Below are 57,309 nucleotides of genomic sequence, written 5' to 3' on the forward strand. Positions count from 1 at the left end.
CGTGCGCGGCTCCATCGAGGCGGTGGTTCACACCCTCTTCGAAGCACTGATCCTCGTGGTGCTGGTGGTGATCCTGTTCCTGCAAACCTGGCGTGCCTCGATCATTCCGCTGGTGGCGGTGCCAGTGTCGCTGATCGGTACCTTTGCCGTGATGCATCTATTCGGCTTCTCGCTGAACGCCCTGTCGCTGTTCGGCCTGGTGTTGGCCATCGGGATCGTGGTGGACGATGCGATCGTGGTGGTGGAGAACGTCGAACGTAACATTGAACTGGGGCTCAACCCCTTCGATGCGACCAAAAAGGCCATGGGTGAAGTGACCGGCCCGATCATTGCCACGGCGCTGGTGCTGTGTGCGGTGTTTGTGCCGGCGGCGTTCATTTCCGGTCTGACCGGCCAGTTCTACAAGCAGTTCGCCCTGACCATCGCGATCTCGACCGTGATCTCGGCCTTCAACTCGCTGACCCTGTCGCCAGCACTGGCGGCGGTATTGCTCAAGGGCCATGACGCACCGAAAGACCGTTTCTCCAAGGTGCTCGACAAGGTATTCGGTGGCTGGCTGTTCCGCCCGTTCAACCGCTTCTTTGAAAAGGCCAGCCATGGTTATGTCGGCACCGTTGCCCGTGTGATCCGCTCCAGCGGCATCGCCCTGCTGTTGTACGCCGGCCTGATGGTCCTGACCTTCTTCGGCTTCTCCAGCACCCCGACCGGTTTCGTACCCGGCCAGGACAAGCAGTACCTGGTGGCCTTCGCACAATTGCCGGATGCCTCGAGCCTGGACCGTACCGAAGACGTGATCAAGCGCATGTCCGATCTGGCGTTGAAACAGCCTGGCGTGGAAAGTGCGGTGGCCTTCCCTGGTCTGTCGATCAACGGCTTCACCAACAGCCCGAACGCCGGCATCGTGTTCGTGACCCTCAAGCCGTTCGACGAACGTAAAGACCCGAGCATGTCCGCAGGGGCCATTGCCGGTGCCTTGAACGGCCAGTACGCGAACATCCAGGAAGCCTACATGGCGATCTTCCCGCCACCGCCGGTACAAGGCCTGGGCACCATCGGTGGTTTCCGCCTGCAAATCGAAGACCGGGGCAACCTGGGCTACGAGGAGCTGTACAAGGAAACCATGAACATCATTGCCAAGAGCCACAATGTTCCAGAACTGGCCGGCCTGTTCACCAGCTACACCGTGAACGTGCCGCAGGTCGATGCCGCCATCGACCGCGAAAAAGCCAAGACCCACGGCGTGGCCGTCAGCGACATCTTCGACACCCTGCAGATCTACCTGGGGTCGCTGTATGCCAACGACTTCAACCGCTTTGGCCGTACCTATCAGGTCAACGTTCAGGCCGAGCAGCAGTTCCGCCTCGAATCCGACCAGATCGGCCAGCTCAAAGTGCGCAACAACAAGGGCGAGATGATCCCGCTGGCGACCTTCATCAAGGTCAGCGACACCTCGGGCCCGGATCGCGTGATGCACTACAACGGTTTTATCACCGCTGAAATCAACGGTGCGGCCGCCCCTGGCTACAGCTCCGGCCAGGCCGAGAAAGCCATCGAGAAACTGCTCAAGGACGAACTGCCCAACGGCATGACCTACGAATGGACCGACCTGACCTATCAGCAGATCCTGTCCGGCAACACCGCGCTGTTCGTTTTCCCGCTCTGCGTGCTGCTGGCGTTCCTGGTACTGGCGGCGCAGTACGAAAGCTGGAGCCTGCCACTGGCGGTGATCCTGATTGTCCCTATGACCCTGCTGTCGGCCATCACCGGTGTGATTGCTTCGGGTGGTGACAACAACATCTTCACCCAGATCGGCCTGATCGTACTGGTGGGCCTGGCCTGTAAGAACGCGATTCTGATCGTCGAATTTGCCAAGGATAAACAGCTGGAAGGCATGAACCCGCTGGCCGCCGTACTGGAAGCCTGCCGCCTGCGTCTGCGGCCGATCCTGATGACGTCCTTCGCCTTCATCATGGGTGTGGTGCCACTGGTGTTCTCCAGCGGTGCCGGTGCCGAGATGCGTCACGCCATGGGTGTGGCGGTGTTCTCCGGCATGCTCGGGGTGACCTTCTTCGGTCTGTTGCTGACGCCAGTGTTCTACGTGTTGATTCGTAATTTCGTGGAGCGCGGCGAGAAGCGCAAAGCGGCCAAGACCCTGAAGCTGGAGTCGCACTGATGAGTTTGAAAGCCTTTTTGCCGAGCCTGCTGGTCCTGGCGCTGAGCGCCTGTGCCGTCGGCCCGGACTACAAGACACCAGCCACTGAACCCGCCAACATCACCACGGCCACCGATGGCGCCGCCGGCCAGAAGAACTTCGACCGTTCGCGCTTCGAAGGCATCTGGTGGCAGCAGTTCGAAGACCCGACCCTCAACCAGTTGGTGACCGAGTCCCTCAAGGGCAACCGTGATTTGCGCGTCGCCTTTGCTCGCTGGAAGGCGGCCCGGGCGATCCGCGATGACGTCAGCAATGACGCCATGCCAACCATCACCAGCCGTGCCAGCAGTGACCTGGGCAAAGGCCAGATTCCCGGCCAGGCCACCAACCGGGTCAACACTGAGCGCTACGACCTGGGCCTGGACATGGCGTGGGAGATCGACCTGTTTGGCCGCATCCAGCGCAACCTGGAGTCGGCCAACGCCGAGCAACAGGCGTTCGAGGCCGACCTGTACCAACTGCAAGTCACCATGATTGCCGAACTGGTGGATTCCTACGGTCAACTGCGCGGCGCGCAGTTGCGGGAAAAAATCGCCCTGGCCAACCTGGAAAACCAGCGGGAGTCGCGCAAGATCACCATCAGCCTGCGCGATGCCGGTGTCGGTGACCAGCTCGATGTGGAGCGCGCCGATGCCCGTCTGGCCTCGGTCGAAGCCAGCGTGCCGCAATTGCAGGCCGAGCAGGTTCGGCAGAAAAACCGCATCGCCACCCTGCTGGGCCAGCGCCCGGACAAGTTGACCGTGGACCTGAGCCCGAAAGACTTGCCGGCGATTGCCAAGGCACTGCCGATCGGCAATCCGGGCGAGCTGCTGCAACGCCGTCCGGACATCCTCAGCGCCGAACGCCAACTGGCTTCGGCCACGGCGCGAATCGGCGTGGCCAAGGCTGATCTGTTCCCCCGTGTCAGCCTCAGCGGCTTCCTCGGCTGGACCGCCGGGCGTGGCTCGCAGATCGGTTCCTCGGCGGCCAACGCCTGGGCACTGGGCCCAAGCATCACCTGGGCGGCGTTTGACCTGGGTAGCGTAAAAGCCCGCATACGCGGTGCCGATGCCGATGCTGAAGGCGCGCTGGCGACCTACGAGCAGCAAGTGTTGCTGGCCCTGGAGGAATCGGAAAACGCGTTCAGCGACTACAACAAACGCCAACAGCGTCTGATTTCGCTGATTCGCCAGAGTGAGTCGAGCCGTTCCGCGGCGGACCTCGCCGAGATCCGCTACCGAGAAGGCACGTCGGACTTCCTCGTCCTGCTCGATGCCCAGCGTGAACGTCTCGCGGCAGAAGACACCCAAGCCCAGGCCGAAGTCGATCTGTATCGCGGCATCGTCGCGATCTACAAGGCCCTCGGTGGCGGCTGGCAGCCGGAGACGGTCGCCAGCAAATAACCGCCTTCAAGTGCTCCTTTGGTTGGCCGCAACCAACCAACTTTTTTGCCCCGCGCCTCATTCGGTCGCGGGGCTTTTTTTTACTTTTCCAAAAGCCAAGGTAAATCCCTGTGATGCATCAAGGCGCAACGAATCAAGGTGCAAGTTGCAGCAATACGTAGTCATCCTTGTCGAAGCGACCTTCCAACACCCGCGTCAGTGGCGAGACCTGCGATGACGGGAGTTTCTGGTAAGACGCTTCGCTCATGACTATGTAGGCGGGGGCTTTGACCGCCTCCAGCTGTTCGGACGTCTCGGTGAAAATCGGTCGAACGTCAGTATCCGCATTGACCATGAACTTGATTGCCTTCGCGTCCTTGCCCAGGCCATGCAGCACCAGCGGTACGGAATCACTGTGCACCCGGTCAAGCACCGCCAGAGAGAACTGGCGCGTGTCATACGCGCCTCGTTGAATGGGTTCAACGTACAGGATGTAGACCGACCACACCGCCAACACCGCACAACACGCCAGACCTGCCACTCTCAACGCTGGTTTGAACAGCGAGACCAAGGCGACGATCTGCAGAAAAACCAGCAGCCCAAGGATCAAACCGATGGAGGGCAATGATTCCGGCAGTCGGTGATGCGCAACCAACACAACGCCAAACAGCACGCCCGGCAGCACCAGCCAGAGCCCTTGTATCAGTAGTCTCAAGCCGGCAAACAGCCGACCGCCTGCGGCCTGGAACGGATAAGCCGCGACAATGGCTGCCATCGGCAACATCGGCAACAGATAGCGCGCTTTTTTAGCTTGGGGAATCGAAAGCCCGATCAGCACGATCAGACCTGCAGCCGCGCAAAACATCATCAATCGCCATTGTGGCCCGCGATCATTTCTATCGCCGACCAGCACGCCAACCAATGTCAGCAATGCAAGTGGATAAGCCAACGCATAATTGCCCAGGGAACTGGTGAAATAGAACAGCACATTGCTGGAGCCTTCGCTGCCATCGATGCGCCCCGTCACCTGCATGCGAATAACATCCCGCACAAAGGCTGCATCGCCGCTGATATCGGCCAGCCACAAGATCAATCCGATGCACAGGCATAGCAGCGCCAAGGCAACCACACCAAAGCCAAGCATCCGCCTGTATTGACCGCTGAACAGGTAATAACTGCAGAGCATGCCGGTAGGCACGATCAGGCCGATCGGCCCGCGAATGGCAAAGCCCAGCACCAACAGGGCAAACAGCACACCGAGCCGCCTGTGTGCATTAAAGTGATCTGCCGCATAGGCCAGGTAAAAAACCGCGAATGAAACCGCCGCCAGCATCAGGTCCAGCGATACAGCCCTCACCTCACTGATGAACGTCACACTCAGCAGCATCAACGCAATACTGACCAGCGCCCACCGCGGTGAGTACGGCGCAAGCAGGCGATACATGAGCGTCACAATCACCGCGGCGGCAATCGAGGAAGGCAGCCAGGCCGTGAAGCTCGTCACATGCCCGAAAGGCAACGAAAGCACATAGATAAAAAACGTCGACATCGCACTGTAGTCGGCATAAGGCTCACCGTAGGTCGTCGGGAAAATGCTCGGCCCATGGCGCAGCATTTCCTGGGCGAACATCACGAACCGCGAGTCGAAGCCAATGAACGACTGCTGATTGCTCACCATCACGAACAACAGCAGCGTCAAGATACCCAGGCCGAACGAATGCAGGCGCATGGCCATGGACGGCTGGAGGGTTGAAGGGGAAGACATGTAGTTGATCCCTGAATTGAATGCACGCTGACTAGCGTGAGCTGTACGCTTTCAATGACGCCGCGCTACGAACAAATCCAGGGAAACCCTCTCCACCCGAGTTGATCATATTCCGTTGCCAACATTGCGCAGTCTGGAGCGAGAAGTCTGGAGTGCTATTTGTTAAAAAGAAGTGAAAGTTTGGTGAAGACATTTACATTTATAAGACGTGCACCCTGACAAATTACAACAAGTTATTTTTCATGTTGTAATTCATAGCTTTATGTCAATTGTTGTGGCAATCGCTTTTAAATCAGAACTAATGGTTTATTCGCAATCTACTGACATTATCATCACATTTGGCCAGATAGCTTAAAGTTCCAGCGGCTTCCCGCTTAATGCGAAATAGTCATGAACAAATCATTCATCAGGTTTTTGAAAAGTGACCAGGGTGCGCTGCTGCTTCTGCTTGGCGTATCCGCGCTTCTATTGCTATTCGGGTTGGGGGCACGGGAGCTTTGGGGTGCAGAAACACGCTGGGCAAACATCGCCCTGCAAATGTTGCAAACGGGCGATTATTTCGACCCTTACCTCAAAGGCATGCCCTATTACGACAAGCCTCTGCCTTCCTACTGGCTGATTACGGCCACTGCCCACCTGATGGGTGGCCTCGGCCACTGGTCACTACGCCTGTCCTCGGTCATCGCTGCCTGGCTGAGCATCTGGCTGGTCTACCTGATCGGCGGGCAGCTATATGACAAAGGCACCGGCCTGATGGCCGGCTGGTTCCTGGCGACGACGTTTTTTTTCGTGTTCTGGGCGCGTGTAGCGACGGCCGACATCCTGACGGTTTGCGGGGTCCTGGCAGCTATCTGGTGGTATTGGCGCGGCCCGGACGACACGCGGCTGAGTCGGTACAGCGTATTTTTCCTGATCCTGGCGCTGACGTCGCTGTTCAAGGGTTTAATCGGATTCATCCTTCCAGGGCTGATGCTGCTGCCGCATCTGCTTGGCGAGGGGCGCTGGAAAAACCATCTCAATCGACGCATGTGCCTGGCGATGCTGGTAGCGGGCGTGTTCTACATGGTGCCGTTCATGTTGTCGCAGCGTTATGGCGCACCTGCTTATGGGGAGAGCGGGCTTGGACTGGTATTCCGGGAAAACGTCGTTCGATTTTTCAAACCCTTCGACAACATTGGCCCGATCTATACCTACCTGCTCTATCTGCCGGTCTATACCCTGCCGTGGGCGCCCTGCTGGATACTCGGCCTGTGGGTGGCGGTGCGGAACTGGAAGCACACCGAGCCTAACATTCGCTGGCTGATCCAGGGCCTGGCGTTGCTGTTCCTGTTCTTCACCGCCAGTGGCAGCCGGCGCAGCTACTACGTCTTGCCTCTGGTGCCATTTGCCCAATTGCTGGCAGCCTGGTGGGTCACCCGGCGAATGGCCGAGCGCCAGGCTGCGGGTAACGTCAGTGGGCCTGGTTGGACAAAGGGTATTGCCGGGGCAGCAGGTTTTTTGTTTCTGATACTTGGCATTGTCTATCCCTGGACCAACAGTGGAGGTGGCGGTGTCATGCAGTTCAGCCGGGATGTACGAGCGCAAGCCATCAAAACTGCGCCGTGGAACGAATGGCGCATGGTGCTGGTGGATGTCGACAATAAGCTGCCCATGTACCTGCAAAACCATGGCTCACCGTTTTACTATGTGCCCCCCGAATCAGACATTCCACAAACAGGCGACAGCGCAGCATTGATGGCATGGCTGGAAAAACAAAGTGGCGAGACCTGGAATCCTGAACGCACGATCATCGTGGAGCAGTACGAAGACATCAAACAATTGCCCCTGGATTATCTGACTGCCGACCATCAGTTGATCACCACCAAGCCAAACAACGGCGCCCGATTGTTTCACGCCCATGAATCCGGCAGCGCCGCGTTCATTCCCAATGTGAAAAATGACGGATAAAACAGACAAAAATCCCCTGTAGGAGCTGGCTAGCCAGCGAAGACGGCGGCACAGGCAACATCAGCGTTGGCTGACACATTGCTTTCGCTGGCAAGCCAGCTCCTACGGGTTCGCGCGTTGTCCAGAAAGGTGTGTAAGCCCTTAACGTTGTTCTTCGGATTTGTGGTTTTCCCGAACAGTTACCGTAGCCGTAGTCCCCGCCCGCAAGTTGGCTTTACCGGCATTGTCCGGATCGATCTGTATCCGCACCGGCACCCGTTGCGCCAGTTTGATCCAGGTGTAGCTCGGGTTGATGTTGGCCAGCAATCGCCCGCCAGGCAGGTTTTCCCGGTCGGCGATGGCGAAGGCGATGCTTTGCACGGTGCCGCCGAAACGCTCGCCGCTCATCAATTCGATGTCGACCCGATCCCCCTCCCCGATTCGCGGCAGTTTGGTTTCTTCGAAGTAGCCGCTGACATAAAACGAGTCACTGTCCACCACCGCCACCAACGGACCACCCGCGGTCGCGTAGTCACCCTGGCGGGTCAGCAGATTGGTGATGTAGCCACTGACCGGCGACTCGACCCGGGTGCGCTCCAGGTCGTGCTCGGCTTCGGCCAATGCGGCAATGGCCAGTTGCACGTTAGCCTGGGCGAAGCCAAGGTTGGCCTGGTTGCGCAGCAGATCGGCCTGGGCCACCGCCACCTCGGTGCTGGACTTTTCCCACTCTTCACCGGAAATCGCCGAGCGTTCCTTGAGGGTCCGACGGCGGTGCTCCTCGCTTTGACGCTGGCGCAGCAGCGCCTGGCTGGCGACGATGGTTGCTTCCGATTGCCCCAGCGCAGCCTTCGCCACCCCCACGGAACGCCTGGCATGCTGCACCGCCAGGGTGTAGCGCGAGGGATCGATTTCCAGCAGCAACTGGCCCTTCTCCACATGCTGGTTATCCTGCACGCCGAGGTTGACGATGCGTCCCGCGACATCGGCGGACAAGGTCACCACATCGGCCCGCACCCGTGCATCCCGGGTCCAGGGCGCGCGGGTGTAGTGTTCCCAGGCAAACCAGCCGAGCACGAAAGCCAGCGCGACCACCGCCAGGGTCGTGAGTTGAGCAAGGATCTTCTTCAAGGCATCAGGCTCCCATCACCAGAATCAGCGTCGCGCACACGCAGGCGTACAACGCGCCTTCGAACAAGGCTTCATGCCAGACGAACTGCAACACGCCGAGGCGCCGCAGGATCCAGTCCAGCACCATGAAAACCGGCAACCCCAGCAGCAGCGCCTGGGCAATCGGCGGCAGATAGACACCGCCTATTTCAATATCAATGGGCAAGTGCCGGTACTCCTTGCGATGGGACGGCTTCAAAGTGGCGACGGTGCCGCTCCAGGAACGACACCACGATCAACAACGCCACGCGCATTCGAAACACAGACCATAAGTGTTCATGGACACTGGAGTGCAGCGCATCCAGCTCGTCACCCAAGGTGTGCAGGCTGTCGAGCACCTGATCGACATCGATATCGGGACGACCGGCGACCAGGCGCCCGGTATCCCGCACGGTGGCCAACAGCCGGGTTTGCGTCGGCGGACTCAGTAGTACGTTGTTCTGCCCCTGTTGCCGGAGCTGGTTCAAGGCGGTGCCCAGGGCGAGGCAGGCGAGGCTGACCTCGAACAGGTCGCGCGATGGCTTGTCCGCAATGGCGGGCAACAGCCCCAGCATCGTGGTCAGGCGGTCGACCATGCGGCTTTCGAAGGCAAACTGGTTTTCATCGGTGGCCGGCATTTTCAGCAAGGCATGGACCTGCTCACAGTTCTCCTGGTGCAGCCGGCGAATGCGCAGCACGGGCCTGAACGGGAAGATCAAGGCGTAGACGCTCAACGCCAATGTAGCGGCGCAGACGTAGGCGCCGGCAAATTCGAACCACTGGATTGCACTGTTCTGTCCTATCCCGGTGTTGGTAGGACCAAGCAGCAAAAACGTCGACAGCCCCAGACCAATCCCGGTGCCCGTGGTGGGCGGGCTCGACAACCCCACCGCAACGGCATAGAGCAAGGGCGCCAGCAGAACCGCCAACATCTCGAAGTTGCTGATCATCGGCACCAGCGCGAACTGCAGCAGCGCCGACACCACCAGCGCCAGCCCCAGGCCCCGGGCATAGCTCTGGGCTGCCAGCAGCGGCCGGGGAAACGTCGCCATCAGCGAGCAGAGAATTCCCGCCACAATCATCCCGCCCCGGGCGCCGTCCCAGCCGGTTTCGATCCAGATCATTCCCGCCACCATCAATGCGCAGTACGCGCGGATGGCGTTCATCGCCGCCAGGGTGAAGTCCAGGTGCAAAGGATTGGCCTGACCGCGAAACATGCTGCTGGCCTTGCGTCCGCTCTGGATCGCATCGCTCAGGTCCAAAATGGTTTCCATCTGCAGCAACATCCGCGCCTGTTCCCAGCGCAATGACCATGACAGAGAGCGCAAGGTGGCCTTGAAGGGCTCGGTCAGTTGTTCCGAAAGGTAGGCCAGTGCATCGAAACGCTGTCGCAACGCCGCAAACTGGTGCCGCTGCTCGCTGGACAATGCGCGCCCTTGCCGGGCCAACTCATCGAGAAAGACCAGTTCTTCGCTGAGCAATTGCTGTATTTCAACAGGTATTTCGCCTTCCCAGCGTTCGAGCAACAGCTCGCGCTGGTGGCGCAAGGCGGTGAGCCGAGCCGTCAGCAGCAACAGTTGGTTGCCGAGCAGCTGCACCAGATCGTCGGCACTGCGCAACCGCGGCGCGTCGTAATACAAATGCCGACGTACCCCTTCCAATGCGCTGATCTGTCCAAGCAACTGCATCTGCCGAGCGTGGAAGTCGGCCTCGCTTTCCTCGGTACGAATCACCGCGCTGGCATGGGTCGCCAGCAGCTTGATCACCTGATCGATCCTGGCGAAGTAATCCTTGGCCACGGCTTCCGGGCGCGCGGTCAGCAGGCTGACGACACAGACGCAAGCGACCGCCAGCAGAGTTTCTGTCACCCGGGTCACCGCCAGCAGGAAGGTGCCGTCCTGATCCGGTACCGCCAGCAACCCCACCACCACCGCCGTGTAGCCGCTGAGCACGAATGCCTGGGAACTGGTGTAACGCAACAAGGTGCCGCCAGCGGTACACAGCGCGAGCCACAGCGACAGCGTGATCAAGAACGGCACCGGCGCCTGGGGAAAGATCGCCATGATCACCACGGCTACCGCTGCGCCCAGGGTGGTACCGATCACCTGGCCAAAACTGCGGGCCAGGGCCATGCCGGCCAGTGGCTGGCTGACGATGACCACGGCCATGATCGACCATTTGGGCTGATCGAGGTCGAACAGGAAGGCCAGGTACAGGGTCAGCAGGCCGGCGGCGATGGTTCTCAAGGCAAACAGCAACACCCCGGGGCCGGGGTGGAGGATGGCCTTGAAGTATTGCAGCAGCGCTTGCATCGGGAAAGCTCTTGGCGGGCTATCCAGAAAGCGTAGTCAGTGTTGTGAGGCAAGGCAGGTTTCGCCGGTAACGAAACCTGTCAACCCGTTCTATTCTTCGCTCCCCTATGCCAATGATTTACAACGGCCTGAAAGATGCCGTGGTTGCATTAGCCGATGGAATGAATGATTTGGCAGGCCGATAGAGAATACCGCCGTCCAGTTGAACGGGCTTGCTGGCTTCAATACTGTTTTTGAGGGACGTGGGATTTGGGATGAATTTTCCCTGTTTGTCATAACAGCCGATCACCGCCGACGCCGGGATGTCCTGGCCATAATTGACTTCATAGGGGCGCATGCCCAGTTTCGAGGTCGGGTACTTTTTCCAGTGATCATTGGCGTACAGATGATACCCCCTCATCTGTCTGGCATCGACGACATAGGTGTATCCGCCTCGACCACCACCATATTGATAAGCACCGGCACCACTGTGCTTGTAGTAAGGCGAAGTGGAGATACCCATGCCATCCATGTCCAATGCGTTCTTACCGCCTCCAAAGCCTCCGCGCATTCCATTGACCTGATTGACATCCGTTATGGGGGTGCGCAACTTGAAGCCCTGGCCGAACACCTCTTGGGGCGGTCGCATATCGCCGCGCATGACAAAACCCTGATAAACGTAACCTTCCGTGGGGCCCGAAAAATACACCACCTTCGTGTCCTTAATGAGCGTCTGTGCGAACTCTGGCCCTCTATTCAGCTTTTGCAACTGGCTTACAGTTCTGTGACTTTTGAATTTCAGTTCCAATTTTGCTGTCAAGGCCAGCGGATTTTTTACAACAGGAGCAATCCATTTAACTGGCTTTGGCAGCTTATGAATCATGGATGTAATTCGATTGAATACTGCACGTGCGATTCGCGTAGCGACCGATTTTGCAATCACCCGGCCCAACAACCTTCCCGCCAACGGACCTGCGCACTCCATGATAAAACCGCGATAGGCATTGGCTCGGAAACCTGCAGCAGCTTTTGGATCATCGGACATTTCACCTCGTATCAACTCCGTCGACGATGCGCTCGCGCCGAACAGAAAAGAGGCCGCCATACGCGCCCCCTTTGTTGCAAGAACCGTGGCCCCCGGAACTATCGTTACGATCGACATTGCGGTCATCAGCTTTCCGATAGCAGCGACCAACCCATCCGTAAAGCGTTCCTCGTCGGTTGAAACCAGGGTATCGATATCCGATAACACTTGGACCAACTGCCTTTTGTATAGCTCGCCCATTGCATCATCGGTCGTATCGAACAGAACCGGCGCATAACGCGGATAGAAATTGAATATGGAAAACTCAGGCTTGCCAAACTTGAAATCACTATCTACGCGTGACAATTTTTCATAGAGAGGAATACGATCGAGCAGCTTCCCTTGGAGTTGCTCATTGCTTTCGATGACGTCTTGCCTTTGCGTACCCACGGCGGGCAACTCGAAAACGGCAGTGTCGCCACCAAGGAACACAAACAACCCGAAACCGTCGGGATCGCCCAAATACACAGCATTACTGACTTTGGCAGGTGTATTTTCTCGAGGGTTGTTTAAATAGATACTCTGCGGTCGTATTTTCCCCGCCCGGAATTTATTGACGAGGTTTATGCCCTCCGGCGAAGCAGTGCCGGAGTTTTCATGGGACTCCAGCGTGGTGTTTAATTCGTATTCCTTGGCGAGTTTCCACAACTCTTTTACATCGGGGACGTTCGAGTGTTGACTTGACACTGTCCTTGTACGCTGCTTGCAAATCGGCATTCAGAATCGTGTTCTTGAGTGCTTCCGGAAAAAATGCCGGCCATTGGATGGTCATTTCTTCATTGCTGGCCTTTACCCGCAAGTGATAATCGGCACAGAGTTCCGCAAGCGTGAATGTCATGACCCTCTCATGACGTGGACTCGCGTAGCCGAATTTATCTGGCAAGGTGATTTCCTTGAACCTGACGTCAACGGTCGAAGTGGAATTCAGGGTTCGCTTCCAGTCATCGGGCAAGCTGGATTCGCTGATGATTGTGTCCACGCTGTTTTGTAAAAATGCCAGAGGGTCAACGATGGCCTCTGCACTTTTCAAAGCGTCAACGACCTTGTCCCTGGCTACATCGATAGTGATTCCGGGGGCGATTTCCCGCGCTGCCCCATCAGCCGCCTTGGGTTGCATTTTGTTCTCACGCGCACGTTCAATAACCCAATGCGAACCCCGTACTGAATTCGTCGCCACAGGATTGTCGGGCACCTCGCTGGTCACGCTGCGTACTTTACGTATCAACGGTCGGGACACGGGCAACGGTGCGGGCTGTGCTCCGGCAGACAGGAAATCCTCGACTTCATCGTCCTCATCGACTACTGATAACCGAATAATTTCTTCTATGAGTTCAAGATAACTGACACTGGAATCAGCGACAGAAGGCTGCCGGAGCAATATGTCGATATCCTCTAGAAGTTGAAGGTCGAGATGAGGCTCAACGTAGATGGATTGCTCAACCCGCTCCTCGAGTGCCAACGCGAGTTCGGGGAACTCCTCGAACATAAAGGCCAAATCATCCAGGATGTTTTCTCTGATATCCGTTGCCGGATCGGAAACGCCGTACCAATCGGAACTTTGTTCGGCGGGCACGATGATGGGGGACGCTTCAGGGGCAAACCAATAGGCATAAAAGTTGCTGACCGCTACATAAGCCGCGAAAGCACCCGTGGTACGACCTGGATTACGCTCAAGCAAGGCACCCGCACTGCTCAAGACAGCCGCGCCGTTGCTGACCAGATTGGCGGCCATCCGCTCAAGTAATCCGTTTACCTGCTCCCTGACAACCACCACAGCAGACGGCTGGTCGTTCAATATTGCTGTTGTAGCTTTGTAAACCGGTTCCAGTAACTCCTCGATCTTGATCTCTACATTCTCCGGTACAGCACCCACACTGTTCCATGGCACCAAATTGCGTGTTAACCATTCATCCGCTTTTGCAATGGCCTGTGTGAGCGTGGTCAAAGGCTCAGTGCAGGTGGAAGGTTGCGGCTGCCCTGCAGCCGGCTCGAACGGCGATTCGGTAAAATCGGCCGAACCATTTTTCCAGGCCCTGCTGCTTGGCTCTGGAACGGGCCTGCTGGTTGAAATATGGCGACTGTCTAACCTCAAGACTCCAAACGTATCCATTACATTGCAGGCGAGCAAAACTTTGCCAAGCAAGGTTTCCGGTTTGTGCGTTCCTGCTGTATTGATGTGCGAATAAAAGTTTGCGTGCCGCTCAAAGGATTCAATACGCTCCAGCAACGTCGGTGCAGAACTGTGTGGCGTCGGGGGATTGAAAAATCTCAGTGAAATGAGTTCTACCGGTCGTTCTCTCGCTGGCTCGGACGACGCTCTCCGATACCCGGGATCGAGCTGATCGCAGACAGCCTGAACCTTTTCGATAAATTTATCGTTCCAACGCTTTCGCTCACCGCTTTCCCGCAGTTCAGTGACTAACCTGGTCAGGTGCGCTTGTGCCTCCTTGGGTGAGGGACGCCGTTCACAGTCTTCCTTGAGCATGTCCCATGCATCGCGAACGCCGAAATCCCAGGAACGTACATATTGCTTGGCGTCCCGGGTCAAATCTTTGATGGCGTCCCACTGAGAGTCGGAGACCAACTGCTTTTGTGCAATTTTTTTGTCCAACTCAATCCCTGAAAACTCCAGCCTGGTCTGGATGAAATTCATCAGGCCCGCAGCGTTTTGGGCGCTTTCAAACTTTACATTTTCTCCCAGCGCTGCTTGCCATTGACTGGGCGGCAAATCGCAAAGTGCATCCAGAATCTCTTTTACTTTTGCTTTACCAAGCGCCCCATGCGACCGGATCGAGCGCTCCATAGCACCTTTCAGTCGTTCGCGCAGGACCTTGCCTGTTTCCTTTTGGAGAATGCCACTGCTGAATACATCGAGTATTTCCTGCTCAGAGAGCATCGCACTCGTTAAGTACTCCTTGAGCGCTCCCCATTGCTGATCCAGCTCCGCCTGATTTTCAAATTCTGGCTTTAACGCATTTCTAGAGCAGTCCAGAACCGGTGGGGAAACGTCAAAATCCAGCCCTGTCCGGGTTGGCGCCACGCTTTCCGACAATCGCAGGTGTTGAATGCTATTGCTGGTCGTCAATATGTCCCTGGAGAGGGAGCTTTGCGATTGTGGTTCGACATGAAACTGCGATGTCGTCTGTGCGCCAGTCGAACAGGACACATTGAAGGCGGGGGACATTACTTTTGATTTCCGTCCTGATTAAACGGTCAAGCTTATTTAAACGCCAGTAACCCCTCTTTCATAAACAGCTCAAGGTTTGACTCACGGCCCCACCTGACCGAAGCTTGCAGCTCTGCAAAACTTGCCAGCCCCCGGATCCTGCATGCCCAAGTCCCGCCGTTACCTGCTCATCAGCCTCAGCGCCCTGTTTGTCGTTGGCATTGCGTGGTTTTTCATGCGCAGCACGGCGCCCGTGGTGCCTGAGGCGATCAAGCGTGGTTACAGCGAAGCGCTGACTCAGGCCCGTAACGGCCAACCCGGCGCTGCACGGGTGCTTTACCAGCAATTGGCCCGCCCGGACATTTCGCCAAAGCGTCGCGTCTGGCTGCACGCCGAACTGCCCAACTACCCCAGCTCCGTTGCCCTGAAACTGGCGGATGCGGACTTGCAACATGAGGCGCCTGAGGTGCGCATCGCGGCGATCAAAAGCATCAGCGGGTTGGTGTCCAGCGCCCAGCGCAGTCTGTTGCTCGGGCCGTTGCTCGATGACAGCGATCAAAGCGTGCGACTGGCTGCCGTCAATGCGTTGCTGGGCCTGTCGCCGGATGAGCTCGGTTTGTATTTCGGGCCACTGGAACAGGCCATCGATGCCTGGCAACAAGTGCTCAAAAACGCCCCGCAAAGCGCTGACAACCACTATCAATTGGCCCGCCTGCATTTGCACAATGCCGAACTGAAAGAGGCACAACAGGAACTTGAACAGACCTTGCAACTGGCGCCCGACAATCTGCCGGCGCTGGTGATGCAAATCGAGGTGCTGGACCGGCAGGGTCAAAGCGAAGCAGCCCAGGAGTTGTTGGCCAGACAGCTGAAGGCACAGCCCGATTCCGCTTACTTGCAACACGCTCTGGGGCTGTGGTTGCTGCATCACGGTCAAAGCGAGTTCGCCCTGCTTGGCCTGTCCAAGGCCGTTGAGCTTGAACCGGACAACAAGGATTACCGCTATGACCTGGCGACTACACTGCACGGTGAGCAGGAGCTGGAGGCCGCGCAAAAGCAATTGCAGGAAATCGTCCAGCGCCACCCCAATGATCGCAAGGCCCGGGTCTTGTTGATCAATTACTGGAAAGAAAGCGGACAGCTGCAAAACGTGCAGATTCTGCTGGCGCAACTGGAACAACTGAATCCTGACGATCCGGCCCTTCAGCAGGGGCTGTAGGAGCCGGCTTGCTGGCGATGGCGGTGTATCAAACACCTGAATGGCACCTGACACGCCGCATTCGCTGGCAAGCCAGCTCCTACAAAGTTACATGTAACAAAGGTTGAACGCTCATCGCGGCCCAGGGTCAAGTGAAGAGGCAGCACGTTCAGGCAACTAGCGCCTGCGGCCTCGTTTCCCCTAGTCATGAGAGGGCATTTCTTGTCTACAGCCAACGAATTGATCAGCGTAAAAGCCGCCACCGGGATCGAAGGTCTGGATGACATCCTCGATGGTGGACTGTCCCGTGGCCACGTGTTCCTGCTGGAAGGTGAACCCGGAACCGGCAAGACCACCGTCGCCTTGCATTTTCTGTTGGCCGGCGCCCGGGCCGGCGAACGCTCGTTGTACATCACCCTGTCCGAAACCGAGCGCGAACTGCGTCAGGGCGCCCGGTCCCATGGTTGGGAACTGGACCATAACGTTTCCATTTTCGAACTGACGCCGCCGGAAAGCCTGCTCAACGCCGAGCACCAACAGACACTGCTGTATTCATCCGACCTCGAGTTGGGCGAAGCCACCAAACAGATCTTCGATGTGGTCGAACGGGTCAAGCCGACCCGCGTGGTCCTGGACAGCCTGTCCGAGATCCGCTTGCTGGCGCAGAGCTCCCTGCGCTATCGCCGGCAGATCCTCGCGATCAAGCACTACTTCGTGCGTTATGACGCCACGGTTCTGCTGCTGGACGACCTGACCACCGAATCCCTCGATAAAACCGTGCACAGCGTGGCTCACGGGGTGATTCGCCTGGAGGAACTGACCCCCAACTACGGCGCCGAGCGACGGCGTATCCGTGTGGTGAAGTACCGCGGCCAGAAGTACCGGGGCGGCTTTCATGACTTCACCATCATGGGGGATGGCGTGCACGTGTTCCCACGCCTGGTGGCGGCCGAACACCGCGGTAGCTACCTGCGACAGCAGTTGACCAGCGGCATCCGGGAAATGGACGCCCTGCTCGGTGGCGGCATCGAGACCGGGTCCAGTACCTTGATTCTCGGCCCGGCCGGGACCGGCAAATCCCTGATTTCGATGGTCTTCGCCGCGGCGGCGGTGGCCCGGGGCGAAAAAGCTGCGCTGTTCATTTTCGATGAAGAGCTGGGCTTGTTGTTCGAGCGCATGAACAACATAGGCATCGACCTGCAGGCGCTGCAAGAGACCGGCAACCTGCTGATCGAACAAGTGGACGCCGCCGAATTGTCCCCCGGCGAGTTTTCCCATCGGGTACGTCGTTGCGTCGACGAGCGCGACATCAAGACGGTGGTGATCGACAGCATCAATGGCTATCAGGCCGCGATGCCGGAAGAAAATGCGCTGGTGCTGCACATGCACGAGTTGCTGCTGTACCTCAACCGCAAAGGCGCCGCGACCTTCATGACCGTTGCCCAACACGGCCTGGTCGGTGACATGCAAGCCCCGGTGGACATTACCTATTTGGCCGATACGGTCATTCTGCTGCGCTACTTCGAAGCGCTGGGCAAGGTCCGCCGGGCCATTTCAATCATCAAGAAGCGTACCGGCAGCCATGAGTCGACCATCCGTGAATACCGGATCAGCTCACAAGGCATGACCATCGGTGAACCGCTGGAAGCCTTCCAGGGTGTACTGCGCGGGGTACCGACCTATCACGGCGCGAGCATGCCATTGCTCGGGGATGAACACCCGTGATGCTTCAGCAAGCGACGTCCGAGCGCGCGATCATTCTCGCGCCGCTGGGTCGCGACAGCCAGATTGCGCTGATGATGCTCAATGAGGCGGGTTTCGACGGAATCATCAGCCGGGATCTGCGCGGGCTCTGCAGCGAGCTGGAGCAAGGTGCAGGCTTGTTGCTGGTGTCCTCCGAAGCCTTGCTGGGCCAGGATCTTGAGCCGCTGCTCAGGCTCATCGAACAGCAGCCGGCCTGGTCCGACCTGCCGATTGTATTGTTGACTCACCATGGCGGTCCGGAACAGAACCCGGCTTCACGTTTCGGTCCGCAACTGGGCAATGTCACATTCCTCGAGCGCCCCTTTCATCCAGTCACCTTGATCAGCCTGGTGACCACCGCCCTGCGCGGACGCCGACGACAGTACGAAGCCAGGGACCGGCTGATCGATTTGAGCCAAAGCGAGCTGCGCCTGCAAAACACCCTGGAAACCCTGGAGCAGCAGGTGGAAGAGCGCACTGCACAGTTGCGCCATAATGAAGAAGTGCTGCGCCAGTCGCAGAAAATGGAAGCGGTCGGACAACTCACCGGCGGCATCGCCCACGACTTCAACAACATGCTGACCGGCATCATCGGCAGCCTGGAGCTACTGCGCCGGCGTCTGGCTCGGGGACGCATCGAGGATCTGGACAGCCTGATCGACCTTGGCGTGACGTCCGCCAATCGCGCAGCGGGCCTGACTCACCGCTTGTTGGCATTTTCCCGTCGGCAGTCGCTGGATTCCAAACCCGTAGAGATGAACACCCTGGTGGTGTCCATGGGCGAACTGCTGCAACGCAGCATCAATGAAAGCATTCTCCTGGACATGCAACTGAGCGACCAGCTATGGGTCGCCGAAGCCGACCCCAATCAACTGGAAAGCGCCCTGCTCAACCTGGTGATCAATGCCCGTGACGCCATGCCCGATGGCGGCAACCTGGTGGTGAAGACCTCGAACCGGCATCTGGACGCGGACTTCACCCAACCCCACAGCAATCTCGATCCGGGTGATTACGTGGTGCTCAGCGTCACCGACAATGGCTGTGGCATGCCGCAAAGCACCATCAACCGCGCTTTCGACCCGTTCTTCACCACCAAGCCCATCGGCCAGGGCACGGGGTTGGGCTTGTCGATGATCTATGGCTTCAGCAAACAATCGCGCGGTCACGTCGCCATTCAAAGTGAAGTGGGCGAAGGCACCACGGTGAGCCTGTACCTGCCACGTTTCGCGGGCGAAGTGCCGCAGGACCATCCACTTGAAAGCGCGCATCCGCTGATTGCCCGTCATGGTGAAACGGTCCTGATCGTCGAAGATGATCCTGCCGTACGGATTTTGGTCAGTACGGTGCTGGGCGAACTGGGCTATGCCTTTGTCGAGGCTGGCGATGCGGACAGCGCGATGCCGATCCTCGATTCGGGGCAACGGATCGATCTGATGATCAGCGACGTCGGGCTGCCCGGGATGAATGGCCGGCAACTGGCAGAAATAGGCCGGCAACACCGGCCTGATCTCAAGGTGTTGTTCATTACCGGCTACGCCGAACACGCGGCCGTGCGTGGTGGATTCCTCGATTCAGGCATGCAGATGATCACCAAGCCGTTCACCTTCGACCTGTTGACGGCCAAGGTGCGGGAGATGATCCGGGCTTGATGCTCCTACAGGGAAATGCGGTCAATTGTGGGAGCGAGCCTGCTCGCGATGGACGCCAACGATGACGCGCACTGTTGGATATACGCGGTGCACTCGGGATCATCGCGAGCAGGCTCGCTCCCACGAGGTTCTTTGCTTGACTCGCGGTCGTTACGACAACATGTCCTGCATGATTTCCTGCAGCACATCCAGATCGAACGGCTTGGCCAGGATCGGCGCGGTGCGGGTGATCGGGCTGTCGGTCTCGCGGATTTCCTGCGGATAGCCGCTGATGAAAATCACCTTGAGCTCCGGTCGCAGCTTCACCGCGGGTTCGGCGATCTGCACACCGGAGATACCACCCGGCAGGCGGAAGTCGGTGATCATCATGTCCAGGTGCGGCTTGCTGGCGAGGATCTCGAACGCCTGTTCACCATTTTCCGCCTGCAATACCCGGTAGCCCTCCCCCGACAGATAGGCCGACAGCACCATCAGGATCGAGGGGTCATCTTCGACGATCAATACGACATCTTGTGCATCTTCACTCATGGGAAGCCTTTGTTCGGTCAATAGCGTCTGATACGACCGTGGGGTCGACCAGAGGTTGCGTCAATCCGGCTGTTTTCCTACAGCGGCAGACAAACGCGAAACAGGGCGCCTTCGCCAATCCGGCTTTCGACGGTAATGGTACCGCCATGGGCGGTGACAATCTGTTCGGAAATAAACAATCCCAGGCCCAGTCCAGCGACAGCTTGCTTGGCCGATACCCGTTCGAACTGCTGGAAAATCCGCTGCTGGTTTTCTTCACTGATGCCGATCCCGAAATCACGGACTTCCACCCGTGCCTCACCGTTGTCACTGTACACCTTCACGGTGATCGGGCTCTTGGCGCCGTAACGCAGGGCGTTGGTCAGCAGGTTGGAAATCACCTGTTCAATGCGGAATTCGTCCCAACTGCCGATCACCGGTTGCTCGGCGTCGAGGGTCACGGAAGCCTCGGCGGCCTCGATCTGCTGAGAGAAATTCTGTAGCACACCGCGAACCAGCGCCGACAGATCGAAGCAGGTCGGCCGGATCGACAACTTGCCGGTGCGGATGCGCGAGACATCGAGCATGTCTTCGATCAGGCGGATCAGGCTTTTGATCTGACGTTCGTCGCGGTCGACCATGGCGTGCATCTTGTCGAGGGTAAACGCGGAGGCGTTATCCCGGGCCAGGTGCATCTTGCGCAATTGGGTCTCGAGGATCAGGCCATTGAGCGGCGTGCGCACTTCATGGGCGACGATGGACATGAAGTCATCGCGCATCCGCACCGCCTGCTCCAGTTCCCGCTGTGTGCTCTGCAACTGCGCCAGCAACGCCTCCTGCTCGCGGCGGCTCTGCTCCAGCGCTTCGACCTGTTGTTTCATGGCCTTGCTCTGGCGATACAACTCGACAAATACATTGACCTTGCTCTTGACCGCCTGGATATCCAGCGGCTTGTGCAGGAAGTCCACGGCACCACTTTCATAGCCCTTGAACGCATAGTTCAGCTCGCGGCCAGCGGCGCTGACGAAAACAATCGGGATGTTTTTGGTCTTTTCCGTGCCACGCATCAACTCAGCCAGTTCGAAGCCGTTCATGCCAGGCATCTGCACATCGAGAATGGCCATGGCGAATTCGTGCTGCAGCAACAGCGACAAGGCTTCATCGGCCGATTGCGCCTTGTACACGGTACGGTCTTCGCGCTTGATCAGCGCTTCGAGTGCCAACAGATTCTCCGGCAGATCGTCGACGATCAGCAGTTTGGCCTGGATATTACTTAGCATGCGATTCGTTCCAGCTCGACAAGCAGACGGCCGATGCCGCGGACAGGGAGTATGTGGTCCGGGTGATGAAAGTCCAGCGCAGCCTTGGGCATGGTCGCGACCTGGGCCTCGTCCGGATCCTGCACAATGGTCAAGCCACCACGTTCTTTGACATGGGCCAGGCCGCGCGCACCATCGCGGTTGGCACCGGTCAGCAACACGGCGGCGAGGGTCGGACCATAGGCGTCGGCGGCCGATTCGAACAGGTAGTCGATGGCAGGCCGCGAATGATGCACGCGGTCTTCCAGGCTCAGGGAAAAACTGCGGTCGTGCTCCACCGACAAGTGATAACCCGGGGTGGCGAAATATAACGTCCCGGCTTCGACCGGGGTTTTGTCGCCGGCTTCCAGAACCGGCAGGCAAACCCGACGGGCGAATACCTCCGCAAGCTGGCTGCGGCGTTCGTCCGGCAAATGCAGCACCACGATGATTGGCAATACGAAACCCTTTCGCAGAGGGCTGAGAATATTCAGCAATGCCTCCACCCCGCCGGCCGACGCGCCGATCACGATCGCTTCTATCGAAGGCAAACCCGTTGCGCTGTTCATGATTTGCGGTAGATCCGTTCTTGTTTCACCAGCGGCTCGAATTGCTTGCCGAAGGCGGAAAAATCCGGAGTTTCCTTGCTGCCCAGCACCAGGACCCCTCGGTGGCAAAGCGACTCATGAAACAATCCGAACGCCCGATCCTGGAGGCTTTTATTAAAGTAAATCAGTACATTACGACATGAAATTAACTGTGTTTCTGAAAAAACACTGTCAGTCGCCAGGCTGTGATCGGCAAAGGTCACGTTCTCGCACAGCGACTTGTCGAAAATCGCGTAACCGTACGCCGCCGTGTAGTAGTCGGCGAACGAGCGCTGACCACCGGCCTGCTGATAGTTAGAAGTGTAGGCGCGGACATTCTCCATGGAGAAAATCCCTTGCTTGGCTTTTTCCAGCGAGCGCGGATTGATGTCGGTGGCATAGATGATGGTGCGATCAAGCAGGCCTTCTTCGCGCAGTAAAATCGCCATCGAATAGACCTCTTCGCCCGTGCTGCAACCGGCGATCCAGATCTTGATCGACGGGTAGGTTTTGAGCAGCGGCACCACTTCCCTACGGATCGCCAGGAAGTGCGAAGGGTCGCGGAACATTTCGCTGACCGGAATCGTCAGCAACTGCAGCAGTTGCATGAACGCGGCCGGGTCATGCAGGACTTTTTCCTGAAGCGCCGAAATGGTGCCGCACTCGAACTGGCTCAACGCGTGAATGACCCGACGCTTGATTGAGGCGCCGGAATAATCGCGAAAGTCGTAGCTGTACTTGAGGTAAATCGCCTCGATCAGCAAACGCAGTTCAATCTCGGTATTTCTCTCCACTTAAATGCGTTCCATTTTCGGCAACCACACTCGAATCAGCGAAAACAGGCGATCCAGGTCGATGGGCTTGGCCAGGTAATCATTGGCGCCCGCTTGCAGGCAGCGTTCCTGATCATCCTTCATGGCCTTGGCCGTCACCGCAATGATCGGCAGCTTGCGCCAGCGCGGGTCCTTGCGTATCTCAACAGTGGCTTCGAAACCGTCCATCTCCGGCATCATCACGTCCATCAACACCAGATCGATGTCTTCGACTTCATTCAATCGCTCGATCGCTTCACGACCGTTTCGGCCGATGACCACCACTGCCCCCTTTTGCTCCAGCGCACTGGTGAGGGCGAAGATGTTGCGTACGTCATCGTCCACCAGCAGCACCTTGCGCCCCTCGAACACCTTGTCGCGGCTGCGGGCGGTCTTGAGCATCTTCTGCCGGTCATGGGACAACCGGGATTCGACTTTGTGCAGAAAGAGTGTCACCTCATCCAGCAAGCGTTCAGGCGAGCGCGCGCCCTTGATGATGATCGAGCGGGAATATTTGCGCAGTTCGGCCTCTTCGTCCCGGGTCAGGTTGCGCCCGGTATAGACGATGACCGGAGGGAACGAGCAGATTTCCTCGGTAGACATGCGCTTGAGCAAGTCGCCACCCAGCATGTCCGGCAGCTTGAGGTCGATGATCATGCAGTCGAATATCGTCGTACGCAGCAGGTCGAGCGCTTCCTGGGCGAAACCGACCGCGGTGATTTCGATGTCATCGTCGCCGATCAACCGGGAAATGCTGTCGCGCTGCAAATCATCGTCTTCCACCAGCAACACGCGCTTGACCTTCTGGGTCAACTTGGCTTCCAGGCGCGAAAACACCTCCTTGAGCTCGTCACGGGTGGTCGGTTTTACCGCGTAGCCAACGGCGCCCATGTGCATGGCGGCTTCCACCCGGTCTTCGACTGAAATCACATGCACTGGAATGTGCCGGGTCTCGGCGTGTTCCTTCAGGCGTTGCAGCACGGTCAACCCGGAATGATCCGGCAAGCGCATGTCCAGCAGGATCGCATCGGGAATGAATTGACGGGCCAGGTCGTAACCTTCGTCGGCACCATGGGCCACCAGGCAGCGATAACCCAACTCATGGGCCAGGTCGAAAAGGATATGCGCAAAGTTCGGTTCGTCTTCCACCACGAGGATGCAGCGGGTAGTGAACGGAGCCTTGTCGCGGTCATCGTTGAAGCGCGGAATATCGACTTCGGCAATCAATGGCTTCAATGAACTTTCAGCGACACTGGATACCGATGTCACCGGCAGGTCACGCATCGGCTCAACGGTCGTCTGCCGCGGCCCAACGTATTGCCGGGGCAGGATCAGGGTGAAGGCGCTGCCCTGCCCCGGAGAACTGGTCACGCTGATAGAGCCGCCGAGCAGCGCCGCCAGGTCGCGGGAAATCGACAGGCCCAGCCCGGTGCCGCCATAACGGCGATTGGTGGTGCCGTCCGCCTGGCGGAACGCTTCGAAAATGCTTTGCTGCTGATCCTGCGCAATGCCGATCCCGGAATCGCGGACGATAAAGGCGATGGCGTCGTTCGGCGCCGTAGCGACGCTCAAACTGATCCGGCCCCTTTCGGTGAATTTCACCGCGTTGGACAACAGGTTCTTGATCACCTGCTCCAGGCGCTGGCGGTCGGTGAACATCAGGGTCGGCACACCGTCCTGCAACTCGACATCGAGCTGCAGTTGCTTGTCCGCCGCCAGCGGCTCGAACATCCCGCGCAGCCCATCCACCAGACGCGCCACGCTGGTGTTTTCCGGGTGGATTTCCAGCTTGCCGGCCTCGACCTTGGAAATATCAAGGATGTCGTTGATCAGGTTGAGCAAGTCGTTGCCGGCGGAGTAGATCGACTCGGCGAACTTGACCTGTTCGGCGCTGAGGTTGTCCTGCGGGTTTTCCGCGAGCAACTTGGCCAGGATCAGCGAACTGTTCAACGGCGTGCGCAGCTCGTGGGACATGTTGGCGAGGAATTCGGACTTGTATCGGCTCGAGCGCTGCAACTCTGCGGCCCGTTCTTCCAGCTGGACCTGGGCCTGATTCAGTTCGGTGTTCTTCAGGTCCATGGCATCACGTTGTTCGGCCAAAATCTCGGCCTGCTCAGCCAGTTGCTCGTTGGTCTGCTCCAGCTCGACCTGCTGGGTCTCCAGGTGCGCCTGGGATTCCTTGAGAATCCGCGACTGCTCCTCGAGTTCTTCATTGGCGGTCTTGAGCTCCTCCTGCTGAACCTGGAGTTCTTCGTTGAGCTGTTGGGTTTTGGCCAGCACTTCCTGCAAGCGCTGGCGATAGCGCGCGGCTTCGATGGAGGTGCCGATATTACCGGCAATCAGTTCGAGCAATTCGATATCGCGATCTTCCAGTGGACGCAGGAAGCCCAACTCGATGACACCATTGACCCGCTCATCATCGCAGGTCGGCACCACCAGCACGCTGCGCGGCAGGCCTTCGCCGAGGCCGGAACTGACTTTCAGGTAGTCGCTTGGCACATTATCCAGGCGAATCAACCGTGCCTGCTGCGCGACCTGGCCAACGATGCCTTCTTCGCTATAGATCTGTTGTTCGAGGGCTTCCTGTTCACGGGACAATCCGTAAGACGCTATGCGCCGCAGGCCTCCGTGATCCTCGCGGACATAAATCGCCGCCACGGCGCTTCCCAGGTACTGGGCGCAAAATTGCAATATGTTACGCCCCAACACGTTCAGGGTCAGTTGCCCCAGCACTTGTTCAGCGAGTTCGGTCTGGCCGTTGCGCAGCCAGGCCTGGCGCTCCAGCCGCTCGGCGCTGGCCTGTTGCCTGGCAAGGTTGACACCATACTGCTCGGAAAGATTGACCAGATCGCGTCGACCGATATAAGCCAGCAAGCCGCTAATCGCGGCGATGAACAACAGATAAAGGGCAATGCTCCAGATCGTGGTGCGTCGCACTTCCTCGTTGCGCGCCGCGCGCAGCTGTTGCTCCATGTCGATCACGTCTTCGAACTGCTTGCGGATCTCATCGGTCAGGCGCTTGCCCTTTCCGGCCCGGACCACACTGCGATAGTCGCCGCTGCTGCGCTGCAAATCGATCATGGTTTGCGCGTAAGTGGCCCATTCCCCCTGCAAGCCTTGCAGACGGTGCAGGCGGTCGGTTTGCACCGGATTGTCGGCGGTCAATTCCAGCAAGGAATTGAGCACCACCTCGATTCGCGGCTTGGCCGTTTCATAGGGTTCGAGAAACTTTTCGTCGCCGCTTAGCAGGAAACCGCGCATCCCGGTTTCCAGGTCGACCGTCAACTTGACCGCCTCATTGGCGTTATTGATCACCCGGTCCGTGTGCTCGACCCATTGGATTGTCGACAACAGATAAGTAATCAGCGACACGAAAAAGACCGCGCTGATGGCGCCGACCCCCAGCGGCAGGCTGATGTTGCGGCTCAGGAGTTTACGAAATCGTTGCTCATCAACCGAAGACACTGAGGTCATAGTCAAGCCTTGTTGAACGGGTGAAATCCAAGGAGTTTGCCCCAAAACCGGCGAACCCATCCATTTTTCTCATGCGCTTTCGCACAAAGTCCTGCACTCAACTGCCCCCATGCCACAGGAGCGGTTATCCTTGGCGTTACTCTTTTTATAGCGCGTCGGGAACTTGTCGGGATCCTCCACTTACTCATGCAATAGAGCCGGCGATTCATTCGACCGGCAATCGCCCACCCTATCGAGACGCCCACTATGTCCGCCAATGCCTCCATCATCCTGGTCGTCGAAGACGATTCCATCGTGCGCATGTTGATAGTCGATGTGCTGGAGGAACTGGAATTCAAGGTGCTCGAGGCCGATGGCTGCGAACAGGCGCTGGAAATCCTCAAGAACCTGAACCAGCACATTGACCTGATGATGACCGATGTCGGCCTGCCGATCATGGACGGGCGCGAACTGGCCAATGAAGCGCGCACGCTGCGCCCCGCGCTGCCGGTCCTGTTTGCCAGTGGTTATGCCGAAAGCATTGAAGTGCCTGAAGGCATGCATGTGATTGGCAAGCCGTTTTCCATCGATCAGTTGCGGGATAAGGTCAAGGGTGTTCTTGGAAACTGATGGACTGGGCCGGGTAATACTCGATATCTCACGATATTCTCATCATTTTTCAAAAAAGCGGATCGCCTATGGTTCTGCGCTTGATACCTCGACTGCTTGACACTTGGAGGTCGAGGACTTTACTTCTTGCGTATTGAACAGAGTCCACATGTTCCCCGTAAACGTTAATTCAACCGCTTCGCCCTCGATAACTCATTCACCCCCCTCTACTTCACCGCAGCCCGTCAGCAGGCTGTCAGGTGCGCACACCCGCAGTAATCCAGCGTGCAAAAGCTTTCAAGTCATCCCCACTCATCTGATCGGTGAAGTCGCACAGTTGCTCAGACAACACAGCCTGCAATCCCCCCAAAAAACCTTTGTCGAGCTGATTCAAGAACTCCCCATAGACGCGCACACCCTTAAGACTGCCAACTCGATACCCGCTGCCGAGCCAACCGCCTCGCGCAGAGTTAAACGCGATACCGAATACGCCAGCGCCGATTTTGATCTGGACAGTATGCAGGGTGATGCTCCCGCCATCTCTCCTGACGTCGAAGTCGAAGAGACCGAATCTGAAAAACAGGCGCGCTTGACTGACTATCTGAAGGTACTGGATGAGCTTCAGACTGCGGCCATCGACGCTGAAGAACTAAACGAAAACGAAGGGCCTGCGGATGACGCAACCGGGGCGGCAAGGCTGGTGGTGCGTGTGCTGCGCAAGCGGCGCGAGGCCCTCTGGATGGATGCTTCCCGGGCCGCGGGTGACCGGCAGTTGGTTGAACGCTACGCCAACGCGTTGACCCATTATGCCGAAGGCAAGGTCAGTTACAGCGCTGCGACGGTCGCAATCCCGATGCATTCAACCTTTGGCCAGTGCTGGCTGAATTTTGTCAGCGCCATCAAAAATCCATTCTTTATTGATTGGGCCCGGCAGGCAAACCTTGACCTTGCCACTGTGAAAATCCGTACAGCGGACAACACACTGATCGGCAAGGTCAAGGGAGTCGAAACGACCTTCACTCTGAATGACGACAGTGGCTGGGCCCGTGTTGCCGGCCCGATACTGAGGACGCTTGGCATTGTCGATCCAACCTACATTGGCGTGTCTTATCCGACCGGTTCGTCCGTTCCTCTTGCGCTGGTCAGCGGGTTCCATGGCGAACGCTCAGCGCCGGACCCGTCTCAGGCACGCCAGCGGGCCCTGGAATTGGCTGCTGACCCGGCATTTGACCAAATCGAACCCGACGACCCGCTCAGGCCATTGGAATCGAGATCCGAAGCCCAGATTGAAAAACAACGACAACGCCTGAGTGACCTTTACGCCAATCACGCCCTGATATCGGCACTGACCGGGCTCATCAATGACAAACTCGATGACGCTTCCGTAAATCTCAACGCCGGAACATTCGCCACCCACAAGGACTCGTTGTTTGCCATCAAACATCCGCAAGAAGCCCGGCGCATGGTCACTGCGCAACGGTTCATCGACGCCATGGGCTGGAAAGTACCGAAAACCGCGGGAGAAATACGTAACTTAATCAAGGTCCTGTCTTTCACTTTGCCCGAGAGCGCTAAAAGGGCCGACTACAAGGGCGCCCTGGGCTATGGGCGGCCCCTGTCACCTGCTCATATACAAACGGTCCGGCAAACCGTTCAGCGCTTTGAAAAAACGGTGGCCGGAGGCCTGCTCAATACGCTCTTGCAATTCAAGTCGGTGATCAGTCCTGTGCAGGGACTGAATGTTGCCCTTGACAGTGCTAAAGCCATTCAACTGGGCAAGTCCCTTGAGTCGAATCTCAATGCCATAACGACTCCTGGCAGTGAAACCGAGTGGGTCTTGGCTGCCCTGCTGCTCGACCTTGACCCCACGCCCGGCCTGCCGCGCAACCATGTGGCCGGATACAACCTCACGCAGGCGGCCAACTGGGGAGCCAAACCCTCGACTATCGTCAGTCGCCTCGAAGCTCACCTTTTAGCGGCTGGAAAAGTCTCGGCCACCACCGCGCCTGTCGCCGCCTACCACTTGCTGTCTGCCTTCGCACCAGAGTTTCTGGTTCGCGATATGCCCGACAATCTGGTCTGCGGTAGCCACACATGGACAAGCTTCAGGATAGCGGTCGCCCGCATCGAACAAATCGATCCTGGAGCCACCCGACAGATGACTTTCGAACAGGTCATGGACTATGGCAGTACGGACCCTATTACGGCAGGCCAGGAAATAGCCGCGCAATCGGCCTCGGTCGATCCACTGATCGACTGGGCGATAGCCAATGGGGTCCTCGTGGCGAATGCCACTGATACCTACACAGCGGCACAGTTGGATATCGCCCGGGAGAAATTCAATAACGTCAGAACGGAAATGTCCGGGGCTCGGGACTCGTTGACGGCGGACATGCCGACCAGAGAGGGGCTTGCCCTGGCCGAGCTGGAACGGGTTTTCGGTAAAGGTTTGCCGTACCGGGACCTGTGCCTTCGTCGTAAAAATATCCCGCATAACATACAGGCTTCGATGTACTCGTTGCTGGACCTCTACATCACCGGCCAGTTGAAACCCGGAATATGGAGCTCTTACAACGATCAGATTCTCATCCAAACACTTGAAAGAAATTTCAATCAATTAAAATCCGCCGATTCACTTTTCAAGGAAACCTTTACTGCTTACTTTGACAACCTGCGCAGTGGCTCCGAATCCGTATTCAAATACTTGATATCGCAGTTACCACTGGAGGATCGACAAAGCCTTGAATATGGCAGCCAGAAATTTTATTCGGTGCGCAGTGCGATCGATAAAAACAGGTATCTCCAGACGCCAGAAGAGATAGAGGCACACAAAGGCCGACACGGCATTTTGATTCGATCGGAGTACAAGGGAAAGGTCACTTACTACGAAGTGTTTCCTGGTTCAGTGGAAATTCGAAAGAACACAAAACTTCCAATCGAGCTGAAGTTGAATGGCGAATTTAAATCCTTTCGCGGCATTAATTATTCGAGCGGCGGCATAGAAAAGCAATGCGCCACACCACAACCCCTCGATTGGGATGCCTATGAAAAAGGTTCAGCGCCACGCAGCGACGTCACATCGGACGTCATCATCGAAGAAATAACACCCATCACCCAACAGGCCACGTTCTACCCTGCCGGATACAACTTCGACAGAGTGCCCGACGCCTTTTCTCCAAGCTCACGGGTTGACTATCTGGCCAAGGTCGTCGTTGATGAACATTTCGTGGTGGGGCGAGAACAGCTCGAAAGCGTGGCCCGGGGCTCGACGAATTCGGAAGATGAAAAGGCATTCAAGACCAAAATATTAAACTTCTTCGCCAGCCTTGTGCCGTTCAAATCCTGTATCGACAACATCAGTCAGGGCAACGTCGGCTCAGCAGTGTTCGACTGCGTATTGGACGCAGCGGGCTTCGTCATACCCGGCGGCGTGGCAGCAGGCCAGGCCGTCAAGGTGGCAAAAGCGGCGGGCAAATTCGTTCCCAAGGCGCTGAAAATGACCTGGATCATGAGCAGCAGCCTCGTCTCATCCGCCAACCCGCTGGATGGCGTGGGTGATTTGCTCAAGTTCGGGAAAAACGTGGTGTGCAAGCTGGGAACCACCGCATACCGAGCCGCTGGCATTGGCATCGACCAGATCAAGAGTCTTTATGGCACCACCAAAGCCATCGACCATGCGCAATTACTCAAACGCGCCGATATCGCAGAAGGCGTTGTCAGCGCAGGGTTGCCAGGCCAAACCAACCCGTTCACTGCGCTGTTCAAAGACGGGAAATGGTATGCCTTTGACGCGGTCCGCAATCGGCCGTATGGCCCGCCCCTCGAGAACTTCAGACCCACCAGTTCGATCCCGTTGGAGACTACGACGTTCGGCGACGGATCAACCGCGCTCACGCCATCACGACTGTTCGATAACGAGCCTCACACGATTCAGCGTTTTTCCGGGGACATCGACGTCGTCGTTGGCGATAAAGCTTATCGGTTCAATCCTGAACAATCGCAGACCCTCACAGACCTGTCATCACCGCTCTATTCAGGCGAACTTGAAGGGTTTAATGCGGTATGCAGCAAGGGGGGTAAGTCCCAGAGAGGTGTGACTTGCCTCTCAAAATTCATAGGCGACACCGAAACACACGATCAAACACGCGCACAAGCGCTTGAGCACAAGCGTCTTTGGCCGTCGAAGGGTGTAAACGCTCGGGTCATACATGAGCGACGTATATTCCATTTCGATGGTGTTAAAGGAAAAGCTAATGCTGCACCTTCAATAGAGCCCCTGACGTTCAAATCCGAAACAACAGGCAGCATTATCAAAGACCAAAACTTCGGATTCCTGACCAAACAAATCGATAATGAAATTGAAAAAAACACTTGCACTGTAAGAGTCAACGCCATTGTTAACGGCATTGATGACATGCGCGATGTAAGAGCATTCAAGATAGACATCCCAGGCTACGTCTGGGGCACATACGAATACTTGGTTACGGAAGTCGACACCGGACTTTTTTATTATTGCGCCTATGACAAGAAAAAAACTGAGAATATCAAATTCATAAAAATCGATTTTTCTGAAGACGGCCTGGCTGCCGATTTGATCAAGGGATATCACAAACTTAAAGATCCCTTTTTAGTGGCTGGCAAAGGCGCACCCAGTCGCCCCTTTATGGCATTGCCAACGCTGGAAGATCTATACAGCACACTCATCGATAAAAAAGGATTTACACCTGATGAGATTGACGAATTAAAAAAGAAGGTCGACTTATTTTCGGACGAAGCTAAACGCGAGCTTCTTATTGATGTTTGGAATAAAAATAACATTCGAGACATTGAGGTCTACATCATGCCTATAAAGATCAACAAAGCCAATAAACAGCCGGGATTCGACAGGCTTCCTGAGCACCGTAAAAATAGCTTTTATGCGAACAACGCAAAAAATCAAGTAGATACCCAAATACAGGCCACCGGACTAGGCCCCTTCAACCAACAACTGCCACATGACTCCATTGACATACAGCGAGCCTCGCTAACTAAACCGGTTGTGCTGTGGGAATATTCCAGAATTGGAAAACCCAATTATCCTGAAACGATTTTAAAGACAGGCGCGGGAAACTGTGACCAGATGGCCTATGTAAGCGCTGCAATCGTCCTAAACAATGGTGGTGACGCAAGTCTATGGAAAATGCCAGGAGCGCACGCCTTTACAGTTGTCGGGATTCCGATGGGAACTTATCATTCAACCCACGATTTTAGTGAGCCTGAATATATCAACGCATGGGTTGTCGACGCATGGGCAGACATCTGTTGCCCGGCTTCCCAATACATGGAAAAACTCAAGGATCAAATGGCAAAATGGAGTGGCGAAGGGAGACAGATTATTGCCACCGACTGGGCGGCCACTCCACCGGTTACTCGATGGATGGATCCGATGGATAAGAACTGGATCGAAAAGGTCATCGATGGGCCGAAAGAAACGAACTCGAAAAAAAATCCCTGAAATCAGCGCCTGAATAAATTCAGACCCGACGCCTTTCAGGGGAGCGTCCACCTCGGCAGTTCGCTTCATCGCACGAAACGGAGCGAACCAACCCGCCGTCCACAGCACCTGTGATTTAATTGGCACCCTGCCCGTTCCGCCCTGACCGTTTCAAGGAAAAAGCCCCTGATGAATTCCCCCCGCGCAACCAAAGTCCTGGTTATCGGCTATGTCTGGCCCGAGCCCCGCTCTTCAGCGGCCAGTGGGCATGTGATGCAAATCCTCGAGGTTTTTTTGCAGCGCGGCTGGGACATCACCTTCAGCAGCCCGGCCGGCTATGGCGAGCAGCGTGCCGACCTGACAGCCTTGGGCATTCGCGAAGTGCCGATCGAGTTGAACAACAGCAGTTTCGACACTTTCATCAGTGAATTGGCTCCTGACATCGTGTTGTTCGATCAATTCATGATGGAAGAACAGTTCGGCTGGCGGGTCGAGAAGTATTGCCCCGATGCGTTGCGCATGCTCGAAAGTTGTGACCTGCAAAGCCTGCGACAGGGGCGGCATCAACGCCTCAAGGACCGTTTGAAGGCCAGTGACGACGGCAATGACTTCACCGGATTGTTCGCTCCGGCGATGCGTGAAGAGTTTGAACACATGGCCACTACCGATCTGGCCAAACGAGAGATCGCAGCGTTTTATCGTTGTGATTTGACACTGATGGTGTCCGAAATCGAGATCGACATACTGGTCCACCAGTTCAAAATGCCCCGCGACCTGTTGCATTGGTGTCCGTTGATGGTTGATCTGCCGAGTACCGCGCCCGTGCCGTTCGAAGAGCGCGCGCACTTCCTGCATATCGGCAACTTTCGCCACGCGCCCAACTGGGATGCGGTGCTCTGGCTGAAAACCGCTATCTGGCCGCTGATCCGGGAGAAACTACCCGGCGCTCAATTGCATATTTATGGCGCCTATACACCGCCCAAGGCGACTGCCCTGCACAACCCGGCCCAGGGATTTCACGTAATGAACTGGGCAGAAGACGCGCTGCAAGTCATGTCGGCGGCCCGAGTGTGCCTGGCGCCGCTGCGTTTTGGCGCGGGGGTCAAAGGCAAGATTGTCGATGCGATGCTCACTGGCACGCCCAATGTCACGACGCCGGTGGGTGCGGAGGCGATGCATGGCGAGGAGCCATGGCCGGGTGCGGTGACCCGGACGGCCCAGGCATTCGCCGACCATGCCGTGCAACTTCATCAGGACAGGGACCGATGGCTGGAGGCACAGGTGCAAGGACTGCAACTGTTGGCCAATCGTTACCAGCAAAATGTTCATGGGCCTGCATTGATCGCCCGCATCGAGCACTGCCTGCAAAACTTGCCCGCCATCAGACGGGACAACTTCACCGGCAACATGCTGCGCCACCACCATCACAAGAGCACGCAGTACATGTCGCAGTGGATCGAAGCGAAGAATCGTTTGTAGGACCGAATCCTGCTCGCAACAAAGTTTTGGGTAATGCGCTCATTCAGACAGCACGCGTTATCGTTGACGTCCATCGCGAGCAGGGCTCGCTCCTACAGGGATGCGGCCTATGGCATGATCAGGCAGCGACTACAACAAAAGCGCCCTGACATGACCCGTACTACCAGAGTCACCGACCCTTCCTACGAGCTGATGGATGACCACAACGGGTTGTCCATCATCTATCGCCAGCATGGTTTCCCCTGCCCGCTGGTGCGCTGGCATTTCCACAAGGAATACGAACTGCACCTGATCGTCGCCAGCTCCGGCAAGGTGTTCATTGGCGACTACATCGGCAATTTCTACCCCGAAACCCTGTTCCTCACCGGCCCCAACCTGCCCCACAACTGGATCAGCCAGGTGGCCGAGGATGAAGTGGTGCCCAAGCGCGACATGCTGGTCAACTTCACCGATGAACTGTTCGACAGTGGCTATCAGGTGTTCGCCGAACTCAAGACCCTGGCACCGCTGCTGGAACGTGCGCAGTACGGTATCGAGTTTCGCTGTAAACATACGATCCGCAAGGCCATGGAGCTGATGCAGTGTGTCGCTGATACGACCGGCATGACTCGCCTCGGGCATTTTTTCATCCTGCTGGAATTGCTCGCGACCTGCGACGATTACCAGTTGCTGTCCGGCGCTACGACGCCGCAACTGGCGGACGAAAACAACATCGACCGCACCAACCGGGCGGTGGATTACATCTTCGCCCACTACGCCCGGGACCTGACGCTGGAGGAAGTCGCCGAGCATCTGGGCATGAAGCCGACCTACTTCAGCCGGGTGTTCAAACAGGCCACGGGGCGTAATTTCATCGAGTTCGTCAATCGCCTGCGCATCAGCAAGTCCTGCGAGTTGCTGGCCGATGGCAACAAGCCGGTGACCGACGTGTGTTTCGAGTCCGGTTTCAACAACATTTCCAATTTCAACCGGCGCTTTCAGCAGCTCAAGGGCATGACCCCGTCGCATTACCGGCGGTTGGTGGTGCAGCGTTTGACCGAGCAAAACCTCGGGTAACAACACAAAACCCTGTGGGAGCGGGCTTGCCCGCGATAGCGTCAGCCCAGTCAGTATTAATGGGACTGACCCAACGCCATCGCGGGCAAGCCCGCTCCCACAGGTGCTGAGCAAAGACAGAAAACCTGTACAGATCCGACACACGCCAACCGCCGCAACCCCCTTCCCTGTGTTCTCCCGCACAAACCCCAGTGCAAAATAGTATCAATCCAAGTGCGACGGATGATTTGTTTCGCTCTCAATTGAACGTTGTAATCAGCACAGATTCTTCCTACATCCGGAAGACAAAAAAACAATAACTGTCCTTCTGCACTCCACCGGGTGCAGAAAAGGAGTGCTCGATGCAACCTTCTGCAAAAGCTCTGCTAGCCCTCACTTGCATAACCCTCAGCAGCGTCAGCCTCGGCGCCCAGACCCTGACCATCGCCACCGTCAACAACAGCGACATGATCCGCATGCAAAAGCTCTCGAAAACCTTCGAGTCCGAGCATCCGCAGATCAAGCTCAATTGGGTGGTGCTGGAGGAAAACGTCTTGCGTCAGCGCCTGACCACTGACATCGCGACCCAGGGCGGACAGTTCGATGTGCTGACCATCGGCATGTACGAAGCGGCACTCTGGGGTGCCAAGGGTTGGTTGGAGCCCATGACGGATTTGCCGGCCGGTTATGAACTCGACGATGTGTTCCCCTCGGTGCGAGAAGGCCTGTCGGTCAAGGGTTCGCTGTATGCCCTGCCGTTCTACGCCGAAAGCTCCATCACCTATTACCGCACCGACCTGTTCAAGGACGCCGGCCTGACCATGCCCGAGCGCCCGACCTGGGCACAGATCGGCGAATTCGCCAGCAAGCTCACCCACAAGGATAAGGAACAGTACGGCATCTGCCTGCGCGGCAAGGCCGGCTGGGGCGAGAACATGGCGCTGATCAGCACGGTCGCAAACGCCTATGGCGCGCGGTGGTTCGATGAGAAGTGGCAGCCTGAATTCAACGGCCCCGAGTGGAAAAACGCGCTGAATTTCTATGTCGACACTATGAAAAAATCGGGTCCGCCGGGGGCTTCGAGCAACGGATTCAATGAAAACCTGGCGCTGTTCAACAGCGGCAAATGTGCGATCTGGGTCGATGCCAGCGTGGCCGGCTCGTTCGTCACCGACAAAACCCAGAGCAAGGTCAGCGACCACGTCGGCTTCACCTACGCGCCCCATGAAACAACCGACAAAGGCTCGGCCTGGCTGTACTCCTGGGCTCTGGCAATTCCCACCAGCTCCAAGTCCAAGGATGCGGCGAAGACCTTCAGTGCCTGGGCCACGTCGAAGGAATACGGCGAGCTGGTCGCCAAGACCGATGGCATCGCCAATGTACCGCCCGGCACCCGGGCCTCGACCTACAGCGAGGCCTACATGGATGCCGCGCCGTTCGCCAAGGTGACACTGGAGTCGCTCAAGGCAGCGGACCCAAGCAAGCCGGGGGCCAGACCGGTGCCATACATCGGTATTCAACTGGTGACCATTCCCGAGTTCCAGGGCGTTGGTACACAGGTTGGCAAGTCCTTCTCTGCAGCGCTGATCGGCCAGACCTCGGTTGACCAGGCGCTGGTGGCGGCCCAGCAAACCACCGAACGCGAGATGAAGCGCGCGGGTTATCCCAAATAACCACCGCTTCCCTTGTGGGAGCTGGCTTGCCAGCGATGGCGTCAGCAGCGTCAACGTCGTTATCGGCTGACCTACCGTTATCGCTGACAAGCCAGCTCCCACAGTTGGTCTTCCTTGCTGTACCCAATGGGTTTTAACACCATGAATACGTCAATTGCCAAAGCTCATCTGAACATCGCTCAACCGCTGCGTAAAAGCCGGTTGACCAACCCTGGCTGGTTTCTGGTCAGCCCGTCGGTGGCCTTGTTGCTGCTGTGGATGCTCGTGCCGCTGGGCATGACCGTTTATTTCTCGATGATCCGCTACAACCTGCTCTATCCCGGCGAAAACGAATTCGTCGGGCTGGAAAACTTCACCTACTTCCTGACCGACTCGGGGTTCATGCCCGGCGCCACCAACACCTTGTTACTGGTGGGCAGCGTGCTGCTGATCAGCGTGGTGCTGGGGGTGTTGATCAGCGCGTTACTGGAAGCCAGTGAGTTCCTCGGTCGCGGCATCGTGCGGGTGATGCTGATCTCGCCCTTCTTCATCATGCCCACCGTCGGCGCGCTGATCTGGAAGAACCTGATTTTCCATCCTGTGTCGGGGATTCTCGCCTACGTCTGGAAACTGTTCGGCGCGCAACCGGTGGATTGGCTGGCGCACTACCCGCTGCTGTCGATCATCATCATTGTCTCGTGGCAATGGCTGCCCTTCGCGATCCTGATCCTGATGACCGCCATGCAGTCCCTCGATCAGGAACAGAAGGAAGCGGCGCGCCTGGACGGTGCCGGACCGGTCGCGATTTTCTGGCACCTGACGTTGCCGCACCTGGCGCGCCCCATCGCGGTGGTGGTGATGATCGAAACCATCTTCCTGCTCTCGGTGTTCGCTGAAATCTTCACCACCACCAACGGCGGCCCCGGCTACGCCTCGACCAACCTCGCCTACCTGATCTACAACCAGGCGTTGGTGCAGTTCGACGTCGGCATGGCCTCCGCGGGCGGTTTGATCGCGGTGGTGATTGCCAACATCGCGGCCATCGTCCTGGTGCGGATGATCGGCAAAAACCTGACCGACAAAGCCTGAGGCCCGCGCCATGACCCTACAACAATCCCGTCGTCTGCAAAGCCTGCTGCTGGGCACCCTGGCCTGGGCCATAGCGATCCTGATTTTCTTCCCGATTTTCTGGATGGTGCTCACCAGTTTCAAAACCGAAATCGACGCCTTCGCCACGCCGCCGCAGTTCATCTTCACCCCGACGCTGGAGAACTACCTGCACATCAACGAGCGCAGCGATTACGCAAGCTTCGCCTGGAACTCGGTGGTGATTTCCTTCAGCGCCACGGCCCTGTGCCTGCTGATCGCGGTGCCGGCGGCCTACTCGATGGCGTTCTACGAAACCCAGCGCACCAAGGGCACGCTGCTGTGGATGCTCTCCACCAAGATGCTGCCGCCGGTGGGCGTGCTGATGCCGATCTACCTGCTGGCCAAGAGCTTCGGCCTGCTCGACACGCGCATCGCGCTGATCGTGATCTACACCCTGATCAACCTGCCGATCGTGGTCTGGATGGTTTACACCTACTTCAAGGACATTCCCAAGGACATCCTCGAAGCCGCCCGACTGGACGGTGCCACCCTGGCGCAGGAAATGCTCCGGGTACTGCTGCCGATTGCCAAGGGCGGTTTGGCATCCACCGTGCTGCTGTCGCTGATCCTGTGCTGGAACGAAGCGTTCTGGTCGCTGAACCTGACCTCGTCGAAAGCCGCGCCCCTGACCGCATTGATCGCCTCGTACTCGAGCCCCGAAGGTTTGTTCTGGGCCAAGTTGTCCGCCGTCTCGACCCTGGCGTGCGCGCCGATCCTGATCTTCGGCTGGATCAGCCAGAAACAACTGGTGCGCGGGTTGTCGTTTGGTGCAGTGAAATGAACTGACGCAACTCGGTCCCTTACCCGGATCCTTGCCCCAACACGGTCCCCCTGTAGGAGCTGGCTTGCCAGCGAAGAGGCCCTCAATTTTGCGGCGGTCTTCAGACCGCCTTCGCTGGCAAGCCAGCGCCTACAAAGAGCCCGTCCGGGGCGTCAATGAATTCAATACATGGAGGCCCATCACCATGGCCAACCTGAAAATCAAGAATCTGCAAAAAGGCTTCGAAGGTTTTTCCATCATCAAGGGCATCGACCTGGAAGTGAACGACAAGGAGTTCGTCGTGTTCGTCGGCCCCTCGGGCTGCGGCAAATCCACCTTGCTGCGCCTGATCGCCGGCCTTGAAGAAGTCAGCGGCGGCACCCTCGAACTCGATGGCCGCGACATCACCGAAGTCAGCCCCGCCAAGCGTGACCTGGCGATGGTGTTCCAGACCTACGCCCTGTATCCGCACATGAGCGTGCGCAAGAACATGTCGTTCGCCCTCGATCTGGCGGGCGTGCCCAAAGCCGAAGTCGAGAAAAAGGTCGGCGAAGCGGCGCGCATCCTGGAACTGGGGCCGATGCTCGAGCGCAAACCCAAGCAACTGTCCGGTGGCCAGCGTCAGCGTGTGGCGATCGGCCGGGCCATCGTGCGCAACCCGAAAATCTTCCTGTTCGACGAACCGCTGTCCAACCTCGACGCCGCCTTGCGGGTACAGATGCGCCTGGAACTGTTGCGGCTGCACAAGGAACTGCAAGCCACAATGATCTACGTGACCCACGACCAGGTCGAAGCCATGACCATGGCCGACAAGGTCGTGGTACTCAATGGCGGCAAAATCGAACAGGTCGGCTCGCCCCTGGACCTTTACCACCAACCGGCCAACCTGTTTGTCGCGGGCTTTCTCGGCACGCCGAAAATGGGCTTTCTCAAAGGAAACGTCACCCGGGTCGACGGCCAGGGCTGTGAAGTGCAACTGGACGCCGGTACCCGTATCAGCCTGCCATTGAGCAGCGCCAATCTGAGCGTCGGCGGCGCCGTCACCCTGGGTATTCGCCCGGAACACCTGGAACTGGCCAAGCCGGGCGATTGCACCTTGCAAGTGACTGCCGATGTCAGCGAACGCCTGGGCAGCGACACGTTCTGCCATGTGCGAACCGCTAGCGGCGAAGCCCTGACCATGCGGGTTCGCGGTGACCTGGCCAGCCGTTACGGCGAAACCCTGAGCCTGCACCTGGATGCCGGACACTGCCATTTATTCGATGCCGACGGCGTGGCGCTGACCCGCCCGTTGCGCGCTGCCGCCTGACTTTCGAGTGCTTGTGATGAAATTGAACAAACAAAGCCTCAACCGCCTCGCCCCTGAAGTGGTCCTGCCTGCCTACGCCCTGAGCGACACCCGCCAAGGCATCGCCCATATCGGCGTCGGCGGTTTCCACCGCGCCCATCAGGCGTACTACACCGATGCGTTGATGAACCTGGGCGAAGGCCTCGATTGGGCCATCTGTGGCGTCGGCCTGCGCACCGAAGACCGCCGCGCCCGGGACGATCTCAAGGAACAGGACTGCCTGTTCACCTTGTTCGAACTGGGTGATACCGATGGCACCGAAGTCCGGGTGATCGGAGCGATCCGCGACATGCTGCTGGCCGAGGACGGTGCTCGAGCGCTGATCGACAAACTCGCCGATCCGCAGATCCGCATCGTCTCGCTGACCATCACAGAAGGTGGCTACTGCATCGACGACAGCACCGGCGAGTTCATGGCCCATCTGCCGCAGATCCAGCACGACCTGGCCAACCCGGACACGCCGAATACCGTGTTCGGTTTCCTCTGCGCCGCACTGGCCAAGCGCCGGGCAGCAGGTACGCCGGCGTTCACCTTGATGTCCTGCGATAACCTCCCGCACAACGGCGCAGTGACCCGCAAGGCGTTGCTGGCCTTCGCCGCGCTGCGGGATGTCCAATTGCGCGACTGGATCGAGCGCAACGTGAGCTTCCCCAATGCCATGGTCGACCGCATCACACCGATGACCAGTACTGAACATCGCCTGCAACTGGCCGACAAACACGGGGTGGACGATGCCTGGCCGGTGGTCTGCGAACCCTTTGTGCAATGGGTGCTGGAAGACAAATTCGTCTACGGCCGCCCGGCCTGGGAAAAGGTCGGCGTGCAGTTCACCGACGACGTCACGCCTTACGAAGAGATGAAAATCAAACTGCTCAACGGCAGCCATCTGGCCCTGACCTACCTGGGCTTTTTGAAGGGCTATCGCTTTGTCCACGAGACCATGGACGATCCGCTCTTCGTGCGCTTCATGCGCGACTACATGGACCTGGACGTGACCCCGCAGTTGTCAGCAGTGCCGGGGATCGATCTGACCGAGTACAAGAACACGCTGGTGGCACGTTTTTCCAACCGGGCGATCGCCGATCAACTGGAGCGGGTGTGTTCGGACGGTTCGTCGAAGTTTCCGAAGTTCACCGTACCAACCATCAACCGCCTGATCGCCGATGGCCGGGAGACCGAACGTGCGGCACTGGTCGTGGCGGCGTGGGCGTTGTATCTGAAGGGCGTGGACGAGAATGGCGAGACCTACTCGATCCCGGATCCGCGGGCGGCGTTCTGTCAGGCCCTGGTGGCGGATGATGCGTTGATCACCCAGCGTTTGCTGGCCGTCGAGGAGATTTTTGGCACGGCAATACCGCGTTCGGCGGAGTTTGTCGCGGCGTTCGAGTGGTGCTGCAACAGTTTGCGGAAGGTGGGGGTGACCAGGACTCTGGAGCGGGTGTTGGCTTAGACATGATGTTGAATGGACTGCCGTCTTCGCGAGCAGGCTCGCTCCCACATGGGGCAGCGTTGTACACAAAATCCCCTGTGGGAGCGAGTCTGCTCGCGAATAGGGACACCGAGATCGACCTGACACACCAAGGACCTGCCATGGCAAACCAACAACTATTCCTCGGCATCGACTGCGGCACCCAAGGCACCAAAGCCCTTGTCCTCGACGCAGTGAGCGGTCAGGTCCTCGGCCAGGGCGCCGCCGCACACACGCTGATCAGCGGCGCCAATGGCCGTCGCGAGCAAGACACCGCACAGTGGCTGGAAGCAGTCACCCTCGCCACCCGCCGCGCCTTGTCGGCGGCCAACGTCGATGGCCAGGACATCCTCGGCATTGGCGTCTCAGGCCAGCAACATGGCCTGGTGCTGCTCGACGACCAGGGCCAGGTCCTGCGCCCGGCCAAACTCTGGTGCGACACTGAAACCACCTCGGACAATGACCGGCTGCTCGAACATCTGGGCGGTGAAAAAGGATCGCTCGAACGCCTCGGCGTGGTCATCGCTCCGGGTTACACCCTGTCCAAACTGCTGTGGACCAAAGAACAGCATCCCGACATCTTTTCCCGCATCGCCCACATCCTGCTGCCCCACGACTACCTCAACTTCTGGCTCACCGGCCGAAGTTGCAGCGAGTACGGCGATGCATCCGGCACCGGCTACTTCAATGTGCGCAGCCGTCAATGGGATGTGCGGCTGCTGCGCGATATCGACCCCACCGGGCGCCTGCAAGCGGCATTGCCGAAACTGATCGACGCCCACGCAGCGGTCGGCACCGTGCTGCCGGCGATCGCCGAACAACTGGGCATCAACCCGAAGGCAATGGTTTCCAGTGGTGGTGGCGACAACATGATGGGCGCCATCGGCACCGGCAACATCCAGCCCGGCGCGATCACCATGAGCCTCGGCTCGTCCGGTACGGTGTATGCCTATGCCGACTCGCCGAAAGTCAGTGCCGATGCGGCGGTCGCGACCTTTTGTTCTTCCAGTGGCGGCTGGCTGCCGTTGATCTGCACCATGAACCTGACCAATGCCAACGGCGTCATTCGTGAGCTGTTCGAGCTGGACATCGAGCGCTTCAACGAGCTGGTGGCCCAGGCCCCCATCGGCGCCGAAGGGGTGTGCATGCTGCCCTTCCTCAACGGTGAACGGGTTCCCGCCCTGCCCCATGCCACCGGCAGTGTGCTGGGCCTGACCATGACCAACCTGACCCGGGCCAACCTGTGCCGCGCCGTGGTCGAAGGCACGACCTTTGGTTTGCGTCACGGACTGGACCTGTTGCGCCACAATGGCTTACAAAGCCGCAGCATTCGGCTGATCGGCGGCGGCTCGAAAAGCCAGGTGTGGCGGCAAATCATCGCCGACACCCTGAACACACCCGTGATTTGTACCGAACAAAGTGAAGCCGCCGCCCTTGGCGCGGCAATTCAGGCGGCGTGGTGCACATCCCGGGCGAACGGGCATGAGGACAGCCTGGCGGATCTGTGCCAGCGTTGCGTACAACTCGACATGGCCAGCGAAACCCAGCCGATTGCAGAGAACGTGGCGGCCTCGCAACGGGCCTATGAACGCTATCAACAGCATGTCGCAACCCTTTAAAGAGTGAACAACTATGTATCTGGTGTGTGGCGAAGCACTGTTCGATTTCTTCAGTGAAAACGATGCCAGCGGTCTGGCTTCCAAGATGAACTTCAAGGCCATTGCCGGCGGCTCGCCGTTCAATGTCGCGGTGGGTTTGCGCCGTTTGGGCGTGGACGCGGCGTTGTTTGCCGGGTTGTCCACTGACTACCTGGGGCGGCGCCTGTTGCAAGTGCTGCTAGATGAAGGCGTGTGCGCGGACTATCTGCTGGATTTCGCCGCGCCGACCACCCTGGCGATGGTTGCGGTCGGTGCCAATGGTTCACCGCACTACAGCTTCCGGGGTGAAGGCTGCGCCGATCGGCAGTTGAGGCTGGATCATCTACCGACGCTCGGACCAGAGGTTCGCGGTCTGCACATCGGCTCGTTCTCGTTGGTGGTGCAACCGATTGCCGACACCTTGCTGGCGTTGGTACAGCGAGAAAGCGGCAAGCGCCTGATCAGCCTCGATCCGAACGTGCGGCTCAATCCTGAACCCGATATCGATTTGTGGCGTTCGCGGATTGCCACCCTGGTCGAACATGCCGACCTGATCAAGGTCAGCGATGAGGATTTGAGCCTGCTGTATCCCGGGCAGGCCCCTGCGCAGATCATCGACGGTTGGTTGCAGCATCGCTGCCAGTTGGTGTGCCTGACCCGTGGGGGTGAAGGTGCGACGGTGTTCAGTCGCCCTTTTGGTTCGTGGTCGGTGCCGGCCTGTTCGGTGCAGATCGCCGATACCGTGGGGGCTGGAGACACTTTTCAAGCGGCATTGATTGCCTGGTTGACCGAGCAACAGCTGGATTCGATTGAGGGCTTGCGCCAACTGAGCCGTGAGCAGATCGATGCGATGGTGCGGTTTGCGGTTCAGGCGGCGGCGCTGACCTGCGGCAAGACCGGGCCGGATTTGCCGTATCGGAACCAACTAGAGCTTCAGTGAAGCTGATGGCCTCTTCGCGAGCAGGCTCGCTCCCACAATGGATCGATGTTGGACACAAAATTTGTGTTCGCTGAAGATCTACTGTGGGAGCGAGCCGGCTCGCGAAGGCATTTTCTCAGGCGCTACAGGACTGAAAAGTTGTAGCTGACGATCAACCGCGTCTCGTCCACATCCCGGGCAAACTGTTCGTAGTTGGTGCGATACGTCGCATTGCGCAGACGCAGGCTGACATCCTTGAACGTCCCGCTCTGCACCACGTATTTGAGTTCGCTGTCACGTTCCCACTCCTTGCCCTCCTGATCGCTGCCCGGCACCTTGATGTGGTCGCCGTTGACATAGCGGGTCAGGAACGTCAGCCCGTTGAGGCCGATGGCCTTGAAATCATAGTCATAGCGCAGTTGCCATGAGCGCTCCTGCGCGGCGGCGAAGTCGTTGACCTGCACATAGTTGACCAGGTACGGGTTGGTGCCATCCAGGTACGGCATCGAGTTGTCGCCGTTCATGCGCTGCCAGCCGGCGCTGAAGGTATGGCCGCTGATGGCGTAGGCGAGCATCCCGCTCAAGGCGCGGTTGTCGATGGAGCCGGCACGGGCAGCGCCGCTGTCGGCACTCTTGAGCACTCGCAAGTCGGCCTTGAGCACGCCCGCCCCCAGCGGCTGGTTGGCCAGCAACCCGATGAAATGCTGGCGATAGATGTCTTCGAGTTCGGCGTAGTGATACTGCGCGGTCAGGCGCTCATTGATCCTGTAGTCAAAACCGTACATATCGAAGTGATCGGCGGTGATGTTGCAGGCATAACGCTTGTTCTTGCAGTGCACGCGGATGTCCTGGGAATCGGTGGAATCCCGGGCGGTGTACTTGTCCAGGCGCGCGGCCATAAAGGACAGGTCCTTGACCTCTCTGGACGTGAGCATCGCGCCGTTGAACATCGTTGGCAGCAGACGCCCGTCGTTGTATTTGAGCAGCGGCACATCCGGCAACAGCGCGCCGTACTTCAACACGCTTTGCGAAACCCGGACCTTGCCCGTCAGACCCAGCTTGGCGTACTGATCCACCGAACCACGCGGGTTACTTCCGCTGGACGGTAGCAGACCGCTGTTGCTGCTGTCCGGGCTGGAGTCGAGCTTGAACCCGAGCATGCCCAGCGCGTCGACACCGAAACCGACCGTGCCTTCGGTATAGCCCGATTGCAGGTTGAGGATGAAGCCCTGGGCCGACTCGTCGCGCTTGGAGGCGCCCTGTTCGGTCGAGGTATGCCCGTCACGAAAATCGCGATTGAAATAGACGGTGCGCGATTCGATGTTCGCCTGAGTGTCATCGATAAAACCGCTCGCCCGGGTCGGTCCGGTAAAACCGGCGCACAGGACTAATGCGCCGAAGCCCAATGACTGGCGCGCGGTGATCAAGGTAAAGGGGGAACGCATGAAAAACTCCAACAGCGCTGCGTTAACGCCAAGGCGCACGCAGCCAAAAATAGCCTTCACCCGGACCAGTAGCTGGCCGGGAGAAGTGAACACGCGGGGGTGAGGGGCAATGATGGCAGAAGGCTTTATTTCGCTGCAGACGACTTTAGTCTGAATTTTCAATGCAGGAGCAAGCTTACTCGCGAGAAACCGAGAGCACCGCTGAGCGTTTCACGCGTTATCGTTCATGTCCATCGCGAGCAGAACTCGCTCCTACAGGGAAACCGTCGAGCGGTAGTGGCAAAGCGACAGGTGGCGTTCAGGCGAGTTAACCAATGCTTAATCGTACAGTCCAACACTTACTGGACCGCACGCCCTCAGAGTCCTCTGACGCCCAGTGCGGCAGGTTCGACGATACGTCGAACTCACTATCGCCTGCATTGGAGATCACCCCATGAACTCGCGCGCCCTGCTCGTTTCCGTTGCCCTTGCCTGTGCCCCGTTTGCCGGCATGGCCCAGGCCAACGACACCGCTTCCTCTCAAAACGTGCCCTCCTACCACTACGGCATGCCGCTGCACATCGGCAAGGTCATTTCGCTGACAGAACCTGCCACCATGGACTGCGAAGTGATCACCGCAAAAATGAAGTACATCGATGATCAGTCAGGCAAACCCGCCGAACTCGCCTATAGAAAACTTTCTGACGCCTGCAGTTATCAGAACTGACTGAAAAGTCTGAAATAACACCTTGCGGTATTCGCGTGAGGGATCTGACGCTATGCTTTAGCGCCTTCCCTCACTGCCGCAAGGATTCGCCATGCAGTTATCGTTTCGCCTGTTGTCGATGTTCACCGCCGTGCTATGTCTGTTCCTGGCGCTGGTCTGGGGTCTTGCGCCCGACTGGATGCTGGCCACCTGGGATATCGAGTATTCGCTGGCAGTGGGGGTGATCGCACGACGTACGGCGGTGCTGTTTGCAGTGTTGGGGGTGATGTTTTATCTGGTGCGCAACGAGGCGCCATCCGCTACCCGCAGTGCGCTGAGCAACGGTTTCATGATCGGCTGCTGGGGGCTGGCCATACTGGGTTTCGGCGAATGGCTAAACGGCCATGCCGGTCCGGGCATTTTGCTGGCTGTCGGGGTCGAACTGGCGCTGGGCCTGGCTTTTTTCCAGACCCGGCGCGCGTCGGTGGAACTCGAAACCGCGGCTTAAAGTGCTTTGCGCACCGTCTGGGGGTGCCCGGGTTCTACATAGTGATGCTGAAGATCGGTACGCAGTTCTGCGATCAGTTCGTTGATTTCCCGACAGCCATTGAGGCGTTGCGCGTTGATGCCTGTCTTCAATAGATCCAGCTGATCGGTTTCCCCGTCTGCATACACTTTTACGGTCATCGACAAATCCGGAGACAGCGTGCACTGACACCGTTTGGGCAGGAAGCTGCTTTCAATGATGTTGCGAAGTTCCAAGGCAGAAAGAAACATTGCGACCCTCTCCTTTGTGATACTGCTAAACAATCATCGACGCTGACTCGTTTGCAATCCCGGCCAGCTTAAGAACAGCTACAGCATAAAACATGCCTTGAATTACGCTCTGCAGCTCATCGGTAATTCAGGAAGTTATCCAAAAGCCAGGATAAACCGGTCATGCAATATGCGAAAAAGATCATGGGGCGCCGTGCAATTTGCACACACTTGCCGGTTTGCATTCGTCGTCGACCGCGGTAAAAATCCCAATCCCACATTAGTACATATGCAATGAGGCAACATGAATTCCATAGCCTTTAACACGACCGTCGGGCTGATTGTGGCGGCACTGTCCAGCGTCGTGCAGGCGGCAAATCTCGAAAAAGTCGCGCCCTACCCCCAACCTGAAAGCGGATTCACCCGCCAAGTCATAAACCTCACCCCGCAAACCCGGGAAGACGACTTCAAGGTGGAAATCCTCGCCGGCAAAACTCTGACCGTCGACTGCAACCGGCAACGTCTGGGGGGCACGCTTGAAGAAAAGAACCTCGAAGGCTGGGGTTATCCGTTTTACCGCCTGGAAAAAGTCATGGGTCCGGCAAGCACGCTGATGGCCTGCCCGGACGGCAAGCGCAAACAGGATTTCGTGCCAGTCATCGGTGACGGATTCATGCTGCGCTACAACAGCAAGCTGCCGATTGTCCTTTACGTGCCCAAGGATGTAGAGGTGCGTTACCGCATCTGGTCGGCGTCAAGCAAGGTCGACAGGGCCGTGTCTGAATAACCGTCGCTGCTCGTGCCATTGCCATCGCGAGCAGGCTCACTCCCACATCGGATCTGCGGCTTGCCTGTAACCCTGTGGGAGATTCATCTGGCCAGGCGCTTGAGCCCAAGCACCATCCCCCCTGCCCCCACCATCATCGCCGCCAGGAACAACGGGTAAGACACCCACCACGGCGTACCCGCCGTCATCATGCTGAACTCGGACATGCCGCCAATGCTCGCAATCAGGTTCAACGGCAGAAACACCACGTTGATCAGTGTCAGTTTGCGCAGCAGGTTGTTCATGCTGTTGTTCATCAGGTTGCCCCGTGCGTCGATGAGCCCGGAAAACACCGTCGAGTAGATTTCTGCCTGTTTGTAGCACTGATTGTTTTCAATGATCAGGTCGTCGATCAGGCCAATGGCATGGGGGCCGAAGTGCTCCTTTTGCGCATGATTGCGCAATCGGGTCAGGACCGCGCCGTTGCTGTGGATCGCGTTGATGTAATAGATCAGGCTTTCGCTGAGATTGAACATCTGGATCAGGTGCTGGTTCTGCATCGAGGCGTTGAACTTCTGTTGCAACTCCCGGGCGACCAGTTTGATGACTTTAAGGTGGCCCAAATAATGGTGGATGTTGTTGAACATCAGATCGAGCAAAACATCCAGCGGTGTATTCAGTGCCTGTCGCCTGCCCAACCCGCTGAGCGGCGCGTCGTCGGTAGCGATCACCAGCAAGCGGTCCGGGCAAAACAACAGCCCGCAGGACGACACCTCGAAAGACAGGCTGCCGGCACCCGAATAGTTTTCCGGGCGCTTCCAGATCAGGAACAGGTTGTCGGGATGGAACTCGATGCGTGAGACCTCGTCCGGGTCAAGCGCCGAAGCCAGGGCATGCTCATCGAGTTTGAAGTGACTGTGCAGCAAATCCCGCTCGGCGGCATCGGGGTTGCTGAACAGCATGACGTCGGCGTCCAGCCGCTCAACGCCATGCAATGCGCCGTGAACCAATTCGAAACTCTTGATCATCGGCGGCTCACCAGGCCTGACCGCGACGCTTGAGTTCCAGGCGGCGAACGAACTCTTCCAGCACCAGTGAATACAGATCGTCCTGCAGGTACGCGTCTTCGATGCCGGCGTCCATGTTCGGGTTGTCGTTGACCTCGATCACTACCACTTTGTCGCCGGATTGCTTCAGGTCGACTCCGTAGAGGCCATCGCCGATCAAGTTGGCCGTTTTGACCGCCAGTTCCACCACCGCACGCGGCGCTTCGTGAACCGCAAGGGTGCGGCATTCGCCGTTGATGTCCTGGCCCTTGGCCTTGTGGTTGTAGATTTGCCAGTGGCCCTTGGACATGAAGTATTGGCAAGCAAAGATCGGTTTTCGGTTGAGTACACCGATGCGCCAGTCGTACTCGGTGTAAAAAAACTCCTGCGCGAGCAGCAGCACCGAATGTTCGAACAATTCGGCGGTCGCTTCGAGCAGGGCCTGCTGACTTTCAACCTTGATCACCCCTCGGGAGAAACAACCGTCGGGGATTTTCAACACCAGCGGAAACCCCAGGCGCTCGCCAACCCGCTCGAAGTCTTCCGGTCGTTCCTTGTAGAGGATTTCGGTGGCGGGCATGCCCAGTTGATGGCTCTTGAGCAGGTCGGTCAGGTACACCTTGTTGGTGCAGCGCAGGATCGACGTCGGGTCGTCCATCACCACCAACCCTTCACTCTCGGCTTTCTTGGCGAAGCGGTAAGTGTGGTTGTCAACGCTGGTGGTCTCGCGAATCAACAAACCGTCGTATTCGGCAATTCGTGAATAGTCCTTGCGCTCGATCAGTTCGACGTCGATGCCCAGCGTCCTGCCGACCCTGACGAAGTTATCCAGTGCCTTGGCATTCGACGGCGGCAAGGCCTCTTGAGGATCGTGCAGGATGGCCAGGTCGTATCGAGCCAAGCGTCGTGAACGTGGCATGCGCCAGATCTTGCGACTGAAGCTGTCAAAGGAGTGGGCAAACTGATCTTCCTGATCTTCGCGCAACTTGTGCAGCGCACCGGACTTGATACCTTCGATGTGCCAACCATTAGTTCGGCGAAACTCAACCAGCAATATCGGACAGGCAAACACTTCAAATAACTGCCGAGCCAAATCCTGCAACGGTTCAATATGGGTCTTGCCAAAATACAACGTCAGGGTAAAACCTTCGGTATCGCTATAAGCATGGTGGCTCAGCGCTTTTTCCAGGGTTTTATCCAGGTCATCCAGCGCCAGTCCGTACAGGGATTTACGGGTCAGTTCACTGATGGTTCGCACCGACGGAATGACCTTGTGTCCACGGGCTTCGGCCAGCAGCGAGCAGTAATAACCATGCCCCAGGTACTTGTAGCTGCGGCACAGGTTGATGACCTGCACACGCTTGCCCTGCTCATTGTCGCGGGTTTGTTCCAGGTATTCCTGGGCCGTGACGATGTCCTCGCTGGGAAAGTAGGTGGCCCAGTCTTCCTTGCGTTCGACGATGATAATCAATTGGCTGGAAGTTCTATTAGTGTCATTTAAATAAGTTGCTGTCGGCAAAATTTGCTCGGATACTTCGCGCCAATGACCTTGTACCGCTGACATAGTGATTGATCCGTTGGAGAACAAGACCTTTCCTATTAAGCACGAACTTTTTCGAAAGTCCCGTTTCGTTACGCAACTTTTACGGCGGTCATATGAATACGCTTTTTCGTTTGGCGGTAATGGAAGATTTACCCGCGCTATTGCAACTTGAAGAGCAATGCTTCACCACCGATCGGCTCAACAACCGCAACTTTCAATGGATGATCAGCCGCGCCCACGGCCAACTGCTCGTGGCCCGGCGCGGTGAGGATTTGTTGGGTTATGCCGTGGTGCTGTTCCATCGGGGTACGTCACTGGCGCGCCTGTATTCGATTGCCATCGCGCCCCAGGCTCGTGGCAATGGCTTGGGCAAGCAGTTGCTCGATCGAGTCGAAGCCAGTGCCCTGGAACACGATTGCGCCTATTTGCGGCTTGAAGTGCGTATCGACAATCCGGCAGCAATCGCCCTGTATGAGCGCAACGGTTACCGACGCTTTGCCCTGATTCACGACTATTACCAGGACCATGCCGATGCCCTGCGCCTGGAAAAGCGCATCCTCCAGCACCGCGACTCGCGCGACATTCAAGTGCCCTACTACCCACAGACCACCGAATTCACCTGCGGCCCGGCGTGCCTGCTCATGGCCATGGGCGCTCTGCAACGGGACCGGTTGCTGGAGCGTCGCGAAGAACTGCAGATCTGGCGCGAGGCAACCACCGTATTCATGACCTCCGGCCACGGCGGCTGCAGCCCCCAGGGTCTGGCACTGGCCGCCTGGCGTCGCGGGTTTCGGGTGCGCCTGCAACTGAGCATGCTCGGGCCGTTGTTCCTCGACGGGGTACGGGACGAGCATAAAAAAGACGTAATGCGCCTGGTGCACGAGGAGTTCACCGCGCAACTACTTGCCAGTGACGTCGAGCGTGAGATTGGCGGGCCACTGAATCTGCCGCAACTGTTGAAGCATGGCGGGCAGCCATTGGTGCTGATCAGCAGCTATCGCCTGACTCGCTCCAAGTCGCCGCACTGGGTCATCGTCACCGATTGCGACGACGAATTCGTCTATCTGCACGATCCCGATGTGGACCATAGCCAGCATCGCCAGGCCATGGACTGCCAGCATCTGCCGGTCAGCCATGGGGAGTTCGAGAAGATGTGCAGCTTTGGGCGGGACAAATTACGGGCGGCGGTGATTCTTTACCGTCGGTGAGAAACCTGTGGCGAGGGAGTTTACTCCCGCTCGGCGGCGGAGCCGTCGCAAGACCTGTTTGCACGATTTGCCTGAAAGAATGCTAGGGGCCGCTTCGCACCCCAACGGGAGCAAGCTCCCTCGCCACAAAAGCAAAACTATTTCAAGCCGATCTTGTAAAGCTCCCCATCCTCTTCATCGGTCAACACGTACAAATACCCATCCGGCCCTTGCCGTACATCGCGAATGCGCTTGCCGAGTTCACCCAGTAAGCGCTCTTCGTGAACGACCTTATCGCCGTCGAATTGCAGGCGGATCAATTCCTGGGTCACCAGCGCGCCGATGAATGCGTTGTGCTGCCAGGCCTTGAAGCGATCACCGTCGTAGAACGCCATGCCACTCAAGCCGGGTGACTTTTCCCAGACATGGTGTGGCCCGACGGTGCCCTCGGCGTTTTTGCCGTTGGCTTCCGGAATCGGCTGCCCGGAATAGTCGATGCCGTGGGTGGCCAGCGGCCAGCCGTAATTCTTCCCGCGTTCGATGATGTTGACCTCGTCACCACCCCGGGGACCGTGCTCGTTTTCCCAAAGGATGCCGGTCCAGGGGTTGAGCGCTGCGCCTTGCGGATTGCGAACGCCGTAGGCCCAAATCTCGGGACGTACGCCGGCCTGGCCGACAAAGGGGTTGTCGTCCGGCACCTTGCCATCCGGATAGATCCGCACGATCTTGCCTTGAAGCTTGTCGAGATCCTGGGCAGTCGGGCGATCGTTGTTTTCGCCCAGGGTAATGAACAGATAACCCTCGCGGTCGAACACCAGTCGCGAACCAAAATGGTTGCCGACCGACAGCTTGGGTTCCTGGCGGAAAATTACTGTGAAATTTTTCAGGTTCGTCAGGTCCTCGGACAACTGTCCACGGCCGACGGCAGTGCCGGCCTTGTCACCCTGACCGCCACCTTCGGCGTACGACAGATAGAGCGTGCGGTCCTGCTTGAAATCCGGTGACAACGCCACATCCAGCAATCCGCCCTGCCCTTTGGCCCAGACCTTTGGTACGCCGTTGATGGGCGCGGACAGTTTGCCGTCGGCGGTCACGACTCGCAGGTTGCCGGGCCGCTCAGTCACCAGCATGCCTTTGCGGTCAGGAAGAAACGCCAGCGCCCAGGGATGTTCCAGCCCCCGGGCAATCGGCGTGACCTCCAGGGTGCCCTGTTCGCTGTTCAAGTCCCGGGAAGGCGCCGCCAGAGCAGACAGTGTGGCGATCAGACATGCGCTGGCGCAGACAGTGGCCAGGAGGGGCTTCAGGAGGGCTGGTCGCAACATGCACGGTTCCTATTGTCATGGGAATGTGTGACTGGACGGTTGCCTGTCACTCAATTACTGGTGGCTGGGTCTCGAACAGGTGGGTTAGGGAGAAACTTGGGTGGATTGGCGGGCACTGACTGACTCTGGGGATAGCGATTGCCAATACCGCCGTTGTCGAGGGTCGGCGGCCGCGGCACCGGCACGGTGTTCGGGCCACGAATCGCCGGGGCGCTGGGTTGCGTGCCCTGCATGCTGTTGGGATTGGCGCGGCGGATCGGGCTGTTGTATGGATTGTTATTGCCGCTGTTCGGCAGCGTCTGGGCGACCTGCAAGGGTGAGTGCGCCGAAATGTCCTGCGCCTGGGCCCACGGGCCCAAAACGCCGCTCAAGGCCAGCAGAATGAGGCCGGGTATGCTTCGGTTCATGGGGTGCCTCGCGACGTGGGCGTGTTCAAGGTCTTCGATAACACGCTACGCCCAGGGCTCGGATTTGTTAACCAAAACCTCCAGGGCGAGATGTAACACGAAGTTGATCCCCTGCCCGCAAAGGGCTACAGGCCGCTGAAACTTTTGCGCGCGACCGCAGGTCACCTGAACATCACTTTCGAGAACACGACCATGGCGCGGGCAATCTGGAAAGGCGCGATCAGTTTCGGGTTGGTGCATATCCCCGTGGCACTGGTTTCGGCGACTTCCTCGCAAGGGGTGGACTTCGACTGGCTCGATAGCCGCAGCATGGAGCCGGTGGGCTACAAGCGCGTCAACAAGGTCACCGGCAAGGAAGTGACCAAGGAGCACATCGTCAAGGGTGTCGCCTACGAAAAAGGCCGATACGTCGTACTCAGCGAAGAGGAAATCCGCTCGGCGCATCCACTGTCGACCCAGACCATCGATATCTTTTCCTTTGTCGACAGTGAGCAGATTCCGTTGCAGAACATCGACACGCCTTATTACCTCGCGCCGGATAAACGCGGCGGCAAGGTTTATGCGCTCTTGCGTGAAACCCTCTCAAAAACCAACAAAGTCGCCCTGGCCCGCGTGGTGCTGCATACCCGTCAGTATCTCGCCGCCTTGATGCCCATGGAATCGGCCCTGGTGCTGGTGAAACTGCGCTGGCCGGCGGAGGTACGCAGCCTGGATGAACTGGCGCTGGGACCGGACGTGACCAAGGCCGAACTGGCCAAGGGCGAACTGGACATGGCCAAGCGCCTGGTGCAGGACATGAGCGCCGAGTGGTCGCCGGACGATTATCGGGATGAGTTCGAAGACAAGATCATGGCGCTGGTCGACAAGAAGGCCCATGAAGGCAAGATCGAGGATGTTGAAACGGATACGGAAGAAGAGACCCGCAAGACGGCGGATGTGATTGATTTGACCGAGTTGCTCAAGCGCAGTCTGGGGAGCAAGGGGGCGGGTAAGCCAGTATCCAAGCCCAAAGCGGCAAGCAAACCTGCGCCAAGGAAGAAAGTCAGCAAGTGATGTGCTGAACGTTGCGTCCCCATCGCGGGCAAGCCCGCTACCACAGGGCGGCGCTGAAACACTTCTCAGATCAGGACGAAGATCGCCAGCAAACCACCAAAAATCGCCCACTTTTCCAGGTAATAGAGCTTGCGATTGCGCTTTTTCAGCTCTTTGCCGCGCAGGCGAATCCTGTAGATCTTGCTGAACAGGCGATTGATGCCGCCGGTCTTGTCACCCGCTTCATTCGGCGCGCCCGCGGCCGACATTACGGTGCGGCTGAACCAGCCATTGAACGCTGCCGCCCAGCGATATTTCATTGGGCGCTCGACATCGCAGAACAAAATGATGCGGTTTTGCTCCGTGGTGTTCTCGGCGTAATGAATGTAGGTCTCGTCGAACATCACCGCTTCACCGTCACGCCAGTGGTAGTTCTGGCCATCGACGTTGATGTAGCAGCCTGCATCGTTGGGCGTTTCCAGGCCCAGGTGATAGCGGTAGGAACCGGCATACGGGTCACGGTGACGCACCAGCCTGGAACCCGGTGGCAACTCGGCGAACATCGCCGCCTTGATCGAGCCGATGCCCTGCACCAGTTCGGTAGTACGCGGGCAGAGCTTCATTGCAGAGGGGTGGCTGTCGCCGTACCACTTGAGGTAGAAGCGTTTCCAGCCGGTCTTGAAAAACGAGTTGAAGCCGACATCGTCGTACTGGTTCGAGCGCTTGATCTCACCGGCCCGCAGCAGGTTCTGGCCTTCGGCACGGATTTCCTCCCAATGGGTTTGCAATGGCGTCAAGTCGGGAAAATCCGCCGGATCGAGAAACGGCTTGTTGGGGATCCTGGAAAACAGATAAAGGAAGCAATTGATCGGCGCCAGAAAGGTCGAATGATCGCTTAACTGGCGGCGCAGCTTGTGGCGCACGTGACCACGCAGGTGTACATACGCGATGGATACAACGTAGAGAGTGGCAATGATGATTTTCACGGAAATCGTCACACGTCAGAAGTAAACAACCTGCGCCCCCTACCCACCAATGGTCTGCGGGTCTTGTGCAGCGTCTGCAAACGTAACAGTGGTCCGGGCGCCCGTCCTTGAGCCGATGCCGTATCCCGGCATCAGAGAAAGATGGCATTTTAGCCACAGATTGTAACCAATAGTTAATCTGAAACGGTGAAAATGTGTCCGCCGAAACGACCAATGCATCGCGGCGGCCTCATTGCCCTATCGTTTAAAGAGCCAGACCAGTACAATCGCCGCCAAACTTTACGCGCCCCCCTTGGTTGATGACGGGAATGACCCCGGCCTCAGCGCACTTCGACTCGGGCCAAGCGCTCCACATGCAGCTGTCCACTTATTGCCAGATGGAACTTCCGCTTCTGACCGGGATGTATGTCCCGTGATCCGAATCGTGGAAACGGGTACTGATTCGGTACTGCCGCACCCTAGCTACTCTGAATGCTTCGCAGGAAAAACCTTTGATTTCTACAGCTAACATCACGATGCAGTTCGGCGCCAAGCCGCTTTTCGAAAACGTTTCGGTCAAGTTCAACGGTGGCAACCGTTATGGCTTGATTGGCGCCAACGGTTGCGGCAAGTCGACGTTCATGAAAATTCTCGGCGGTGATCTAGAGCCCTCCGGTGGCCAGGTCATGCTCGAGCCGAACGTACGCCTGGGTAAATTGCGTCAGGACCAGTTCGCCTACGAAGAATTCACCGTGATCGACACCGTGATCATGGGTCACGAAGAGCTGTGGAAGGTCAAGGCCGAGCGCGACCGCATCTATTCGCTGCCGGAAATGAGCGAAGAAGACGGCATGGCCGTGGCCGAGTTGGAAACCGAGTTCGCCGAGATGGACGGCTACACCGCCGAATCCCGTGCCGGTGAACTGCTGCTGGGTCTGGGTATTCCACTGGAACAGCATTTCGGCCCGATGTCCGAAGTGGCTCCGGGCTGGAAACTGCGGGTGTTGCTGGCCCAGGCACTGTTCTCCGATCCGGAAGTGCTGTTGCTCGACGAACCGACCAACCACCTGGACATCAACACCATTCGCTGGCTGGAATCGATTCTCACCGTGCGTAACAGCACCATGATCATCATTTCCCACGACCGTCACTTCCTCAACAGCGTCTGCACCCACATGGCCGACCTGGACTACGGTGAACTGCGCCTGTTCCCGGGCAACTATGACGAGTACATGACCGCGGCGACCCAGTCCCGCGAGCAACTGCTGTCGGACAACGCCAAGAAGAAAGCCCAGATCGCCGAACTGCAAACGTTCGTCAGCCGCTTCTCGGCCAACGCCTCGAAAGCCAAGCAGGCCACCTCCCGCGCCAAGCAGATCGACAAGATCCAGCTGGCCGAAGTCAAGCCATCGAGCCGCGTGAGCCCGTTCATCCGCTTCGAACAGACCAAAAAGCTGCACCGCCAGGCCGTGACCATCGAGCAGATGTCCAAGGGCTTCGACGGCAAGACCCTGTTCAAGAACTTCAGCTTTACCGTCGAAGCCGGCGAGCGCGTGGCGATCATCGGCCCGAACGGTATCGGCAAGACCACCTTGCTGCGTACGCTGATGGGCGAACTGACCCCGGACGCCGGCTCCGTGAAGTGGACCGAAAGCGCGGAGCTGGGCTACTACGCCCAGGACCATGCCCATGACTTCGAAGACGACGTCAGCCTTTTTGACTGGATGGGCCAGTGGACCCAGGGCGAGCAGATCATTCGTGGCACCCTGGGCCGCATGCTGTTCTCCAACGACGAGATCCTCAAGTCGGTCAAGGTCATCTCCGGTGGTGAGCAAGGGCGCATGCTGTTCGGCAAGTTGATCCTGCAAAAACCGAACGTACTGGTGATGGACGAACCGACCAACCACCTGGACATGGAATCCATCGAGGCGCTGAACCTGGCGCTGGAGAACTACCCAGGCACGCTGATCTTCGTCAGCCACGACCGTGAGTTCGTATCGTCCCTGGCCACTCGCATCATCGAGCTGAGCCCCAATGGCGTGACCGACTTCAGCGGTACCTACGACGACTACCTGCGTAGCCAGGGTGTGGTGTTCTAAGGGTAGCTATTAGTTTCGAGCTGCAAGCTTCAAGAGAAAAGCCCTGTCCTGGTGATGGGGCTTTTTGCATTTCAAGGTTACCTTTCTCATTGGTATCAAGAGCTTCGCGAGCAGGCTCGCTCCCACAGGGAAACGCGTTCCAAATGTGGGAGCCAGGATGTGGTGTTCTAAGGGTAGCTACTAGCCTTTAGCTGCAAGCCTCAAGTGAAAAGCCCTGTCCTTGTGACGGGGCTTTTTGCATTTCAAGGTTACCTTTCTCATTGGTATCAAGAGCTTCGCGAGCAGGCTCGCTCCCACAGGGAAACGCGTTCCAAATGTGGGAGCCAGGG

Annotated in this window: 41 protein-coding genes (1 of these 41 running past the window's edge); 23 read left to right on the forward strand and 18 right to left on the reverse strand. The window is 57.9% G+C overall.

The annotated features are described in order from the left end of the window. Both BJ917_RS02320 and BJ917_RS02325 read left to right on the forward strand, forming a co-directional pair. A protein-coding gene (locus tag BJ917_RS02320; RefSeq protein WP_096511324.1) for an efflux RND transporter permease subunit crosses the window boundary here: on the forward strand, window positions 1-2,173 show its 3' portion. 1,004 nt of this gene lie to the left of the window's left edge; 2,173 of the gene's 3,177 nt are visible here — the last part of the coding sequence; the start codon falls outside the window, past its left edge; it ends in the stop codon at window positions 2,171-2,173. Next, window positions 2,173-3,594, forward strand: a complete 1,422-nt coding sequence (locus BJ917_RS02325) for an efflux transporter outer membrane subunit (protein ID WP_121101564.1) — start codon at window positions 2,173-2,175, stop codon at window positions 3,592-3,594. Before BJ917_RS02320 ends, BJ917_RS02325 begins: the two co-directional genes overlap by 1 nt. Before the next feature lie 133 nt (window positions 3,595-3,727). On the opposite strand, the gene BJ917_RS02330 is transcribed toward BJ917_RS02325, so the two are convergent. Continuing rightward, window positions 3,728-5,338 carry a glycosyltransferase family 39 protein gene (locus tag BJ917_RS02330; protein ID WP_096511320.1) on the reverse strand — a complete coding sequence of 537 codons (1,611 nt, stop codon included), beginning with the start codon at window positions 5,336-5,338 and terminating at the stop codon, window positions 3,728-3,730. Between the two features lie 390 nt (window positions 5,339-5,728). Between BJ917_RS02330 and BJ917_RS02335 the strand changes: the two genes are divergently transcribed. Continuing rightward, window positions 5,729-7,285 carry a glycosyltransferase family 39 protein gene (locus tag BJ917_RS02335; RefSeq protein WP_096511318.1) on the forward strand — a complete coding sequence of 519 codons (1,557 nt, stop codon included), beginning with the start codon at window positions 5,729-5,731 and terminating at the stop codon, window positions 7,283-7,285. Between the two features lie 141 nt (window positions 7,286-7,426). On the opposite strand, the gene BJ917_RS02345 is transcribed toward BJ917_RS02335, so the two are convergent. The 5 genes from BJ917_RS02345 to BJ917_RS02365 form a co-directional block, all read right to left on the reverse strand. Beyond that, on the reverse strand, window positions 7,427-8,392 hold the full coding sequence (locus BJ917_RS02345; RefSeq protein WP_121101567.1) for an HlyD family secretion protein: 966 nt from the start codon (window positions 8,390-8,392) through the stop codon (window positions 7,427-7,429). A gap of 4 nt (window positions 8,393-8,396) precedes the next feature. Then, complete coding sequence (locus tag BJ917_RS02350) at window positions 8,397-8,597, reverse strand: DUF1656 domain-containing protein (RefSeq protein WP_096511314.1); 201 nt, start codon at window positions 8,595-8,597, stop codon at window positions 8,397-8,399. Next, entirely contained in the window at window positions 8,587-10,722 is a 2,136-nt protein-coding gene (locus tag BJ917_RS02355; protein WP_121101570.1) for an FUSC family protein, read from the reverse strand. The genes BJ917_RS02350 and BJ917_RS02355 overlap by 11 nt, the downstream gene beginning before the upstream one ends. 118 nt (window positions 10,723-10,840) lie before the next feature. Further along, on the reverse strand, window positions 10,841-12,433 hold the full coding sequence (locus BJ917_RS02360) for a hypothetical protein (protein WP_147432535.1): 1,593 nt from the start codon (window positions 12,431-12,433) through the stop codon (window positions 10,841-10,843). Then, the gene (locus BJ917_RS02365; protein WP_121101576.1) at window positions 12,381-14,969 is read right to left on the reverse strand and encodes a hypothetical protein; all 2,589 of its coding nucleotides are present in this window, start codon (window positions 14,967-14,969) and stop codon (window positions 12,381-12,383) included. The genes BJ917_RS02360 and BJ917_RS02365 overlap by 53 nt, the downstream gene beginning before the upstream one ends. 145 nt (window positions 14,970-15,114) lie before the next feature. On the opposite strand from BJ917_RS02365, the gene BJ917_RS02370 reads away from it, so the two are divergent. From BJ917_RS02370 to BJ917_RS02380, 3 genes are all read left to right on the forward strand, one after another. After that, window positions 15,115-16,170 (forward strand): tetratricopeptide repeat protein, encoded by a 1,056-nt coding sequence (locus BJ917_RS02370; protein WP_121101579.1) that lies wholly within the window; start codon window positions 15,115-15,117, stop codon window positions 16,168-16,170. A 201-nt stretch (window positions 16,171-16,371) separates the two neighbouring features. Beyond that, window positions 16,372-17,874, forward strand: a complete 1,503-nt coding sequence (locus BJ917_RS02375) for an ATPase domain-containing protein (protein ID WP_096511305.1) — start codon at window positions 16,372-16,374, stop codon at window positions 17,872-17,874. Beyond that, window positions 17,874-19,541, forward strand: a complete 1,668-nt coding sequence (locus BJ917_RS02380) for a response regulator (RefSeq protein WP_372237700.1) — start codon at window positions 17,874-17,876, stop codon at window positions 19,539-19,541. The genes BJ917_RS02375 and BJ917_RS02380 overlap by 1 nt, the downstream gene beginning before the upstream one ends. A 150-nt stretch (window positions 19,542-19,691) precedes the next feature. Here BJ917_RS02380 and BJ917_RS02385 read toward each other — a convergent pair whose 3' ends face one another. The 5 genes from BJ917_RS02385 to BJ917_RS02405 all read right to left on the reverse strand — a co-directional run bounded on the left by BJ917_RS02385 (window position 19,692) and on the right by BJ917_RS02405 (window position 26,219). Then, on the reverse strand, window positions 19,692-20,069 hold the full coding sequence (locus BJ917_RS02385) for a response regulator (RefSeq protein WP_095194212.1): 378 nt from the start codon (window positions 20,067-20,069) through the stop codon (window positions 19,692-19,694). Between the two features lie 77 nt (window positions 20,070-20,146). Then, on the reverse strand, window positions 20,147-21,328 hold the full coding sequence (locus BJ917_RS02390) for a hybrid sensor histidine kinase/response regulator (RefSeq protein WP_121101585.1): 1,182 nt from the start codon (window positions 21,326-21,328) through the stop codon (window positions 20,147-20,149). Then, window positions 21,322-21,915 carry a chemotaxis protein CheB gene (locus BJ917_RS02395; RefSeq protein ID WP_121101588.1) on the reverse strand — a complete coding sequence of 198 codons (594 nt, stop codon included), beginning with the start codon at window positions 21,913-21,915 and terminating at the stop codon, window positions 21,322-21,324. Before BJ917_RS02395 ends, BJ917_RS02390 begins: the two co-directional genes overlap by 7 nt. Next, window positions 21,912-22,727, reverse strand: coding sequence for a protein-glutamate O-methyltransferase CheR (locus tag BJ917_RS02400; RefSeq protein ID WP_096511298.1), 816 nt, complete (start codon window positions 22,725-22,727; stop codon window positions 21,912-21,914). Before BJ917_RS02400 ends, BJ917_RS02395 begins: the two co-directional genes overlap by 4 nt. Further along, the gene (locus BJ917_RS02405; RefSeq protein WP_121101591.1) at window positions 22,728-26,219 is read right to left on the reverse strand and encodes a response regulator; all 3,492 of its coding nucleotides are present in this window, start codon (window positions 26,217-26,219) and stop codon (window positions 22,728-22,730) included. A gap of 246 nt (window positions 26,220-26,465) precedes the next feature. On the opposite strand from BJ917_RS02405, the gene BJ917_RS02410 reads away from it, so the two are divergent. The 11 genes from BJ917_RS02410 (at window position 26,466) to BJ917_RS02460 (ending at window position 43,748) form a co-directional block, all read left to right on the forward strand. Then, window positions 26,466-26,828: a response regulator gene (locus tag BJ917_RS02410; RefSeq protein ID WP_121101594.1), complete on the forward strand. Its 363-nt coding sequence runs from the start codon at window positions 26,466-26,468 to the stop codon at window positions 26,826-26,828. Between the two features lie 148 nt (window positions 26,829-26,976). After that, a complete protein-coding gene (locus tag BJ917_RS02415) occupies window positions 26,977-32,301 on the forward strand; it encodes a hypothetical protein (protein ID WP_147432536.1) in 5,325 nt (1,774 codons plus the stop codon). 168 nt (window positions 32,302-32,469) lie between these two features. Further along, window positions 32,470-33,759 (forward strand): glycosyltransferase, encoded by a 1,290-nt coding sequence (locus tag BJ917_RS02420; RefSeq protein WP_096511290.1) that lies wholly within the window; start codon window positions 32,470-32,472, stop codon window positions 33,757-33,759. A gap of 150 nt (window positions 33,760-33,909) precedes the next feature. Then, the gene (locus BJ917_RS02425; protein ID WP_096511288.1) at window positions 33,910-34,815 is read left to right on the forward strand and encodes an AraC family transcriptional regulator; all 906 of its coding nucleotides are present in this window, start codon (window positions 33,910-33,912) and stop codon (window positions 34,813-34,815) included. Window positions 34,816-35,156: 341 nt separating this feature from the next. Continuing rightward, window positions 35,157-36,467 carry a sugar ABC transporter substrate-binding protein gene (locus BJ917_RS02430; RefSeq protein WP_096511286.1) on the forward strand — a complete coding sequence of 437 codons (1,311 nt, stop codon included), beginning with the start codon at window positions 35,157-35,159 and terminating at the stop codon, window positions 36,465-36,467. A gap of 141 nt (window positions 36,468-36,608) precedes the next feature. Next, on the forward strand, window positions 36,609-37,535 hold the full coding sequence (locus BJ917_RS02435; protein ID WP_096515377.1) for a carbohydrate ABC transporter permease: 927 nt from the start codon (window positions 36,609-36,611) through the stop codon (window positions 37,533-37,535). 10 nt (window positions 37,536-37,545) lie between these two features. Then, complete coding sequence (locus tag BJ917_RS02440) at window positions 37,546-38,376, forward strand: carbohydrate ABC transporter permease (RefSeq protein WP_121101600.1); 831 nt, start codon at window positions 37,546-37,548, stop codon at window positions 38,374-38,376. 184 nt (window positions 38,377-38,560) lie between these two features. Then, window positions 38,561-39,664 carry an ABC transporter ATP-binding protein gene (locus BJ917_RS02445; protein WP_121101603.1) on the forward strand — a complete coding sequence of 368 codons (1,104 nt, stop codon included), beginning with the start codon at window positions 38,561-38,563 and terminating at the stop codon, window positions 39,662-39,664. A gap of 16 nt (window positions 39,665-39,680) precedes the next feature. After that, window positions 39,681-41,153 carry a mannitol dehydrogenase family protein gene (locus tag BJ917_RS02450; protein ID WP_121101605.1) on the forward strand — a complete coding sequence of 491 codons (1,473 nt, stop codon included), beginning with the start codon at window positions 39,681-39,683 and terminating at the stop codon, window positions 41,151-41,153. A 140-nt stretch (window positions 41,154-41,293) separates the two neighbouring features. Beyond that, complete coding sequence (xylB, locus tag BJ917_RS02455; protein WP_121101608.1) at window positions 41,294-42,790, forward strand: xylulokinase; 1,497 nt, start codon at window positions 41,294-41,296, stop codon at window positions 42,788-42,790. A gap of 13 nt (window positions 42,791-42,803) precedes the next feature. Beyond that, window positions 42,804-43,748 (forward strand): carbohydrate kinase, encoded by a 945-nt coding sequence (locus BJ917_RS02460; RefSeq protein ID WP_121101611.1) that lies wholly within the window; start codon window positions 42,804-42,806, stop codon window positions 43,746-43,748. A gap of 122 nt (window positions 43,749-43,870) precedes the next feature. Here the strand turns inward: BJ917_RS02460 and BJ917_RS02465 are convergent, their stop codons facing one another. Next, the gene (locus BJ917_RS02465; protein WP_121101614.1) at window positions 43,871-45,172 is read right to left on the reverse strand and encodes an OprD family porin; all 1,302 of its coding nucleotides are present in this window, start codon (window positions 45,170-45,172) and stop codon (window positions 43,871-43,873) included. A gap of 433 nt (window positions 45,173-45,605) precedes the next feature. Between BJ917_RS02465 and BJ917_RS02470 the strand changes: the two genes are divergently transcribed. Together BJ917_RS02470 and BJ917_RS02475 are read left to right on the forward strand one after the other, a co-directional pair. Then, window positions 45,606-45,878, forward strand: a complete 273-nt coding sequence (locus BJ917_RS02470; protein WP_121101617.1) for a DUF2790 domain-containing protein — start codon at window positions 45,606-45,608, stop codon at window positions 45,876-45,878. A gap of 91 nt (window positions 45,879-45,969) precedes the next feature. After that, the gene (locus BJ917_RS02475) at window positions 45,970-46,365 is read left to right on the forward strand and encodes a hypothetical protein (RefSeq protein WP_096511270.1); all 396 of its coding nucleotides are present in this window, start codon (window positions 45,970-45,972) and stop codon (window positions 46,363-46,365) included. Here BJ917_RS02475 and BJ917_RS02480 read toward each other — a convergent pair. Continuing rightward, window positions 46,362-46,634: a DUF1652 domain-containing protein gene (locus BJ917_RS02480; protein ID WP_096511268.1), complete on the reverse strand. Its 273-nt coding sequence runs from the start codon at window positions 46,632-46,634 to the stop codon at window positions 46,362-46,364. The genes BJ917_RS02475 and BJ917_RS02480 overlap by 4 nt on opposite strands. Before the next feature lie 283 nt (window positions 46,635-46,917). Here BJ917_RS02480 and eco point away from each other — a divergent pair, with 283 nt between their 5' ends. Then, window positions 46,918-47,400 (forward strand): serine protease inhibitor ecotin, encoded by a 483-nt coding sequence (gene eco / locus BJ917_RS02485; RefSeq protein WP_121101620.1) that lies wholly within the window; start codon window positions 46,918-46,920, stop codon window positions 47,398-47,400. 83 nt (window positions 47,401-47,483) lie between these two features. Here the strand turns inward: eco and BJ917_RS02490 are convergent, their stop codons facing one another. Together BJ917_RS02490 and BJ917_RS02495 are read right to left on the reverse strand one after the other, a co-directional pair. After that, window positions 47,484-48,407: a magnesium transporter CorA family protein gene (locus BJ917_RS02490; protein ID WP_096511264.1), complete on the reverse strand. Its 924-nt coding sequence runs from the start codon at window positions 48,405-48,407 to the stop codon at window positions 47,484-47,486. 7 nt (window positions 48,408-48,414) lie between these two features. Then, complete coding sequence (locus BJ917_RS02495; protein WP_096511262.1) at window positions 48,415-49,989, reverse strand: RimK family protein; 1,575 nt, start codon at window positions 49,987-49,989, stop codon at window positions 48,415-48,417. Window positions 49,990-50,081: 92 nt separating this feature from the next. Between BJ917_RS02495 and rimI the strand changes: the two genes are divergently transcribed. Continuing rightward, entirely contained in the window at window positions 50,082-51,176 is a 1,095-nt protein-coding gene (gene rimI / locus BJ917_RS02500; RefSeq protein WP_096511260.1) for a ribosomal protein S18-alanine N-acetyltransferase, read from the forward strand. A 137-nt stretch (window positions 51,177-51,313) separates the two neighbouring features. Here rimI and BJ917_RS02505 read toward each other — a convergent pair whose 3' ends face one another. Continuing rightward, window positions 51,314-52,477: a PQQ-dependent sugar dehydrogenase gene (locus tag BJ917_RS02505; protein WP_121101623.1), complete on the reverse strand. Its 1,164-nt coding sequence runs from the start codon at window positions 52,475-52,477 to the stop codon at window positions 51,314-51,316. Between the two features lie 50 nt (window positions 52,478-52,527). Beyond that, window positions 52,528-52,884, reverse strand: a complete 357-nt coding sequence (locus BJ917_RS02510; protein ID WP_096511256.1) for a hypothetical protein — start codon at window positions 52,882-52,884, stop codon at window positions 52,528-52,530. Window positions 52,885-53,076: 192 nt separating this feature from the next. Between BJ917_RS02510 and BJ917_RS02515 the strand changes: the two genes are divergently transcribed. Beyond that, a complete protein-coding gene (locus tag BJ917_RS02515; RefSeq protein WP_121103082.1) occupies window positions 53,077-53,937 on the forward strand; it encodes a Ku protein in 861 nt (286 codons plus the stop codon). A gap of 65 nt (window positions 53,938-54,002) precedes the next feature. Here the strand turns inward: BJ917_RS02515 and lpxO are convergent, their stop codons facing one another. Continuing rightward, window positions 54,003-54,902 carry a lipid A hydroxylase LpxO gene (gene lpxO / locus BJ917_RS02520; protein WP_096515375.1) on the reverse strand — a complete coding sequence of 300 codons (900 nt, stop codon included), beginning with the start codon at window positions 54,900-54,902 and terminating at the stop codon, window positions 54,003-54,005. Window positions 54,903-55,393: 491 nt separating this feature from the next. Between lpxO and BJ917_RS02525 the strand changes: the two genes are divergently transcribed. Then, the gene (locus BJ917_RS02525; RefSeq protein WP_033044478.1) at window positions 55,394-56,980 is read left to right on the forward strand and encodes an ABC-F family ATPase; all 1,587 of its coding nucleotides are present in this window, start codon (window positions 55,394-55,396) and stop codon (window positions 56,978-56,980) included. Window positions 56,981-57,309: the final 329 nt, after the last annotated feature.

The sequence above is a fragment of the Pseudomonas sp. WPR_5_2 genome, assembly GCF_003634475.1.
Classification (GTDB): Bacteria; Pseudomonadota; Gammaproteobacteria; order Pseudomonadales; family Pseudomonadaceae; genus Aquipseudomonas; species Aquipseudomonas izuensis.

Bases quoted from the DNA above. Each gene is read 5' to 3' on its own strand.
- BJ917_RS02465 (WP_121101614.1), bottom strand. From the start codon at position 45,172: ATGCGTTCCCCCTTTACCTTGATCACCGCGCGCCAGTCATTGGGCTTC.
- BJ917_RS02450 (WP_121101605.1), top strand. From the start codon at position 39,681: ATGAAATTGAACAAACAAAGCCTCAACCGCCTCGCCCCTGAAGTGGTC.
- BJ917_RS02325 (WP_121101564.1), top strand. From the start codon at position 2,173: ATGAGTTTGAAAGCCTTTTTGCCGAGCCTGCTGGTCCTGGCGCTGAGC.
- eco (WP_121101620.1), top strand. From the start codon at position 46,918: ATGAATTCCATAGCCTTTAACACGACCGTCGGGCTGATTGTGGCGGCA.
- BJ917_RS02490 (WP_096511264.1), bottom strand. From the start codon at position 48,407: ATGATCAAGAGTTTCGAATTGGTTCACGGCGCATTGCATGGCGTTGAG.
- BJ917_RS02405 (WP_121101591.1), bottom strand. From the start codon at position 26,219: ATGACCTCAGTGTCTTCGGTTGATGAGCAACGATTTCGTAAACTCCTG.
- BJ917_RS02445 (WP_121101603.1), top strand. From the start codon at position 38,561: ATGGCCAACCTGAAAATCAAGAATCTGCAAAAAGGCTTCGAAGGTTTT.
- BJ917_RS02370 (WP_121101579.1), top strand. From the start codon at position 15,115: ATGCCCAAGTCCCGCCGTTACCTGCTCATCAGCCTCAGCGCCCTGTTT.
- BJ917_RS02440 (WP_121101600.1), top strand. From the start codon at position 37,546: ATGACCCTACAACAATCCCGTCGTCTGCAAAGCCTGCTGCTGGGCACC.
- BJ917_RS02355 (WP_121101570.1), bottom strand. From the start codon at position 10,722: ATGCAAGCGCTGCTGCAATACTTCAAGGCCATCCTCCACCCCGGCCCC.
- BJ917_RS02390 (WP_121101585.1), bottom strand. From the start codon at position 21,328: ATGCTAAGTAATATCCAGGCCAAACTGCTGATCGTCGACGATCTGCCG.
- xylB (WP_121101608.1), top strand. From the start codon at position 41,294: ATGGCAAACCAACAACTATTCCTCGGCATCGACTGCGGCACCCAAGGC.
- BJ917_RS02395 (WP_121101588.1), bottom strand. From the start codon at position 21,915: ATGAACAGCGCAACGGGTTTGCCTTCGATAGAAGCGATCGTGATCGGC.
- BJ917_RS02470 (WP_121101617.1), top strand. From the start codon at position 45,606: ATGAACTCGCGCGCCCTGCTCGTTTCCGTTGCCCTTGCCTGTGCCCCG.
- BJ917_RS02435 (WP_096515377.1), top strand. From the start codon at position 36,609: ATGAATACGTCAATTGCCAAAGCTCATCTGAACATCGCTCAACCGCTG.
- BJ917_RS02365 (WP_121101576.1), bottom strand. From the start codon at position 14,969: ATGTCCCCCGCCTTCAATGTGTCCTGTTCGACTGGCGCACAGACGACA.
- BJ917_RS02510 (WP_096511256.1), bottom strand. From the start codon at position 52,884: ATGAACCGAAGCATACCCGGCCTCATTCTGCTGGCCTTGAGCGGCGTT.
- BJ917_RS02410 (WP_121101594.1), top strand. From the start codon at position 26,466: ATGTCCGCCAATGCCTCCATCATCCTGGTCGTCGAAGACGATTCCATC.
- BJ917_RS02415 (WP_147432536.1), top strand. From the start codon at position 26,977: ATGTTCCCCGTAAACGTTAATTCAACCGCTTCGCCCTCGATAACTCAT.
- BJ917_RS02335 (WP_096511318.1), top strand. From the start codon at position 5,729: ATGAACAAATCATTCATCAGGTTTTTGAAAAGTGACCAGGGTGCGCTG.
- BJ917_RS02495 (WP_096511262.1), bottom strand. From the start codon at position 49,989: ATGTCAGCGGTACAAGGTCATTGGCGCGAAGTATCCGAGCAAATTTTG.
- BJ917_RS02460 (WP_121101611.1), top strand. From the start codon at position 42,804: ATGTATCTGGTGTGTGGCGAAGCACTGTTCGATTTCTTCAGTGAAAAC.
- BJ917_RS02515 (WP_121103082.1), top strand. From the start codon at position 53,077: ATGGCGCGGGCAATCTGGAAAGGCGCGATCAGTTTCGGGTTGGTGCAT.
- BJ917_RS02475 (WP_096511270.1), top strand. From the start codon at position 45,970: ATGCAGTTATCGTTTCGCCTGTTGTCGATGTTCACCGCCGTGCTATGT.
- BJ917_RS02330 (WP_096511320.1), bottom strand. From the start codon at position 5,338: ATGTCTTCCCCTTCAACCCTCCAGCCGTCCATGGCCATGCGCCTGCAT.
- BJ917_RS02380 (WP_372237700.1), top strand. From the start codon at position 17,874: ATGCTTCAGCAAGCGACGTCCGAGCGCGCGATCATTCTCGCGCCGCTG.
- BJ917_RS02420 (WP_096511290.1), top strand. From the start codon at position 32,470: ATGAATTCCCCCCGCGCAACCAAAGTCCTGGTTATCGGCTATGTCTGG.
- BJ917_RS02505 (WP_121101623.1), bottom strand. From the start codon at position 52,477: ATGTTGCGACCAGCCCTCCTGAAGCCCCTCCTGGCCACTGTCTGCGCC.
- BJ917_RS02480 (WP_096511268.1), bottom strand. From the start codon at position 46,634: ATGTTTCTTTCTGCCTTGGAACTTCGCAACATCATTGAAAGCAGCTTC.
- BJ917_RS02425 (WP_096511288.1), top strand. From the start codon at position 33,910: ATGACCCGTACTACCAGAGTCACCGACCCTTCCTACGAGCTGATGGAT.
- rimI (WP_096511260.1), top strand. From the start codon at position 50,082: ATGAATACGCTTTTTCGTTTGGCGGTAATGGAAGATTTACCCGCGCTA.
- BJ917_RS02430 (WP_096511286.1), top strand. From the start codon at position 35,157: ATGCAACCTTCTGCAAAAGCTCTGCTAGCCCTCACTTGCATAACCCTC.
- BJ917_RS02385 (WP_095194212.1), bottom strand. From the start codon at position 20,069: ATGAGTGAAGATGCACAAGATGTCGTATTGATCGTCGAAGATGACCCC.